At 74.3% G+C, this 56,302-nt stretch carries 53 protein-coding genes and 2 pseudogenes (2 of these 55 only partly in view); 25 read left to right on the top strand and 30 right to left on the bottom strand.

Annotated features, from left to right (window positions below; translation table 11 throughout):
- The 13 genes from ATL31_RS10860 to ATL31_RS10800 all read right to left on the bottom strand — a co-directional run.
- Positions 1–1,113, bottom strand: the 5' portion of a protein-coding gene (locus ATL31_RS10860; protein WP_245862284.1) for a CaiB/BaiF CoA transferase family protein. Its footprint begins 60 nt before the window's first position; the window shows 1,113 of its 1,173 coding nt (coding positions 1–1,113); it begins with the start codon at positions 1,111–1,113; its stop codon lies off the left edge, out of view.
- Positions 1,114–1,264: 151 nt separating this feature from the next.
- Entirely contained in the window at positions 1,265–2,152 is an 888-nt protein-coding gene (locus ATL31_RS10855; RefSeq protein ID WP_245862281.1) for an NmrA family NAD(P)-binding protein, read from the bottom strand.
- Positions 2,149–4,158: a hydantoinase B/oxoprolinase family protein gene (locus tag ATL31_RS10850; RefSeq protein ID WP_101395785.1), complete on the bottom strand. Its 2,010-nt coding sequence runs from the start codon at positions 4,156–4,158 to the stop codon at positions 2,149–2,151. Before ATL31_RS10850 ends, ATL31_RS10855 begins: the two co-directional genes overlap by 4 nt.
- Positions 4,155–6,281, bottom strand: a complete 2,127-nt coding sequence (locus tag ATL31_RS10845; RefSeq protein ID WP_101395784.1) for a hydantoinase/oxoprolinase family protein — start codon at positions 6,279–6,281, stop codon at positions 4,155–4,157. The genes ATL31_RS10850 and ATL31_RS10845 overlap by 4 nt, the downstream gene beginning before the upstream one ends.
- Positions 6,282–6,404: 123 nt before the next feature.
- On the bottom strand, positions 6,405–7,952 hold the full coding sequence (locus ATL31_RS10840; protein ID WP_101395783.1) for a flotillin family protein: 1,548 nt from the start codon (positions 7,950–7,952) through the stop codon (positions 6,405–6,407).
- Positions 7,953–8,047: 95 nt separating this feature from the next.
- A complete protein-coding gene (locus ATL31_RS10835) occupies positions 8,048–8,545 on the bottom strand; it encodes a hypothetical protein (protein WP_211284016.1) in 498 nt (165 codons plus the stop codon).
- Positions 8,546–8,711: 166 nt separating this feature from the next.
- A complete protein-coding gene (locus ATL31_RS10830; RefSeq protein ID WP_101395781.1) occupies positions 8,712–9,092 on the bottom strand; it encodes a RidA family protein in 381 nt (126 codons plus the stop codon).
- Positions 9,093–9,180: 88 nt separating this feature from the next.
- A complete protein-coding gene (locus ATL31_RS10825) occupies positions 9,181–10,080 on the bottom strand; it encodes a carbon-nitrogen hydrolase family protein (RefSeq protein ID WP_101395780.1) in 900 nt (299 codons plus the stop codon).
- Positions 10,080–10,742, bottom strand: coding sequence for an SRPBCC family protein (locus tag ATL31_RS10820; RefSeq protein ID WP_101395779.1), 663 nt, complete (start codon positions 10,740–10,742; stop codon positions 10,080–10,082). Before ATL31_RS10820 ends, ATL31_RS10825 begins: the two co-directional genes overlap by 1 nt.
- The gene (cutA, locus tag ATL31_RS10815) at positions 10,739–13,153 is read right to left on the bottom strand and encodes an aerobic carbon-monoxide dehydrogenase large subunit (protein ID WP_101395778.1); all 2,415 of its coding nucleotides are present in this window, start codon (positions 13,151–13,153) and stop codon (positions 10,739–10,741) included. Before cutA ends, ATL31_RS10820 begins: the two co-directional genes overlap by 4 nt.
- Positions 13,150–13,659 carry a (2Fe-2S)-binding protein gene (locus ATL31_RS10810; protein ID WP_101395777.1) on the bottom strand — a complete coding sequence of 170 codons (510 nt, stop codon included), beginning with the start codon at positions 13,657–13,659 and terminating at the stop codon, positions 13,150–13,152. The genes cutA and ATL31_RS10810 overlap by 4 nt, the downstream gene beginning before the upstream one ends.
- Entirely contained in the window at positions 13,656–14,528 is an 873-nt protein-coding gene (locus tag ATL31_RS10805) for an FAD binding domain-containing protein (RefSeq protein WP_101395776.1), read from the bottom strand. The genes ATL31_RS10810 and ATL31_RS10805 overlap by 4 nt, the downstream gene beginning before the upstream one ends.
- 103 nt (positions 14,529–14,631) lie before the next feature.
- Entirely contained in the window at positions 14,632–16,131 is a 1,500-nt protein-coding gene (locus ATL31_RS10800) for a uracil-xanthine permease family protein (protein ID WP_101395775.1), read from the bottom strand.
- A 257-nt stretch (positions 16,132–16,388) separates the two neighbouring features.
- Here ATL31_RS10800 and ATL31_RS10795 point away from each other — a divergent pair, with 257 nt between their 5' ends.
- From ATL31_RS10795 to ATL31_RS16330, 3 genes are all read left to right on the top strand, one after another.
- Complete coding sequence (locus tag ATL31_RS10795; RefSeq protein WP_101395774.1) at positions 16,389–16,940, top strand: 2'-5' RNA ligase family protein; 552 nt, start codon at positions 16,389–16,391, stop codon at positions 16,938–16,940.
- 40 nt (positions 16,941–16,980) lie between these two features.
- Positions 16,981–17,370, top strand: coding sequence for a hypothetical protein (locus tag ATL31_RS10790; protein WP_101395773.1), 390 nt, complete (start codon positions 16,981–16,983; stop codon positions 17,368–17,370).
- A 74-nt stretch (positions 17,371–17,444) separates the two neighbouring features.
- Positions 17,445–18,209 (top strand): hypothetical protein, encoded by a 765-nt coding sequence (locus ATL31_RS16330; protein ID WP_143598379.1) that lies wholly within the window; start codon positions 17,445–17,447, stop codon positions 18,207–18,209.
- A gap of 49 nt (positions 18,210–18,258) precedes the next feature.
- Here the strand turns inward: ATL31_RS16330 and ATL31_RS10785 are convergent, their stop codons facing one another.
- Positions 18,259–19,566: a PucR family transcriptional regulator gene (locus ATL31_RS10785; RefSeq protein WP_245862278.1), complete on the bottom strand. Its 1,308-nt coding sequence runs from the start codon at positions 19,564–19,566 to the stop codon at positions 18,259–18,261.
- A 76-nt stretch (positions 19,567–19,642) separates the two neighbouring features.
- Between ATL31_RS10785 and ATL31_RS10780 the strand changes: the two genes are divergently transcribed.
- The 3 genes from ATL31_RS10780 to ATL31_RS16910 are packed head-to-tail and all read left to right on the top strand — an operon-like array spanning position 19,643 to position 23,393.
- Positions 19,643–20,482 carry an oxamate carbamoyltransferase subunit AllH family protein gene (locus ATL31_RS10780; RefSeq protein WP_101395771.1) on the top strand — a complete coding sequence of 280 codons (840 nt, stop codon included), beginning with the start codon at positions 19,643–19,645 and terminating at the stop codon, positions 20,480–20,482.
- Positions 20,479–21,990 carry an AllF/FdrA family protein gene (locus tag ATL31_RS16915; protein ID WP_101395770.1) on the top strand — a complete coding sequence of 504 codons (1,512 nt, stop codon included), beginning with the start codon at positions 20,479–20,481 and terminating at the stop codon, positions 21,988–21,990. Before ATL31_RS10780 ends, ATL31_RS16915 begins: the two co-directional genes overlap by 4 nt.
- Entirely contained in the window at positions 21,987–23,393 is a 1,407-nt protein-coding gene (locus ATL31_RS16910) for a YlbE family protein (RefSeq protein WP_101395769.1), read from the top strand. Before ATL31_RS16915 ends, ATL31_RS16910 begins: the two co-directional genes overlap by 4 nt.
- Here the strand turns inward: ATL31_RS16910 and ATL31_RS10765 are convergent.
- Complete coding sequence (locus ATL31_RS10765) at positions 23,362–24,495, bottom strand: acyltransferase family protein (protein ID WP_101395768.1); 1,134 nt, start codon at positions 24,493–24,495, stop codon at positions 23,362–23,364. The two genes, ATL31_RS16910 and ATL31_RS10765, sit on opposite strands and share 32 nt — an antisense overlap.
- Positions 24,496–24,506: 11 nt before the next feature.
- A complete protein-coding gene (locus ATL31_RS10760) occupies positions 24,507–24,857 on the bottom strand; it encodes a hypothetical protein (RefSeq protein ID WP_101395767.1) in 351 nt (116 codons plus the stop codon).
- 292 nt (positions 24,858–25,149) lie between these two features.
- Between ATL31_RS10760 and ATL31_RS10755 the strand changes: the two genes are divergently transcribed.
- The 3 genes and pseudogenes from ATL31_RS10755 to ATL31_RS10745 all read left to right on the top strand — a co-directional run bounded on the left by ATL31_RS10755 (position 25,150) and on the right by ATL31_RS10745 (position 27,494).
- A complete protein-coding gene (locus ATL31_RS10755) occupies positions 25,150–26,010 on the top strand; it encodes a bifunctional methylenetetrahydrofolate dehydrogenase/methenyltetrahydrofolate cyclohydrolase (protein WP_101395766.1) in 861 nt (286 codons plus the stop codon).
- Between the two features lie 32 nt (positions 26,011–26,042).
- Positions 26,043–26,303: pseudogene (locus tag ATL31_RS10750) on the top strand (ionic transporter y4hA); the annotation flags it as partial.
- Positions 26,304–26,561: 258 nt separating this feature from the next.
- Positions 26,562–27,494 (top strand): type IV toxin-antitoxin system AbiEi family antitoxin domain-containing protein, encoded by a 933-nt coding sequence (locus ATL31_RS10745; protein ID WP_101395765.1) that lies wholly within the window; start codon positions 26,562–26,564, stop codon positions 27,492–27,494.
- A gap of 125 nt (positions 27,495–27,619) precedes the next feature.
- Here the strand turns inward: ATL31_RS10745 and ATL31_RS10740 are convergent, their stop codons facing one another.
- The 6 genes from ATL31_RS10740 to cysC all read right to left on the bottom strand — a co-directional run bounded on the left by ATL31_RS10740 (position 27,620) and on the right by cysC (position 35,020).
- On the bottom strand, positions 27,620–28,609 hold the full coding sequence (locus ATL31_RS10740; protein WP_101395764.1) for a malate dehydrogenase: 990 nt from the start codon (positions 28,607–28,609) through the stop codon (positions 27,620–27,622).
- Between the two features lie 163 nt (positions 28,610–28,772).
- Positions 28,773–29,594: an aquaporin Z gene (gene aqpZ / locus ATL31_RS10735; RefSeq protein WP_101395763.1), complete on the bottom strand. Its 822-nt coding sequence runs from the start codon at positions 29,592–29,594 to the stop codon at positions 28,773–28,775.
- A gap of 168 nt (positions 29,595–29,762) precedes the next feature.
- Positions 29,763–31,976, bottom strand: a complete 2,214-nt coding sequence (locus ATL31_RS10730; protein WP_101395762.1) for an NADP-dependent isocitrate dehydrogenase — start codon at positions 31,974–31,976, stop codon at positions 29,763–29,765.
- 104 nt (positions 31,977–32,080) lie between these two features.
- On the bottom strand, positions 32,081–32,854 hold the full coding sequence (locus tag ATL31_RS10725) for a 3'(2'),5'-bisphosphate nucleotidase CysQ (RefSeq protein WP_101395761.1): 774 nt from the start codon (positions 32,852–32,854) through the stop codon (positions 32,081–32,083).
- A complete protein-coding gene (locus ATL31_RS10720; RefSeq protein ID WP_101395760.1) occupies positions 32,851–33,807 on the bottom strand; it encodes a sulfite exporter TauE/SafE family protein in 957 nt (318 codons plus the stop codon). The genes ATL31_RS10725 and ATL31_RS10720 overlap by 4 nt, the downstream gene beginning before the upstream one ends.
- A complete protein-coding gene (cysC, locus tag ATL31_RS10715) occupies positions 33,800–35,020 on the bottom strand; it encodes an adenylyl-sulfate kinase (protein WP_101395759.1) in 1,221 nt (406 codons plus the stop codon). Before cysC ends, ATL31_RS10720 begins: the two co-directional genes overlap by 8 nt.
- A gap of 98 nt (positions 35,021–35,118) precedes the next feature.
- Here cysC and cysD point away from each other — a divergent pair, with 98 nt between their 5' ends.
- The 7 genes from cysD (at position 35,119) to ATL31_RS10685 (ending at position 39,636) form a co-directional block, all read left to right on the top strand.
- Positions 35,119–36,039: a sulfate adenylyltransferase subunit CysD gene (gene cysD / locus ATL31_RS10710; protein ID WP_425440328.1), complete on the top strand. Its 921-nt coding sequence runs from the start codon at positions 35,119–35,121 to the stop codon at positions 36,037–36,039.
- Positions 36,039–37,280, top strand: a complete 1,242-nt coding sequence (locus ATL31_RS10705) for a sulfate adenylyltransferase subunit 1 (protein ID WP_101395758.1) — start codon at positions 36,039–36,041, stop codon at positions 37,278–37,280. The genes cysD and ATL31_RS10705 overlap by 1 nt, the downstream gene beginning before the upstream one ends.
- A 4-nt stretch (positions 37,281–37,284) precedes the next feature.
- Entirely contained in the window at positions 37,285–38,094 is an 810-nt protein-coding gene (locus ATL31_RS10700; protein WP_101395757.1) for an exodeoxyribonuclease III, read from the top strand.
- Positions 38,095–38,171: 77 nt separating this feature from the next.
- On the top strand, positions 38,172–38,738 hold the full coding sequence (locus ATL31_RS10695; RefSeq protein ID WP_101395756.1) for an excalibur calcium-binding domain-containing protein: 567 nt from the start codon (positions 38,172–38,174) through the stop codon (positions 38,736–38,738).
- A 190-nt stretch (positions 38,739–38,928) separates the two neighbouring features.
- Entirely contained in the window at positions 38,929–39,105 is a 177-nt protein-coding gene (locus ATL31_RS16905) for a hypothetical protein (protein ID WP_245862275.1), read from the top strand.
- Positions 39,102–39,260 (top strand): hypothetical protein, encoded by a 159-nt coding sequence (locus ATL31_RS16900; RefSeq protein WP_245862273.1) that lies wholly within the window; start codon positions 39,102–39,104, stop codon positions 39,258–39,260. Before ATL31_RS16905 ends, ATL31_RS16900 begins: the two co-directional genes overlap by 4 nt.
- A gap of 43 nt (positions 39,261–39,303) precedes the next feature.
- Entirely contained in the window at positions 39,304–39,636 is a 333-nt protein-coding gene (locus ATL31_RS10685; RefSeq protein WP_101395755.1) for a hypothetical protein, read from the top strand.
- Positions 39,637–39,660: 24 nt separating this feature from the next.
- Here the strand turns inward: ATL31_RS10685 and ATL31_RS17105 are convergent, their stop codons facing one another.
- On the bottom strand, positions 39,661–41,148 hold the full coding sequence (locus ATL31_RS17105; RefSeq protein ID WP_158239838.1) for an HNH endonuclease signature motif containing protein: 1,488 nt from the start codon (positions 41,146–41,148) through the stop codon (positions 39,661–39,663).
- Positions 41,149–41,409: 261 nt separating this feature from the next.
- On the opposite strand from ATL31_RS17105, the pseudogene ATL31_RS17185 reads away from it, so the two are divergent.
- Positions 41,410–41,778 (top strand): annotated as a pseudogene (locus tag ATL31_RS17185) (DUF6924 domain-containing protein).
- 144 nt (positions 41,779–41,922) lie between these two features.
- Here ATL31_RS17185 and galK read toward each other — a convergent pair.
- Positions 41,923–43,089 carry a galactokinase gene (gene galK, locus ATL31_RS10670; RefSeq protein ID WP_101395753.1) on the bottom strand — a complete coding sequence of 389 codons (1,167 nt, stop codon included), beginning with the start codon at positions 43,087–43,089 and terminating at the stop codon, positions 41,923–41,925.
- 42 nt (positions 43,090–43,131) lie between these two features.
- On the opposite strand from galK, the gene trpS reads away from it, so the two are divergent.
- Positions 43,132–44,157: a tryptophan--tRNA ligase gene (gene trpS / locus ATL31_RS10665; RefSeq protein ID WP_211284013.1), complete on the top strand. Its 1,026-nt coding sequence runs from the start codon at positions 43,132–43,134 to the stop codon at positions 44,155–44,157.
- Positions 44,158–44,166: 9 nt separating this feature from the next.
- Complete coding sequence (locus tag ATL31_RS10660; RefSeq protein ID WP_101395751.1) at positions 44,167–44,691, top strand: 2'-5' RNA ligase family protein; 525 nt, start codon at positions 44,167–44,169, stop codon at positions 44,689–44,691.
- 17 nt (positions 44,692–44,708) lie between these two features.
- Here ATL31_RS10660 and ATL31_RS10655 read toward each other — a convergent pair whose 3' ends face one another.
- Positions 44,709–45,878 carry a glycosyltransferase family 4 protein gene (locus tag ATL31_RS10655; protein WP_211284012.1) on the bottom strand — a complete coding sequence of 390 codons (1,170 nt, stop codon included), beginning with the start codon at positions 45,876–45,878 and terminating at the stop codon, positions 44,709–44,711.
- 88 nt (positions 45,879–45,966) lie between these two features.
- Between ATL31_RS10655 and ATL31_RS10650 the strand changes: the two genes are divergently transcribed.
- Entirely contained in the window at positions 45,967–47,046 is a 1,080-nt protein-coding gene (locus tag ATL31_RS10650; RefSeq protein ID WP_101395749.1) for a mannose-1-phosphate guanylyltransferase, read from the top strand.
- A 149-nt stretch (positions 47,047–47,195) separates the two neighbouring features.
- Here ATL31_RS10650 and ATL31_RS17100 read toward each other — a convergent pair whose 3' ends face one another.
- Both ATL31_RS17100 and ATL31_RS10640 read right to left on the bottom strand, forming a co-directional pair.
- Positions 47,196–48,845, bottom strand: coding sequence for an ABC transporter permease (locus tag ATL31_RS17100; RefSeq protein ID WP_101395748.1), 1,650 nt, complete (start codon positions 48,843–48,845; stop codon positions 47,196–47,198).
- On the bottom strand, positions 48,842–49,834 hold the full coding sequence (locus ATL31_RS10640; protein WP_170062501.1) for an ABC transporter ATP-binding protein: 993 nt from the start codon (positions 49,832–49,834) through the stop codon (positions 48,842–48,844). The genes ATL31_RS17100 and ATL31_RS10640 overlap by 4 nt, the downstream gene beginning before the upstream one ends.
- Before the next feature lie 48 nt (positions 49,835–49,882).
- Here ATL31_RS10640 and ATL31_RS10635 point away from each other — a divergent pair, with 48 nt between their 5' ends.
- From ATL31_RS10635 to ATL31_RS10625, 3 genes are all read left to right on the top strand, one after another.
- Positions 49,883–50,383, top strand: a complete 501-nt coding sequence (locus ATL31_RS10635) for a GbsR/MarR family transcriptional regulator (RefSeq protein ID WP_101395747.1) — start codon at positions 49,883–49,885, stop codon at positions 50,381–50,383.
- Positions 50,384–50,469: 86 nt separating this feature from the next.
- A complete protein-coding gene (locus ATL31_RS10630) occupies positions 50,470–51,690 on the top strand; it encodes an amidohydrolase (RefSeq protein ID WP_101395746.1) in 1,221 nt (406 codons plus the stop codon).
- Positions 51,687–52,121: a cytidine deaminase gene (locus ATL31_RS10625; protein WP_101395745.1), complete on the top strand. Its 435-nt coding sequence runs from the start codon at positions 51,687–51,689 to the stop codon at positions 52,119–52,121. The genes ATL31_RS10630 and ATL31_RS10625 overlap by 4 nt, the downstream gene beginning before the upstream one ends.
- Positions 52,122–52,136: 15 nt before the next feature.
- On the opposite strand, the gene ATL31_RS10620 is transcribed toward ATL31_RS10625, so the two are convergent.
- Positions 52,137–52,820 carry a hypothetical protein gene (locus ATL31_RS10620; RefSeq protein WP_101395744.1) on the bottom strand — a complete coding sequence of 228 codons (684 nt, stop codon included), beginning with the start codon at positions 52,818–52,820 and terminating at the stop codon, positions 52,137–52,139.
- Positions 52,821–52,902: 82 nt separating this feature from the next.
- Here ATL31_RS10620 and ATL31_RS10615 point away from each other — a divergent pair, with 82 nt between their 5' ends.
- The gene (locus tag ATL31_RS10615) at positions 52,903–54,192 is read left to right on the top strand and encodes a thymidine phosphorylase (protein ID WP_101395743.1); all 1,290 of its coding nucleotides are present in this window, start codon (positions 52,903–52,905) and stop codon (positions 54,190–54,192) included.
- 62 nt (positions 54,193–54,254) lie between these two features.
- Here the strand turns inward: ATL31_RS10615 and ATL31_RS16540 are convergent, their stop codons facing one another.
- Positions 54,255–54,410, bottom strand: a complete 156-nt coding sequence (locus tag ATL31_RS16540) for a DUF6131 family protein (protein WP_170062500.1) — start codon at positions 54,408–54,410, stop codon at positions 54,255–54,257.
- Positions 54,411–54,633: 223 nt separating this feature from the next.
- Between ATL31_RS16540 and ATL31_RS10610 the strand changes: the two genes are divergently transcribed.
- Positions 54,634–55,734, top strand: coding sequence for an adenosine deaminase (locus tag ATL31_RS10610; protein ID WP_101395742.1), 1,101 nt, complete (start codon positions 54,634–54,636; stop codon positions 55,732–55,734).
- Between the two features lie 102 nt (positions 55,735–55,836).
- Here the strand turns inward: ATL31_RS10610 and ATL31_RS10605 are convergent, their stop codons facing one another.
- Positions 55,837–56,302, bottom strand: the 3' portion of a protein-coding gene (locus tag ATL31_RS10605; protein WP_245862270.1) for an RDD family protein. Its footprint extends 368 nt past the window's final position; 466 of the gene's 834 nt are visible here — the last part of the coding sequence; its start codon lies off the right edge, out of view; its stop codon occupies positions 55,837–55,839.

Here is a 56,302-nt window from a genome sequence, read left to right as displayed (position 1 = left end):
CGGGGGCGGCAGGTGGGTCTCGCGGCCGCCGCCGTGCGCGTTGTCGTCGAACCGGATGGCCGGCCCGGGCAGCTCGATGGTGCCGAGCACCGGGTGGTCGACCGGGATGACGAGCCCCTGCGAGCGGGTCTGCTCCCAGTCGTAGACCTGCTCCAGGGTGCGCACCTGCCCGGCCGGGATACCGACCTCGGCCAGCCGTGCCAGCAGCGCCTCGGCCTCCCAGCTCGCGAACACCCCGTCGATGGCCTCGATGAGGTGCTCGCGGTGGGCGACGCGGGAAGCGTTGGTGGCCAGCAGGGGGTCCTCGGGGTCGATGCCGAAGGCCTGCGCGAACCGCACCCAGAGGCCCTGCGACCCGACCGCCACCTGCACCGGGCCGTCGGCGGCGTGGAAGAGCCCGTACGGCGCGAGCGAGGGGTGGTGGTTGCCCTGGGCCTGGCCCACCTGCCCGGCCACGGTGTACGCGGTCCCCTGGAAGGCGTGCACCCCCACGACCGAGGCCAGCAGCGAGGTGCGCACGACCCGGCCGCGGCCGGTGACCTCGCGCTCGCGCAGGGCGGCTGCGACCCCGAACGCGCCGTGCAGGCCGGCCAGCAGGTCGCCGATGGGGACCCCGACGCGCTGCGGGGTGTCGGCGTCCGGGCCGGTGACCGACATCAGGCCGGCCTCGCCCTGGGCGATCTGGTCGTACCCGGCGCGCCCGCCCTCGGGGCCGTCGTGCCCGAAGCCGCTGATCGACAGCACCACCAGCCCGGGGTTGAGGTCGTGCAGGTGGTCGACGTCGAAGCCGAGCCGGTCGAGCACGCCGGGGCGGAAGTTCTCGACCAGCACGTCGGCGCGGCGCACCAGGCGGGTGAGGACGTCCCGGCCGTCGTCGGACTTCAGGTCGAGGACGATCGACTCCTTGTTCCGGTTGCACGACAGGTAGTACGTCGAGACGGGGTCGTCGTCCGGCCCCACGAACGGCGGGCCCCAGCCGCGGGTGTCGTCGCCGCTCGGGGACTCGACCTTGACCACGCGCGCGCCCAGGTCGCCCAGCAGCATCGCGGCGTGCGGGCCGGCCAGGGCGCGCGAGAGGTCGACGACGGTGATGCCGTCCAGGGGGCCGCGCACGCTCGCTCCTCGGGTCGCCGGTGGGGTGCTCGCCAACCTAGCCCTCGGGGGAGCAGCGCCCATCGGCGCGGCGGGCCGGGGCGGAGCGCCACGTCCTGTCAGGTTCTGCCAGGGACCGCGGACGCGCCCGGGGAGGGCTGGGGGCATCGGCTCACGACGTGTCTCCCACCGGCTCAGCCCGCGATGCCGCGCTCGCGCGGGTGACGGTGTCGCGCCAGGATGTCGGCGGCCGGCCCAGCAGCCGGGTGAGGTCCGCCGGGTCGCCGACCAGCCCGTCCTCGTCGTAGGCCGCGAACATCGCCAGCAGCAGGGCGCGGGCGTCCTCGGGCAGCGCCGCCCCGGGGCCGGCCGCCCACGCGTCGGCCCGCACCCGGCGCACCCGCACGGGCCGGCCCAGCACGCGCGCCGCCTGCGCGGCCATGGCGTGGGTGCTCAGGGCCTCCGGCCCCGTGAGGTCGTGCTCACCCGCGGCGCGCTCGGGTTCGAGCAGCGCCGTGGCCGCCGCCTCGGCGACGTCGGCCAGCGCCACCGCGCTGAACGGCTGCTCGGGCGCGTAGGGCACCACCACCTCGCCGGCCACCACCTGGGGCAGGAGGTTCTCCTGGTACGACGCGGGCCGCAGCACCACGAGCGACCCGGGGATGCCGGCGCGCAGCACCGCCTCGGCCTCGCCCTTGCGCAGGTGGTGCGGCATCCGGGCGTCGTGCGGGCGCAGGACGGAGTGGAAGACCAGGTGGGGGAGGCCGACGGCGGCGGCGGCCCGGGCGGCCCGGCGCGCCATCCCCACCTCGTCCGGATGCACGTTCGGGGCCAGGTGGTACGCGGCCCGGGCGCCGTCGAGAGCGGCTGCGAGGCCGGCGCCGGTCGCGAGGTCGACGGCGACCGCCTCGGTCCCGGCCGCTGCCGCGGCCTCCCGCCCGGGCCGCACGACGCCTCGGACAGCCACGCCGCGGGCCAGCAACCCTGAGCACACCGCGCGCCCGGTCTTGCCCGCTGCCCCGCCCACCACCACGGGGCGGTCGTCGGCCGGGGAGGTCACCGCCAGTCGACGTCGGCCGAGGTCGCGCCGCCGCTCAGCCGGGCGTACCCGGGGCCCCGGTCGAAGAACGGCTCCTCGCCCCGCGCCGCGCGGCGTTCGGCGCGCAGCGCGTCCGAGGCGGCGGCGTCGACCAGCGGCTCGTCGCGGGTGCCCGAGGCCACCACGCCGTAGTCACGCCGGGCGCCCTCGAACGAGACCTTGCCCCAGCGCAGGTCGCGCTCGACCTCGTCGTAGGGGCGCTCGAGCGGGTCGCCCCAGCCGCCGCCGCCGGTGGTGCGGATGCGGATGACCTGCCCGGCGCGCACCGGCTCGGCGTCGGCCAGGGCGTCGACCACGCGCTCGTCGGGGCCGCCGAGGTCGACGGTGACCTCGAAGGGGCGCCCGGCCTTGCCGCCCTTGACGCCCCAGCACGCGAGGATCGAGCGGTCGGCGATGGACATGAAGTGCGCGTCGGCCAGCATCCGGAGGTGTTTCTCGTACCCCAGGCCACCGCGGTGGCGCCCGGCGCCGCCGGAGTCGACGGCCAGCCCGAGCCGCTCGACCCGGAACGGGAACCGGCTCTCGGTGAACTCGGTCGGCAGGTTGCGGCTGTCGGGCACGACGTGGATGGTGTCCTCGCCGTCGGCGTAGTACCGCCCGCCCGAGCCGCCGCCGAGCACCTCGCGCATCAGGTAGTCGTTGCCGTCGCGGTCCTTGCCGTAGACGCCGGTGTAGCGGATGGTCTCCTGGTCGGCGGGCATCCGGCCGTCGACGGCCTTGGCCACCACGCCGGCGAGCACGCCGAGCAGCCGCAGGATGACGAAGGTCCGGGCGTTGGTGGGGGCGGGGTAGACCGGCGTGAGCAGGGTGCCCTTCTCGGGGAAGCGCATCTCGATGAGCGGCACCACGCCCTCGTTGACGTCGAGCTCGGCCATCCGCTCCGGGGTGTCGGCCAGGTTGCGCAGCACCGGCGCGAGCCACTTCTTCAGGAAGTTGCCCCCCACGTAGTCGCCGCAGTGGTTGATCGGGCCCTTGGCCTGGGCGCCGGTGCCGGTGAAGTCGATGATCAGGCGCGGGCCGCCGTCGCCGGGCCCCGGGCCGCCGGTGCTGGTCTTGGTCAGCGTGATCCGCTGGGCGTGCAGCATCGGCTCGTCGACCCCGTCGTGCTCCGCGTAGTCCTCCCACACGTAGCTGCCGTCGGGGATGCGGTCGAGGATCTCGCGCCGGTAGGTCTCCGTGGTGGCGTCGAGGATGGCGTCGAAGGCGGTCTCGACGCTCTCGCGGCCGTAGCGCGCGAACAGCTCGCCGAGCCGGCGCGCGCCCATGAGGCAGGCCGAGCACTCGGCGTCGAGGTCGGCGGCCAGGCTGTCGGGCATCCGGCTGTTGCGGGTCATGATGCGCAGGGCCGCGCGGTTGGGGGTCCCGGCGTCCCACAGCCGGATCGGTGGCACCGATAGCCCTTCCTCGAACACGGTGCGCGCGTTGCTGGGCATCGAGCCGGGCACGGCGCCGCCGATGTCGTCGTGGTGCCCGAAGGCCTGCACGAACGCGACGACCTCGCCGTCGTGGAAGACCGGCACCGTGACGCACAGGTCGGGCAGGTGGCCGATGCCGCCCTCGGACTCGTAGACGTCGTTGTGGAAGAACACGTCCCCCTCGCGCATGGTCGCGATGGGGAAGTCGCGCACGACCGGGTGCACCAGGGCCGAGTACGACCGGCCGGTGAGCTTGCGCAGCTGCCGGTCGTGGATGCCGGCGCGGAAGTCGTGGGCGTCGCGGATCATCGGGCTGCGGCTGGTGCGTGCGATGGCGGTCTCGACCTCCATCTCGACGCTGGCCAGCGTGCCCTGGACGATCTCGACCAGGATCGGGTCGACGGTGCTGCCCTCGGCGGTGAGGCGCCCGCCGTGCTCGTAGGCGGTGGGGAGGCCGGCGGGGTTGGCCGGCGCCGCCGCGAGGTAGGCCTCGAGGTCGATGGCCGGGTCGGGTCGGGATGCCGGGGAGCCGGTGGCGGCCTGCGTGCTCATCGGGTGCCCTCCTTCGTGATGACGAGGTTGCCCCAGGTGTCGACGCGTACCGCGAAGCCGGGGTGGACCGGGACGGTCGAGCCGAACTCCTCGACGACCGCGGGGCCGGTGAAGGTGTCGCCCGCCCGCAGGTCGGGACGCCAGAGGATCGGGGTCTCGACGTACCCGTCGTCGGGGTCGAAGCAGACCGGCCGGGTCGAGCGCTGCCCCGGGTGTCCCTGCCGTGGCCGGTCGGACGGTTCGGGTCCGTCGGCGTCGACGCGCGCGGCCAGCGGCTGCAGCTCGGGGCGGGTGATGGGCCCGACGCCGGTGACCCGCAGGTTGACCCACTCGACCTGCTGGCTCGGCTCGTCGCGGAAGTCGTAGCCGTAGAGGCCGCGGTGCTCGTCGTGGAAGCGCGTGACGACCGCGTCGGCCCAGGCGTCGTCGATGACCCCGGCCCCGGCCGGCACCCGCACCTCGTACGCCTGCCCGAAGTAGCGCAGGTCGGCGGTGCGTACGAACTGGTGCGCGTCGGCCCCGAACCCCTCGGCCGTCAGCGCCGCGGCCCCCCGCGCCGTGAGCGCGTCGACCACCCCGGCGACCGCCCCGAGGTCGAGCCCCTCGTGGCGCGCCACGTGCGTCTGCACGTAGTCGTTGCGCACGTCGACGGTGAGCAGCCCGAAGGCGCTGAGGTTGCCGGGGTTCTGCGGCACGACCGCGCCGGCCAGGTCGAGCACGTCGACCAGCCGGCACGCCAGCAGCGAGCCCGAGCCGCCGAAGGTGGTCAACATGAAGTCGCGCACGTCCAGCCCGCGCTTGACCGACACCTGGCGCAGCGCGTTGGCCTGGTTCCAGGCCGAGATCTCCAGGATGCCGGCCGCACAGCGCTCCAGGTCGAGGCCGAGCCGCTCGGCCAGCGCCGCCACCCCGGCCCGGGCGGCCTCGGCGTCGAGCGGGATCTCGCCGCCCAGCAGGTGCGGGGGGATGCGGCCGAGGACCAGGTGCGCGTCGGTGATGGTCGGCTCGGTGCCGCCGCGGCCGTAGCAGAGCGGCCCGGGGTCGGCGCCGGCCGAGTGGGGCCCGACCTTGAGCGTGCCCTCGGGCGAGACCCACGCGACCGACCCGCCGCCGGCCCCCACGGTGACGACGTCGATCATCGGGATCTTGCTGGGGTAGGCGCCCACCGAGCCCTCGGTGGTCAGCGTCGGCTCGCCGTCGAGCACCACCGAGACGTCGGTGGAGGTGCCGCCACCGTCGCAGGTGAGCACCCGGGGGAAGCCCGCCCGCTCGGCGATGAGCGCGGCCCCGAGGGCCCCGGCCGCGGGCCCCGACAGCACGGTCGTGATCGGCTGGTGCACGACCTCGTCGGCCGAGAGCACCCCGCCGTTGGACTTCATCACGTAGAACGGCACCGGCCGACCGCCGGTGAAGCCGTCCAGCCGCTCGTGGATGTTCGTGACGTACCGGCTGACGTTGGGCTTGACCGCGGCATCCACCAGGGTGGTCATCGCCCGCTCGTACTCGCGGTACTCGCGCAGCACCTCGCTGCTGATCGAGACCACCGCCTCGGGGTGCTCGCGCCGCAGCACCTCGCGCATCGCGAGCTCGTGCTCGTCGTTCGCGTAGGAGTGCAGGAAGCACACCCCGATGGTCGTGATGCCGCGCTCACGGAAGAACCGAGCGGCGGCCACGGCGTCCTCCTCCGAGAACGGGCGCACCTCCCCACCCGAGACGTCGAGCCGGCCCCGCACGGTGCGCACGGCGTCGGCCGGGACGATGCGCGGCGGCTTGACCCAGAAGTAGCTGTTGCCGTAGCCGTCGGGCACGGCCTGGCGGGCGATCTCGAGCATGAACTCGTAGCCCTCGGTCGTCACGAAGCCCAGCCGCTCGACCTTGCCCTCGAGCAGCTTGTTGGTGGCCACCGTGGTGCCGTGGCTGACGGCGGTGAGGTCGGTGCCGTCGGCCCCCATCAGGCCCAGGATCTTCTCGATGCCGGCGATGAAGCCGTCGGCGGGGTTGGCCGGCGTGCTGGGCGTCTTCGTGGTGACGACCTCGCCCGAGACCTCGTCGACGGCGACCACGTCGGTGAACGTCCCACCGGTGTCGATGCCGACCCGGATACGCCGCTGATCTGCCGTCATGCCCTCGATCCAACCGGCATCCGGCGCGGGTCGCGTTGGCAGATCATGCCGACGGATGCCGCGAGGGCCCCCCATCCTCGCCAACGGCGACGGGGGGCCCTCGTTGGCTCGTGCGCTGGACCGTCAGGCGCCGGCGTCGCCCCGCGGGGCCGCGACCGCCGGCGCAGCGGCCGCGGCCGACCCGCCGGTGGCGTTCGCGGTGTACCGCTGGAGGATCTCCTGCATGTCGACGCCGGTGGTGTTCTTGAGCATGGCCAGGGTCTGGGTGAGGTTGTCGGTCACCTGCCTGGGCAGGGCCCCGGCGCCGTCGGTGGAGACGACGGTGAGGTGGTCGATGGCGGCCATCGGCGCCGCGACCTCGCGGGCCACCTTGGGCAGCACCTCGACCAGCATCTGCAGCACCGCGGCCTCGTTGTAGCGGGCGAAGGCGTCGGCGCGCTTGTTCATCGCCTCGGCCTCGGCCTGCCCGGTGGCGAGGATCGCGCTGGCCTGGGCCTCGCCCTCGGCGCGGGTCGCGTCGGCCTGGGCCACGCGCAGGGCCTTGTCGGCCTCACCGCGCCGGGTGCCCTCGATGGCCTCGGCGTCGGCCAGGGCCGAGCGGCGCGCCTTCTCGGCCTCACCGGTGAGGCGGGCCTTCTCGGCGTCGGCCTGGGCGGCGGCGATGCTGGCGGCCTTGCGGGCCTCGGCCTCGGCGATGGCGGCGTTGCGCGCGGCCTCGGCCTCCTGCTCCACGCGATAGCGGGCGGCGTCCGCGGGCTTGCGCACCTCGGTGTCGAGCTGGCGCTCCTTGAGGGCGGCCTGGCGCACGGCGACCTTCTCCTGCTCGGTGAGGATCGCCTGGTCGCGGTCGGCCTGGGCGAGCGGACCGGCCGCGGCGGCCTGGGCCTGCGCGGCGTCGGTCTCGGCCTTGATCTCGGCGGTCTTCAGCGCGAGCTGGCGCTGGCTGACCGCGATCTCCTGCTCGGCGACGATGCGGGCCTGCTCGGCGGCCTGGCGGGCGTTGGCCTCGGCGATGGCGGCCAGCTGGCCGACCTTGGCCGACTCGGGGCGCCCGAGGTCGGAGAGGTAGGTGCCGTCGTCGGTGATGTCCTGGATCTGGAAGGTGTCGAGGACCAGGCCCTGGCCGGTGAGCGAGGACTCGGCCTCGTCGGCGACCCGCTGGGCGAACGCGGCCCGGTCGCGGATGATCTGCTCGACCGTGAGTGAGCCGACGATCGAGCGCAGCGACCCGGCGAGGGTCTCCTGGGTGAAGGTCTCGATCTCGCCCTGCTGGGTCAGGAAGCGCTGGGCCGCGGCCCGGATGGAGTCCTCGTTGCCGCCGACCTTGACGATGGCGACGCCGTCGAGGTTGAGCTTGACGCCCTGCCCCGAGACCGCCCCCCGGATCTGCACCATGATGCGGCGGCTCGACAGGTCGAGGATGTGCAGGCGCTGCACGAACGGCACCACGAAGATGCCGCCGCCCATGACGACCTTCTGGCCGGAGAGGTCGGTGGACATCTCGCCCGTCTCGGGGTTCTTGACCTCCTTGCCCTTGCGGCCGGTGACGATGAACGCCTCGTTGGGGCCGGCCACGCGGTAGCGCGAGGCGATGACGAGCCCGCTGAGGACGACGAGGAGGACGAGCCCTAGGACGGCGACGAGACCGACGGAGACATCGAACCCGAACATGGGTGCCTGACCTTTCCGGGTGCGCGGCACCCGAGCTGAGTTGGTGAACGATGGACGTGGGCGGCGGACCCCCGGTTCCGCCGCCCGGCTGCGGGTCAGGCGCCCTGGCGGGCGACCGTGACCGAGGTGGGGCTGAGGACGGCCGTGACGACCACGGCGGTGCCGCTGCCGAGGGGCTCGGCCGCGCGCGCGTTGAGCCGGGTGATGTGTCCCGCGGCGACCACGCTGACCATCCCGTAGCCGTCGACCGGGACCGGCTCGACCACGGTGCCGGTGAGCCCGACCAGGCGCGAGGAGCGCACCGTCGACTCGTCGCCGCCACGCATCAGGCGCCGGGTGGCGAGGCCGGCCACCGCGGCCGCGGCCACCCCCGCGACCAGGCCGACCAGGATCGCGACCGGCCCCGAGGCGCCGGCCTCCAGCGTCAGGGCCCCCACGAAGCCGAACGCCGCGAGGAAGCCCGCGATGGCCAGGCCGGACAGCGCGTCCGGGCCGATGCCGTCGAGGACGCCGTCGAGCAGGTCGCCGAGGAGCAGCGAGACGAGCAGCAGCGCGATCCCGACCCCCCCGATGACGAGCATCGTGACCTGCATGGCGCATCCCTCCCCGCCCACCCCGGGCGTGCGTCGCGACGCCCCGTACCGGAGCGCCTAGTCGGCGAGGGTAGCGGGTCGCGCCCCGTGCCGTCGGCGGTCCGCCGACAGCGGCGGTCGGCGAGTGGCAACGGGGGACTGCCCGGCCGCAGACGGTCGCGCGGGCTCAGGCGGTGACGGCGGTCATCCGGATCGAGACGAGGACCCCGGGCAGGTCCACGCCGAGCCGCGCCACGTACCGCGCCGGGCCCGGAGGGGGGAACCAGCGGGCGTACTCCTCGTTGAGGCCGGCGAAGTCCTCGGACCGGGTCAGCAGGACACCCACCTCGACCACGTCGTCCAGCGTGGCCCCGCCGGCGCCCAGGACCGCCCGGCAGTTGCGCAGCGCCTGGCGGGTCTGGTCCTGGATGCCCGCTCCGGCCAGCTCGCCGGTGCTCGGGTCGATGCCCACGAGCCCCGAGACGTGGAGGTGTCCCCCGGCCCGCACGCCCTGGCTGTAGAGCGGCGAGCTCGGGGCGTCGGGGGTGCAGAGGACCTCTCGAGGCACGACGCGCCTCCTGGTGTGTGGGTGGGACCGGGTTCTCCCACTGTCCCAGATCCGTCCGCTCGCGCGCCAGGGTCGGTGGCGGCCGGGCTCAGGCGTGCGGGAACGAGGACTTTGCGGGGGCCTCGAGGTCCTCGCGGTGGCTCCGGATGAGGTCGAGGTTGCGGTCGCGCAGGTGGTCGAAGCCCTGGCCGACGTTGGAGCCGGGGGTCAGCGACGCCAGCGCCTCGGCCGGGTCGAGGCGGGCGCTGACCCATCCCTCGTGGGAGGCGGCCTTGGCGACGATGTGGCCGATGGGAGTCACCACGTGCGAGTTGCCGAAGTAGTGCACGCCGGCGGCGTCGGTGCCGGTGGCGTTGGCGCCGACGACGTAGACGTGGTTGTCGTAGGCCCGGGCCCGCGAGGTGAGCTCCCAGACGTCGGCCGAGCGCAGCAGCGCCGAGGGACGGCAGATGACCTCGGCCCCGCGCACCGCCTGGATGCGCGACAGCTCGGGGTAGTCGCCGTCGAAGCAGATGATCATGCCGATCCGCCCCAGCTCGGTGTCGACCACGGTGACGGTGTCGCCCGAGGTGACCCAGCCGCCGCCGGAGACCGCCTCGGTGCAGAACGGGTGGGTCTTGCGGTAGACCCCCCGGACGACGCCGCGCGGGTCGATCAGCACCGAGCAGTTGTAGACCGTCTCGGGGCTGGGGCCCCGCTCGTAGGTGCCGGCGACGAGGTGGATGCCGAGCTCGGCGGCGACGTCGCAGAGCCGCTGCGTGATGGGCCCGGGGACCTCCGAGACGAGCTCCCAGAGCTCCTCGGTGGGGATGCCGGGGGTGAAGCCGGTGGTGCACGACTCGGGCAGCACCACGAGCTCGGCGCCGGTGGCCTCGACGCAGCGGCGCACGTACTCGACGCAGCGGTCGATGTTGTGGGTGACGGACTCGGCCGTGAGGGCCCCCGGGTGCGGGGCGACCTGCACGGCGGCGACGGTGAACGGGCGCATCAGCGGTTCCTTCCGATCCGGGCGCCGAGCGCGACGCCGGCCAGGGCCAGGAGACCGCCCGCGACGGCGGCCAGGACCAGGTCGCGGGACGAGCGGGCCGTCGGGGCCGCGGCCGCCCTCCCGCTGAACGTCTGGCCGACCGCCGGGGTGCCCGCGGGGGCCGGGACGGCCGGGACGCCGGAACCGGCTGGGGGGCCGCCGGGGACGACGGTGACCGCCCCGGGCGCCGCGATGTCGGCGTCGAGGGCGCTGAAGAACTGGCCCGCCATCTTGCGGGTGACGCCGGCGAGCATCCGCTGGCCCACCCCGCCGATGGTGCCGCCGACGGTGGCGTCGGCCTCGTAGCTGAGGTCGGTGCCGCCGCCGGCCGAGGGGGCCAGGCGCACCCGCACGTCGGCGTCGATGGTGCCGGGGGCGCCGGAGCCGTTGGCGCGCAGGCGCAGGACCGAGGGCTTCTCCATGTCGGTGAGCGCCACCTCGCCGGTGTACGTGCCCTTGATGGCGGCCACCCCGGCGGTGACGGTCATGGCGTAACGGTCCTCGCCGACGGTGGTCAGCGCCTCGCAGCCCGGGATGCAGCGGGCCAGCACGGCGGGGTCGAGGATGGCGCGCCACACCACGGAGGGTGGGGCGTCGAGCGTCGAGGTGCCGGTGATCTTCATCGCGGGCCTTCCTGCGCGGGAACGGGATCGGGGTCGGAGGCGGCGTGCCGGCGGCGGAGCTCCCAGAGGTCGGCCGGGCTGATCGGCATCGAGCGGATGGGGAAGCCCTCGGCGTCCTCGATGGCCGAGGCGATGACGGCCGAGACGGGGATGGTGCCCGCCTCGCCCGCGCCCTTGATGCCGAGGGGGTTCAGCGGTGAGGGGGTCTCGAGGTGGTCGGTCTCGATGTGCGGGACCTCGGAGGCGTACGGCATCAGGAAGTCCATGAACGAGGCGTTGAGCAGCTGCCCGCCCTCGTCGTAGAGCATCCGCTCGTAGAGGGCGCCGCCGACGCCCTGCGCGACGCCGCCGTGCACCTGGCCCTCGACGATCATCGGGTTGACCATCACCCCGCAGTCGTGGACCACGCAGTAGCGCAGGATGCGGATCTCGGCCGTGACGGGGTCGGTCTCGACGACCGCCGCGTGCATCCCGTTGGCGAAGGTCGCCTGGGTGGGCGAGTAGAAGTCCTGGCCCTCGAGGCCGGGCTCGTCGTCGTCGCCGACCGGCGGCGTGTCGGGGTCGAAGGTGCCGGCGAACTGGGTGGCCGCGGCGGCCGACTCGTCGAAGGCGTAGCGCAGCGGGTTCGACATCACCGCAACGGTCTTCAGGGCGATGGACGTGCCGGGCGCGCCCTTGACCGAGACCACGCCGTCGGCGATCTCGAGGTCGTCGGGCGAGACCTCGAGGGCCTCGGCGGCGATGCGCAGCGCCTTGGCGCGCACCACCCGGGCGGCCAGCGCCACCGCGTTGCCCGACATCACGGCGCCGCGGGAGGCGAAGGTGCCCACGGCGTACGCCATCCGCCGGGTGTCACCGGTGGTGACGTGCACGTCGTCGAACGGCACCCCGAGCTCGTCGGCCACGATCTGGGCCAGGATCGTCTGGTGCCCCTGGCCCTGGGTGGTGAGCCCGGTGGCGACGTTGACGCGGCCGCTGGTCTCGACCTGCACGTGCCCGCCCTCGTAGGGCCCGACCCCGGTGCCCTCCACGTAGCAGCCGATGCCGAGGCCGACCCGGCGCCCCTCGCGCTCGGCCTGCTCGCGGTACGCGGCGAAGTCGTCCCAGCCGACGAGGGCCTTGAGCTTGGCGAGGGAGGCCGGGAAGTCGCCCGAGTCGTACTTCAGCGGGCGGCCGTCCTGGAACATCAGGCCGTGGTCCCAGGGCATCTCGTCGGGCTGGATGAAGTTGCGGCTGCGGACCTCGGCCCGGTCGAGCCCGCGGTGCTCGGCGATGGCGTCCATGGTGCGCTCCATGGCGTAGCAGCCCTGGGGGCGGCCGGCGCCCCGGTACGGCGTCACGAGAACGGTGTTGGTGTAGAGGCTCCAGAACTCGACCCGGTAGGCGCCGGGCTTGTAGGGGCCGAGCAGCTGGGTGGCGGTGATGATCGGGACGATGATCCCGTAGGGGGTGTAGGCGCCGTTGTCGTGCCAGAAGCGGACGTCGAGGGCCAGGAGCCGGCCGTCGTCGTCGAACCCGACGGTGACCTCCTGGAGCTGGCCGCGCTCGTGGGCGCTCGAGACGAAGTGCTCGCGCCGGTCCTCGGTCCACTTCACGTCGCGCCCGAGGTTGCGGGCCGCCCAGGGGACCAGCACCTCCTCGGGCCAGGGGTGCACGATCTTGACGCCGAAGCCGCCGCCGACGTCGGGGGTGACGACCTCGACCTTGGCCAGCGGCAGGTCGAGCTTGGCGGCCACCGCCGCCCGCACCCCGGTGCTGGTCTGGGTCGAGGAGTACAGGCGCAGCGAGCCGTCGTCGGCGTCCCAGCGGCCGAAGACGCCCTTGCCCTCCATCGGCATGCAGGCGCTGCGCTCGATCGCGAGCTCGAGGGTCAGGGTGTGCGGCGCACCGGCCATGGCGCTGTCCACGTCGCCCACCTCCTGGCGCAGGTTCGCGGCCACGTTGCCCGGGACGTCGTCGTGCACGAGCCGGTCGCCGTCGCGGGCCCCGGCCACACCGACCACCGCGGGAAGGGTGTCGTACTGCACGGTGATGCGGGCGCAGGCGTCCTCGGCGACGTAGCGGTCGCGGGCCACGACCATCACCACGGCCTCGCCCACGTGGTTCACCTCGTCGCGCGCCAGGCAGTAACCGGTGCGCGCATGGGTCATGGCCGGGTGGGGGATGAGGACCGGGAGCGGCTCGGCGACCCGGCCGGGCAGGTCCTCCCACGTGTAGATCGCCTCGACGCCGTCGAGCTCCCAGGCGTCGGCGATGTCGATGTCGACGATGCGGGCGTGGGCGTGCGGGCTGCGCACGAACGCGGCCTGGAGGGCGCCCCGGCCGAGGTCGTCGAGGTAGCGGCCGTTGCCGGTGAGCAGGCGCGGGTCCTCGCGGCGCTGGACCTTCTCGCCCATCTGCCGGGTGCTCACGCGGTGCCCTCGCGCTCGCGGCGCAGCTCGGCGGCCCGCAGGACGGCCGCGACGATGTTCTGGTAGCCGGTGCAGCGGCACAGGTTGCCCGAGATGGCCTCGCGGGCCTCGTCGGCCGAGGGGTCGGGGTGCTCGTCGAGGTAGGCGCTGATGGTGGTGACGAACCCCGGTGTGCAGAAGCCGCACTGGAGCGCGTGACACTCGACGAAGGCCTGCTGCACGGGGTCGAGGTCGGCGGGGTCGTGGCCGATGCCCTCGACGGTGGTGACGTCGTGGGCCTGGGCGGTGACGGCGAACATCAGGCAGGCGCGGGCCGGCTCCCCGTCGACGAGCACCGTGCACGCCCCGCAGACGCCGTGCTCGCAGCCGACGTGGGTGCCCGTGAGGCCGAGGTCGTGGCGCAGGAAGTCCGAGAGTAGCCGGCGGGCCGGGGCCGCGGCGGTGCGCCGGATCCCGTTGACCCGCACCGTGATGTCGAGCAGCGGCTCGGCCGCGAACTGGCTCATGCCGCTCCCTCCTGGGCGCCGGCCGCGGTCGAGACCAGCGTGCGGACGGTGAGCTCGGCGGCCAGCATCCGGCGGTAGTCGGCGCCGGCGTGGATGTCGGACTCGGGGTCGACGTGGGCGCGCACGGCCTCGGTGACGGCGTCGAGCGGGAGGGTGCCGAGCCGGGCGCCCGCGAGCACGGAGGTGAGGTCGAGGACGTCGGGGACGGGCGTCACGGAGACGAAGGCGGCCCGGGCGCCGGTGACGGTGTCGCCGTCGGTGCTGACCGCGATCGCGACGCCGGCCAGCGCGTAGTCGCCCGAGCGCCGCGCCGACTCGGCGAAGCCGGTGCGGGTGCCGGCCGGGAGTCGCCCGAAGCGCACGGCCACGACCAGCTCGTCGGCCTCGAGGACGGTCTCGAGCGGCCCGAGGAAGAAGCCGTCGGCGGCCACCTCGCGGGTCCCGCGGGGGCCGGCGACCTCGAGGACGGCACCGGTGAGCACCGCGACCGCCGGCATCTCGCCCGCGGGGTCGGCGTGGGCCAGCGAGCCGACGGTGGTCCCGCGGGTGCGGATGGCGGGGTGGGCCACGTGGCGCACGGCCTGGCGCAGCAGGGGGAGGGCCGCGGCGGCACCGTCGTGGCGCTCGAGGCCCGCGTGGCGGACCAGCGCGCCGACCCGCACGTGCTCGGGCGTGACCTCGACGGTGTCGAGCCCGGCGACGCCGTTGATGTCGACCAGGTGCCCGGGGGAGGCCAGGCGCATGTTCAGCACCGGGACCAGGCTCTGCCCGCCGGCCAGGACCTTGCCGTCGTGCCCGACCTGCGTGAGCACCGCGACCGCCTCCTCGACGGTGCGGGGTGCGTGGTGGACGAACGGGGCGGCCTTCACCTGGTCGATCCTGCCTCTCGGGGGTCCGTCGTGGTGGGAAGGGAGGGGTGGAACAGGCGTGCCCCGCCCGGTGCCGGCACCGGGCGGGGCACGCCTCTCGGGGTCAGGGGCGCCGGTCGGGGCCCGGGTCGCGCTCGCCGGAGGGGGCCCGGTCGCTGCCCTGGCGCAGGTCGTCGACCCCGTCGGCGTCGCCGTAGACGTGGTCGCCGACCGCGATCGCCGTTCCCTCGGCCTGGTCGCGCAGCTCGCGCGGGGCGATGACGCGGGCCAGGTGCCAGCCGGCCACCGTGACGATGGTGCCGAGGGCGATGCCACCGAGCGAGAAGGTGTCGGTGACCTTCAGCTGGACGTTGCCGATGCCGATGATGATGCCTGCGGCGACCGGGACCAGGTTGATCGGGTTCGCGAAGTCGACCCCGTTCTCCTTCCAGATCTTGGCGCCGAGGAGGCCGATCATCCCGTAGAGGACGACGGTGATGCCGCCCAGGACGCCGCCGGGCACCGACGCCACCAGGGCGCCGAACTTGGGCGAGAGGCCGAAGAGGAGCGCGACCACGGCCGCCACGTAGTACGCGGCCGTCGAGTAGACCCGGGTGGCCGCCATCACCCCGATGTTCTCGGCGTACGTGGTGGTGGGCGAGCCGCCGACCGAGGTGGCGAGGACGGTGCCGATGCCGTCGGCCGCGATGGCCCGGCCCATGACCGGGTTCAGGTCGTGGCCGGTCATCTCGGCCACGGCCTTGACGTGGCCGGTGTTCTCGGCGATCAGGGCGATGACGGCCGGGAGCACCAGCAGGATCGCGGCGGCCGAGAAGCTGGGCAGGTGCCAGCCCACGACCTCCTTGCCGTCGGCGGCGATCATCGTCTGGCTCGGGAAGCCGAACCACGGGGCCGTCCCGACGCCCGAGGTGTCCCAGCGGAAGTGGTCGGTGGCCTCGGTGGCGCCGCCCAGCACGGAGTTGATCTGCCCCACGGTGTGGTCGAGCACCCACGAGAGCAGGGTGCCGAAGATCAGCGCCAGGAAGATCGCGATGCGGCTCACGAAGCCCTTGAACGCGACCGCCACGACGATGGTGAAGAGCATCGTGAGCACGGCCACCCACTGGTCCTGCGGCCAGTAGATGCCGGCCACCACCGGCGCGAGGTTGAAGCCGATGAGCATCACGACGGCGCCGGTGACGACCGGCGGGAGCACCGCGTGCACCACGTGCGACCCGAGGACGTGGATGAGCACGCCGACGGCCACCAGCACCAGGCCGGCCACCAGGATGGCACCGGTGACGGTGGGGGAGTCGCCGCCCTGGGCGCGGATGGCCGCGACCCCGCCGACGAAGGACGCCGAGGTGCCGAGGTAGCTGGGGACCCGGCCCGACACGATGAGCAGGAACGCGATGGTCGCGACGCCGCTCATCATGATCGCCAGCTGGGGGTTCAGGCCCATGACCAGCGGGAAGACGAAGGTGGCGCCGAACATCGCGACGACGTGCTGGGCGCCGAGGCCCACGGTGCGACCCCACGAGAGGCGTTCGTCGGGGGCGACGACCTCACCGGGCGCGAGCGACCGGCCGTCGCCCTTGAGCTTCCAACCGAGACCGAGGGACATCCACTGACCTCATTCCGAGAGGGTCCACGCCGACGGTGACGCGGCTCACAGGACCGTGATACCGGGAACCTAGTGACGGCGTCCCGCGACACCCTCAGCAATGGTTGACAGCCGGATGCCGGTTCCGTTGGCAACGCTGCGGGCGACCCCACGTTCTCGCCCGATGCCGGAACCTTCACCTGGTGGCGGCAACGGTTCGGGTGCCGAGCCGAAGGTCCCGGTGCCGAGCGCGGCCTGGGGTGGTGGACGATGGCCGGATGCACCACGTGGAGCTGCTCCTCGACGAGCGGGGGGACGCCGCGGTGCGCGACGCCTGGCGCCGGCTCGACGACGCCGGGCTGCCCAGCCAGGCGAGGCACCGCAGCGCGTCGAACCGCCCGCACGTGACCCTGACGATGTCGCCGGGGTGGCCCGGCGCCGAGGGGCTGGCGGCGCTGGCCGCGGCGCTGCGTACCCTGCCGCTGCCGGTGCTGCTCGGGCCGCCGCTGGTGTTCGGCCGGCGCCGGTTCGTGCTCGCGCGTTCGGTCGTCGTGACCGACGAGCTGCTGGCGCTGCACCGCGCCGTCACCGCGCTCGTCCGCCCGCCCGCCGCCGACCACCTCGAGCCGGGTCGGTGGACCCCCCACGTGACGCTGGGGCGCCGGCTCGACGCCGCCCAGGTGGGGGCGGCGCTGGCGGTGCTGGCCGGCGACGACGAGGGCGAGCCGGCCCGCACGGCCGGCACGACGGACCCGGCGGAGGTCGCGCTCGTCGCGGCCCGGCACTGGGACTCGGAGGCGAGGCTCGACGAGCCCCTGACGCCGCGGTGACCCCGCCCCACCGGCGCCCGGCACCCCGTAGCGTCGAGGGATGACGACCCGCCGCTTCGACTTCGCGTTCACGACGCCGTACCGCATCGCCGGCCTGCCCTTCGGGGTGCTGCCCGCGACCACCTGGGTCGAGGTGGGGGACGGTCGGCTGCGCGCGCGGTTCGGCTGGTGGACCCTCGACACCCGGCTCGACAACGTCACCGACGTCTCGACCTCGGGCGACTACGCGTTCGTCAAGACCGCCGGGCCGCCGCACCTCTCGCTGACCGACCGCGGCGTCACCTTCGCCACCAACGGCGACCGCGGGGTGTGCGCATCCTTCGCCACCCCGGTGCGCGCCATCGACCCCACCGGGCGCATCACCCATCCCGGCGCCACCTTCACTGTCGCCGACGTCGACGGCTTCGCCACGGCCCTGCGCGAGGGCTGAGCTCGCGGCGTCCGCGGTTCTCGAGGTGCCGTTATCAACCGTTCGCCTCGGTCCCAACGCCCTAGCATGAGCGCGTGAACGCTGACTACTGTGCGTGCGGACGACGGTCGGAGGCGCGATGCACGGCATGCGGGGCGATCGTCTGTGCGGCGCATGGCGCAAGCGCCCCCCTCGATCCGAAGGTCGGGTGGACAGTCGGCGGGCCGGTGGTGTGTCTCGACTGCGAGCGGAAGCTCCTCCACGCCAGACGGTCTGCCGAGGAGGAGAGCATAGCGTCAGATCCTGATCCGTGGCGCAGGCGCGCGCGTGCGCTGGCGGACTCGCGGTGGGAGCAAGCTCCGTTCGATGGGTGGAAGGCCAGAGGAGTTCCCTTCGCAAGTACTACCCCGGAGGGCGAACTCCTCGCGCTCTTCCACGCGCGTCCGCTCGACATCCGAACGGAGTCGACGACGACGGTGATCGTCCGTGTAAGCGGTCTCTTCGGCGCGAGGAATGTCGTCAAGCACTTCAGGAACGACCTCAGCATCCCGTTGTCTGTCACGACCGGCGACGGGTACGCCGGCCCCAGCGCACGCCTTCGTCCGCGCGGGGAGCTGGTAGCACCCCTTCCGAGAACAAATTTCATTGACGCATGGGTGGCCATGGGGCCTGGAGAGCGACCGGACACCGAGATCGAACGGTCTCTGAAAGGCGTCGGCATGTCGCGATCACGCGCACGCACGACGTTTCAGCGCTTCGAAGCGGATATCGAACGGCCGAAACCTCTACCCGACAGTGCCTACCCGGCTTTCGCGGGCGTGATGCTTTCCGCATGGCGTCACCACCACCAGATCGGATGACGGACCGGACGCATGCCGCCAGGGCCATGCTCGCGCGCAGGAAGAGGAATCAGATGCCCTTCATGCGGTGCACCCGCAGGGCCAGCGCTAGGGTGAGGCGCAGCTGGGGGTCGGTGGTGAACGGCCCGAGCATCCGCTCCAGCTTCGCGATGCGGTAGCGCAGCGTGTTGTAGTGGAAGAACAGCCGGCGCGCGGTCTCGGCGACGTTGAGGTTGGTGTCGAGGAGGACCGAGAGGGTGTTGCGCAGGTCGGCGTTCTCGGGGACGTCGTCGGTGGCGAGCTCGCCGAGGCTCTCGGTGACGAACCGCCGCAGGTCGGCGGAGTCGGGCACCAGGGCCAGCAGCCGGTAGATGCCCAGCCGGTCGAAGTGCGACAGCCCCGAGCCGCCGTCGACCTGGCGTCCCACCTGCACGGCGGTGAGCGCCTCGTCGTAGGCGCGGGGGAGGTCGGCGACCGAGGTGACCAGCCGCGACACCCCGGCGGTGAAGGTGCGCCGGCCCCCGCCGCCGTCACCGCGCACCACCCGCGCCAGGTCGCCGACGGGCCGCAGGACGGCGTCGGTGTCGGCGTCCTCGGGAACGGGGAGCAGGACGACGACCTCCTGGCTGAAGCCGGCGACGGCCACCGAGGTGTCGCGCGAGCGCACCGCCTGGGTCCAGGCGCGCACGAACCGGTCCTGAAGGCTGTGCACCTCGTCCGCGGCCCGGGTGGTCTCGGCGTCGTTCTCGTCGGTCTCGGCCACCACGACCACCAGCGGGCGGTCGATGTCCCAGCCCAGCGAGGCGGCGTGCGCGGCGGCGTCAGCCGGGTCGCCGGCCCGGCCCGCGAGCACGTCGCGCAGGAACTCGGCGCGGTACTTGCCCTCGACGGCCGCGACCGCCTGCTGCTTGGTGACGGCGAGCGCCGCGACGGTGGCGGCCCGCTCGAGCATGTGCACGTCGGTGGCGGTCAGGGCCGGCCCCGGCGAGAACGCTCCGAGGACGCCCAGCTCGGAGGCCCCTGCGACGATGCGCACGAACGCGCGTGCCGGGTCGGCCGGTCCCTCGGGCGCCCGCAGGCCCACGGGCTCGTCCTCGACCAGGAGCCGCCCGGTGCGGTCGAAGCAGGCCAGGGCGACCGGCGGCCCGACCTCCGGCAGGGTGCCGGCACTGGCGAGCACCCGGCCGTCGGTGGTCGTGACGACCGCCGCGCCGCCGAAGAAGCCCGCCACCGCGTGGGCGATCTCGCCGAGGCCGCCGCCGTCGAGGACCACGCGCACGAGGACGCGGTGCACCTCGTCCTCGCGCTCGAGGAGGGCACGCTGGTGTTCGACCAGGGCGGTGAGCGCGCGCAGGTCGGTGTCGGCGGGGGCTGGCAAGGTCTGTGCGTCGCCCCGCCCATCGTTGGCAACTCTGACCATCCGCCCACTGTATCGGCGTCACTACCGTCGCCGTATGCGCACGCCCGCCGCGGTCCCGGCACCCGGGCCCCGGGTGCTCCCCGGCGCCCTGTCGCCGCTGACCGCCGACCTGGTCCGCGGCGCGCGCCGGCCCGCCGTCGTGCTGGCCGTGGGTCGCTTCGGCGCGTACCTCGGAGCACACGGACGGGTGCTCCCGGTGCTGAGCCAGGATGCCGTCGCGCTGCCGGGGGCCCTGCGCCTCACCGAACCCTCCGCCACGCTCGACCTCGGGCTCGCCGTGGGGGACGTCGTGGTCGTCGGGGGTGGCTGCGTGCGCACGCCCGGCGCCACCGTCCGCGGCGTGCGCACCTGGCGACCGGCGCGGGTCCGCGCCGGGTCGGCCTGCAGCACCTCGCTCCCGGGGGCCCGCCCGCTGCTGGCCGCCGCCGTGGGTGACCTCGACCCGTGGCTGGCCGCGGGCGTCGACGGCTGCCTGCGCGCCGTCGACCCGTACGCCGCGGTCGCGGGCCTCGTCGGTCGCGGGGAGGGGCTCACGCCCGCGGGTGACGACGCCCTGGCCGGCGCGCTCCTGCTGCGCCGGGCCCTCGACCTCGCGCCCCCCGCTCGCGCCGATGACGCCCTCGTGGCCGCGGTGCGGGCCCGGCTGCACGCCACCACCGCGGTGTCGGCCTCCCTGCTCGACGCCGCGGCCGGCGGCTGGGCCGCTCGCGAGGTGGTCGCGCTGCTCGACGCGGTGGTGCACGGGGGTGCGAGCGCGGTGCGCGCCGCGCTGCCGGCCGTGCTGGCCATCGGCCACACCTCGGGCCGCGACCTCGTCACCGGCCTGCTGGCCGCCCTCGACGCCCTCGTCCCCTCCGGAAGGATCGCCGCATGAGCGTCCACGTCGAGCTCCGCCGGGGCGCCTACCACGACTCGGTGAGCCTCCTCCAGGTCTCGCGCGCCGTCGCCGGGGCCCCCGGCGTGGAGGCGGCGCAGGTCGCGATGGCCACCGAGCTCAACGTCGACGTGCTGCGGGGGATGGGCTTCACGGTGCCCGAGGAGGCCGGCCCCAACGACCTCGTCGTCGCGCTGCGGGCCACCGACGACGACGGCCTCGCCACCGGGCTGGCCGCGGTCGAGGATGCCCTGGCCGCGCTGAGCGCCACTGCGGGCTCCACCGGCGCCGACGACGAGGTCCCGCCCGGGACCCTCGGCTCGGCCGTCCGGCGCTCCGGCGCCAGGCTGGCCCTGGTCTCCGTCCCGGGGGCCCACGCCGTCACCGAGACCTATGACGCCATCGCGGCCGGTGCCTCGGTGATGCTGTTCTCCGACAACGTGTCCGTCGCCGACGAGGTGGCGCTCAAGGACGCCGCGGCCGCCGCCGACGTCCTGGTCATGGGTCCCGACTGCGGGACCGCCCTGGTGGGCGGGGTGGCCCTGGGCTTCGCCGACGTCGTGCGGGCCGGGCCGGTCGGCATCGTCGCCGCCTCCGGCACCGGTGCGCAACAGGCGATGTGCCTGCTGGACGCGGCCGGTGTCGGCCTCAGCCACTGCCTCGGCGTCGGGGGGCGCGACCTCTCCGCCGCGGTGGGGGGCCGCTCGACCCGCCAGGCGCTGCGGGCGCTGGCCGCCGACGCCGCGACCGACTGGGTGCTGGTGGTGTCGAAACCGCCGGACCCGGAGGTGCTCGCCGCCATGGAGCGCGAGGTCGAGACCCTCGGCCTCCGGGCGCACTGGGCCATCCTCGGGCCCGGGCGCCCCGACCTGACGGCCGCCGTCGAGCAGGCCCTGACCGCCGAGGGGGTCACCGTCCCCGACTGGCCGGCCGTGATCGCCGCGACCGACGCGCCGGGGCGGCCCGCCGACGCCCCCGTCACGCCGGGCTCGCTGCGGGGGCTCTTCTGCGGCGGCACCCTCGCCGAGGAGGCCGCCCTCGTCGCGGGCGCCGTCCTCGGCCCGGTCAGCAGCAACCTCGGCCATGACCCCGAGCACGCCCTCGGCCGTGACCTGCGCGCCCCGGGTCACGTCGTCGTCGACTTCGGTGCCGACGAGCTCACCCGCGGCCGCGCGCACCCGATGATCGACCCCACGCTGCGGATGGAGCGGATCGCGGCCGAGGCCGCCGACCCCACCTGCGGGGTCCTGCTCCTGGACCTCGTCCTGGGCCACGGTGCCCACCCCGACCCCGGCCCCGAGCTGGCCGAGGCCGTCCGGGCGGCCCGCGACACCGCTCGCGGTGCCGGGCGGGAGCTCCCCGTCGTCGTCTCGCTCTGCGGCACCGACGCCGACCCGCAGGACCGCCGGCGCACCGAGGCGGCCCTGGCCGCGGCCGGAGCCTCGGTGTTCCTGTCCAACGCGGCCGCCGCCCGGCATGCGGCCGGCATTCTCGGAGGCGCCCGATGACCACCCCGCTGCGCGGCCTGCTCACCGCCGACCCGGTCGTCGCCACCTCGGGGGTGGCCCTCTTCGCCGACGCCCTGCGCGACCAGGCCGTCCCCGTGCTGGATGCCGGCTGGCACCCGCCGCCGCCCGGCACCGAGGGCGACCTCGCCACGGTGATGGCCGACCCGCGCCGGGTCGCCGCCAACGCCGAGGCCCTGGCCCGGATGACCGCGGCGGAGGCCCACCTGGTCGACGTCCTGCCCGCGTCCGAGGCGCTCGGCCTCGAGCGCGGCACCTTCCTGCACGCCGGCCCGCCCATCGAGTGGGAACGCGCGTCGGGGCCGCTGCGCGGCGCCCTCGTCGGGGCCGTGCTCCTCGAGGGCCTGGCCGACACCCCCGACGAGGCCGAGCACCGGCTGGCGGCCGGTGAGTTCGACCTCGAGCCGTGCCATCACCGCGGCGCCGTGGGCCCGATGGCGGGCGTCGTCAGCCCGTCGATGTGGGTCTACGCCGTGCGCGACGACGCCCACGGCAACACCTCGTGGTGTTCCCTCAACGAGGGCCTGGGCAAGGTGCTGCGCTACGGCGCGTACGGCCCGGAGGTGCTCGACCGGCTGCGCTGGATGGGTGCGGTCCTGGGCCCGATCCTGCGGCAGGCCGTCCGCAGCACGGGGCCGGTCGACATCCGCGCGATCATCGCCCAGATGCTCCAGATGGGTGACGAGGGGCACAACCGCAACCGGGCCGGCTCGCTGATGCTGCTGCGCGAGCTGCTCCCGGGGATGATCACGGCCGACGCGCCCTCCGCCGACGTGGCCGAGGCGGTGCGCTTCTCGGGCGCCAACGAGCACTTCTTCCTCAACCTGGGGATGCCCGCCTGCAAGCTGGCCACCCGTGCCGCCGAGGGCATCCCCGGCTCGACCGTCGTCACGACCATGGCGCGCAACGGCACCGACTTCGGCATCCGCGTCTCCGGCACCGGCGACCAGTGGTTCACCGGGCCGGCCAACACGCCGCAGGGCCTCTTCCTCGGTGACTACGGCCCGGCCGACGCCAACCCCGACATCGGCGACTCGGCCATCACCGAGACCGCCGGCATCGGCGGTTTCGCGATGGCCGCCGCCCCCGCCATCGTGCGGTTCGTCGGCGGCGACGTGCCCTTCGCGCTCGCCGCGACCCGCCGGATGTACGAGGTCACGGTGGGCGAGCACCCCGTCTACCAGGTGCCGATCCTCGGCTTCCGCGGGACGCCGGTGGGCATCGACGTGGCGCTGGTCGTGCGCACCGGCGACCTGCCGCAGATCAACACCGGGATGGCCGGCCGGGTCGCGGGGACGGGGCAGGTGGGCGCCGGCCTCGTCACGCCTCCGGCCGAGTGCTTCACCGCCGCCCTCAGCGCTCTGGCGCGGGCCGCGGGCTCCTGACGGGGGCGCCGTGCCGGCTGCGTGAGGGCAGTCGGGCCGCCCGCACCAGCAGCTCGAGCGGGCCGGTGCCGAAGCGGCGGTCGAGGGCCCAGCAGGCGGCCACCACGACCGCGGTGGTCCCCAGCAGGATCGGCCAGGTGTCGTCGCGCGCGCCGTCACGCGCCAGCGACACCAGCGCGAGCACCACGATCTGGAGGGCGTAGGCGGTCAGGGCCAGCCGGCCGACGGCCAGGAGGACACGCAGGGCGGGCTCGAGCACCATGGCCCGGCCCCGCACCAGCAGCACCAGCGCGAAGGACGCCACGACCGCGGCCGCCGCGAGGAAGGTGACGGCCACGACCTCGGCCGTCGTCCCGGAGTAGGGGGCCGCACCGTCGGCGGTGCCGTCGCCGATGACCTTCACGACGCCGCTGGCACCGAGCAGGACCGCGGCGACGCCCGCGGTGGGGACGAGCCGGGTGAGGTGGGGCAGGAGCAGGGCGAGGACGAGCCCCGTCAGGGCCATCGGGAGGAAGGACACCAGCCGGTAGTCGGGCCCGGTGGCGAGCCAGCGGAGCAGGTCGGCGGTGACCGCCCCGGTCGCGGACCGGTCGGCGAGTGCGTGGTCGCGCACCCGTTCGGTGACGAGCGGGCCGAGCACCGCGCCGCCCACCACCAGTCCCAGGGTGAGCACGGGCAGAGGACGCAGCAGCAGGGCCAGCGGGGCCAGCACGACGACCAGGACACCGAGGTAGGGCAGCACGACGTCGATCTGGCCGTAGGTCGCCTGCAGCACGATGCCGAGGAGCACCAGCAGGACCCCGCGGAGCACGTCGTCGGCCACGAAACGGGCGCGGTCGACCCGCTCACGGGTCAGCCGGAGGGCGGTGGCGACCCCGATGACGACGACGAAGAGCGGGGCGGTGAGGTACTCCGAGACGTCGAGCGGCCCGCCGACGGGGCTGAGGTGCGCCACGAGCATCGAGAGCACGGCCAGGCCGCGGGCGGCGTCGAGGCCGTCGAGCCGGTGCCCGGTGGCCCCCGGGCGGGTCGTCACGGGAGCGCGCCCGGGGGTGGCGGCGGCGCGGTGCCGCCCGCCGGCGGGGGTGAGGTCGGTCGCCATCGGGCCGCGGGTCAGGAGCTGGTCGCGTCGAGGTGCTGGAGGAGCTCGTGGGCCGCGAGCTCGACGACCTTGTGGCGCCACTCCGAGGCCCGGTACACGCAGGCGATCAGCGCGCTGCGGTGCACGCGGCGCAGGTCGCCGGCCGCGAAGGCGTAGCGGGCCTTGGTGCCCTCGGTCGCGCCCTCGGTGAGCCCCAGGTGCCAGGCGGCGTACTCGTCCCAGGAGTGCCGCTCGAGGTAGGCGTTCTGGGCCTCGGCGTCGGGCTGGACCTGACCCCAGTCGCTGTCGAGGACGTACTGGTGGGCGTCGATGAGGGCCCGGACGTGCTCGACCGCTGCCTGGTTCACCGCGTACTTCGCCACAGGGGTCACGCTAGTCACTCCAGCGTCGAGCGGGGGGTGAACGGGGGTCACGATCCGGTGACCCCCACGCGGGGCCGGCGTTCCCATCCGGCCGGGGGGTCGGCGACGAACCAGCAGACGGTCGCCGGTGCGTCCGTCGGGTCGGACACCCCGACGGCATCGGTTCGAGGCCGGGGGCGCGGTGTTTTCAGAGGGCACCGCGCCCCCGGCCGGGGGCCCCCGGCCCCGCGTTCTTCCCCGTGCGGCCGCGGACTGGTCGATGCTCCCCGCGGGCCGATGGAAGAATGGCGGGGTGACGGCGACCAGACTCGACGGCCAGGCCATCCTCAAGGCGATCAAGGACGAGCTGCGCGTCCGCGTGGCCGCTCTCGCCGAACGGGGCGTCGTCCCGGGACTCGGCACGGTGCTCGTCGGCGACGACCCGGGCAGCCGCTGGTACGTCGGCGCCAAGCACAAGGACTGCGCCGAGATCGGCATCACGAGCATCCGCCGCGACCTGCCCGCAGGGACCGGCCTCGCCGAGGTGCTCTCCGTCGTGCGCGAGCTCAACGACGACCCCGCCTGCACCGGCTTCATCGTCCAGCAGCCGACCGGCCTCGACGAGTTCGCCATCCTCTCGGCCGTCGACCCCGCCAAGGACGTCGACGGCCTGCACCCCACCAACCTCGGCTGGCTGGTCCTCGGCCGCCCGGCCCCGTTGCCGTGCACCCCGGTCGGCTGTGTCGAGCTGCTGCGGCGCTACGACGTGCCGGTCGCCGGCGCGAAGGTCGTGGTCGTGGGGCGCGGCATCACGGTGGGGCGGCCGCTGGGGCTCATCCTCACCCGCCGCGCCGAGAACGCCACCGTCACCCTCTGCCACACCGGCACCCGCGACCTCGCCAGCGAGGTGCGTCAGGCCGACATCGTGGTCGCCGCGGCCGGGGTCCCCGGCATCATCACCGGCGACATGGTCAAGCCCGGGGCGGCCGTCCTCGACGTCGGCGTCTCGCGGGTCGACGACGGCTCGGGCAAGGGCCGCGTCGCGGGCGACGTGGCCGACGACGTCTGGGACGTCGCGGGGTACGTGTCGCCCAACCCGGGGGGCGTGGGCCCGATGACCCGGGCCCTCCTGCTCAGCAACGTCGTCGAGGCCGCCGAGCGCGGAGCGCCCTGATGGCCGGCGCCGCCGGCCCGCGCACCACGCTGATGTGGCGGGCCGTGCCCGTCGTCGCCCTCGTGGCCCTGGCTGCCACCTGGGGACGCGACATCGGCCTCGTCGTCGTCGTCGTGGTGGCGGTCCTGCTTGCCGGGGCGGTCCTGGCGGCGGTGCACCACGCCGAGGTCGTCGCCCACCGCGTCGGGGAGCCGTTCGGCTCGCTGGTGCTCGCGGTGGCCGTCACCGTCATCGAGGTCTCGCTGATCGTCACCCTGATGCTCTCCGGGGGCGCCGAGGCCGCCACGCTCGCGCCACGCGGTTGCAGGCGAGCGTGCACCTGACGCTCTTCGCGGCGTTCCTCTTCCTCGCGATGTCCCCCTGACCCGAGGTTTTTCGCCCGGTGCCGCAAGCCCCGGGGTCGCACGGGAAACCTTCCCGCACGACCCCGGGGTTTCTCGGATGAGGCCAGGCCGCGGGGCGTCGTCCACAGCGCCGATCACGCCGCGTGGCCGTCCACAGCCGGGCTGGTCCCCCTGGCGGTCGCCCTCCACGGTGTGGTCCCTGAACCCATGACGACCACCACGACGGCGCGACCGTCCCTCGACCCCACCACTCTCGACCTCGCGCGGGGCCAAGCAGGAGCCCTGACGACCCGCCAGCTGCTCGAGGCCGGGCACAGCGAGGGCGCGCTGCTCGAGCTCGTGGCCGGCGGTGCCCTCGCCCACCCCGGGCGTGGCCTGTACCTCGTCCCGTCGCTCGTCGGCTCCCAGCCGCTCGACCGGCTCCGGGCGCTCGCCGTGGGATCGTTCCTTCTGTATCCGGATGCCGTGCTCGGCGGTGAGACCGCGCTCGCCGCCCACGGCGTCACCGTCTGGGGTTCGCCGATGACGCGGCCGACGCTCTTCCGGCCGGTGCGACGAGCCGGTGGGATGGCCGCCGTCTGGGTGCGACCGGCGCGCGGGACCGCGGTGGACACGCCCTGGGGCCCGGCGACCCCCGTAGCCGATGCCCTGGCCCAGCACGCGGTCGACCACGGGCTCACCCCGGGGGTGGTCAGCGCCGACATGGCGCTGCACACCTCCGCGGTCACGACGGCGGAGGTCCGGGCAGCGGTGGGGGTCGTGTCCGGTCACCGGCACGGGTCTCGCGCCGTCGCGATGCTGCAGCACCTCGACGGGGCACGCGAGTCGGTGGGGGAGTCGCGCACGGCCCTCGCGATGGCGCTCGGCGGGCTCGACGCCGAGGCCCAGGTGGTCATCCACGACACCGCCGGTCGGTTCGTGGCCCGGGCGGACTTCCGGGTCCGGGGCACGAAGGTCCTGGTCGAGTTCGACGGGCGGGTGAAGTACGCCAGCGGTGACCCGGCCGTGCTCTGGGAGGAGAAGAAGCGCGAGGACCGTCTGCGGCGACTGGGGTACGTCGTCGTCCGCGTCACCTGGGCCGACCTCGAGCGGCCCGGCGCCGTCGCCGCCGCCGTGTGGCGGGCCGTGCGCGGTCGCTGAGGTTGGGCCGTGCGCGGTCGCTGAGGGCGGGCCGGCGGCATCCTGCAACAAACCCCGGGGTCGCACCGAAAACCTTGTGGTGCGACCCCGGGGTTTGCGGGATCAGGCGAGAAACCTGGGGTGGGTCAGATGAGGCCGAGGCCCTTGACGGCCTCGCGCTCCTCGGCGAGCTCGGCCACCGACGCGTCGATCTTCCCGCGCGAGAACTCGTCGATCTCGAGGCCCTGGACGATCTCCCAGCGGCCGTCCTTGACAGTGACCGGGAAGGAGGAGATCAGGCCCTCCTGCACGCCGTACGAGCCGTCGGAGCGCACCGACATCGAGACCCAGTCGCCCTCGGGCGTGCCCTCGACCCAGGTGCGGGCGTGGTCGATGGTGGCCGACGCGGCCGAGGCCGCCGACGACGCGCCGCGGGCCTCGATGATGGCGGCGCCGCGCTTGGCGACGGTGGGGATGAAGGTGTTCGCGAGCCACTCCTGGTCACCCACGGCCTCGGCGGCGTTGCGGCCACCGACCACGGCGTGGAACAGGTCGGGGTACTGGGTCGCCGAGTGGTTGCCCCAGATCGTCATCCGCTTCACCTCGGTGACCGGCACGCCGAGCTTGGCCGCGAGCTGGCTGATGGCGCGGTTGTGGTCGAGGCGGGTCAGCGCCGAGAAGCGCTCGGTGGGGATGTCGGGGGCGTTGCTCATCGCGATGAGCGCGTTGGTGTTGGCCGGGTTGCCCGTGACGGTGACGCGGATGTCGTTGGCCGCGACCTCGTTGAGGGCCTTGCCCTGGGGCGCGAAGATGCCGCCGTTGGCCTCGAGCAGGTCGCCGCGCTCCATCCCCGGGCCGCGGGGGCGGGCGCCCACGAGGAGGGCGTGGTTGACGCCGTCGAAGACCTTCGTCGCGTCGTCCCCGATCTCGACGCCCGCGAGCGTCGGGAAGGCACAGTCGTCGAGCTCCATGACGACGCCCTCGAGCGCCTTCAGGGCCGGGGTGATCTCGAGCAGGCGCAGCTCGACGGGGGTGTCGGGCCCGAGCAGCGCACCGCTCGCGATACGGAACAGGAGGCTGTAGCCGATCTGGCCGGCGGCGCCGGTGACGGCGACCTTGACGGGCGTGCTGCTCACGGGAGTACCCCTTCGGACGTGCGGGTCGGTTGTCGTCTCGACGCTATCAGCGCCACCGCCCGGCGCCCGCCTCGGAGCCGGCCGGCCTCGCCCACGGGCCCCGTGGGCGACCGCCGGGAGGACCGGCTCCGGTCGCCGACCCGGACGACCGGGCCGCTCGGCCCTACGGCCGGCGCGGGGCGTCGGGGTCGACGCCCTCGGCGACGGCGACGTCCTCCGGGGCGATCGCACCGGTGATGTCGCGGTCGCGCCGGTCGACGCCGGTGATGAGGTGGAAGGTCGCCCCGGCGATGGCGGCCCCGGCGATGGGGGCCAGCCAGAAGAGCCACAGCTGCCCCGGGGCGCCGTCGCCGTTGAAGAACGCCACCCCGGTGGAGCGGGCGGGGTTGACCGAGGTGTTCGAGATCGGGATGGAGACCAGGTGGATGAGCGTCAGCGTCAGGCCGATGGCCAGCGGCGCGAAGCCCTCGGGCGCGCGCGAGTCGGTGACCCCGAGGATGACGTACACGAACATCGCGGTCAGGAGGATCTCGGTGCAGAGGACGGCGACCAGCGAGTAGCCGCCGGGGGAGTGCTCGCCGAACCCGTTGGCCGCGAGGTGGCCGGTGGCGTCGAAGCCGGGCCTGCCGCGGGCGATGGCCCACAGGGCGAAGCCGGCGAACAGGCCGCCGGCCACCTGCGAGACCACGTAGCCCGGCACGTCGCGCCACTCGAAGCGCCGCGCCACGGCCACGCCGATGGTGACGGCCGGGTTGAAGTGGGCCCCCGACACGTGCCCCACGGCGTAGGCCATCGTCACGACCGACAGGCCGAAGGCGAGCGCCACCCCGAGGAATCCGATGCCGAGGTGCAGGCTGCCGCCCGAGAGCACGTTGGGCGCGAGGAAGCCGGCGGCGAGGACCGCCGACCCGCAGCCCGCGAAGACGAGCCAGAAGGTGCCGAGGAACTCGGCCGCGAGCCGCTGGGGCATCGAAGGGGTTCTCATGGGCGGTCAGTCTGGTGCTCCGGAGCCCCCGAGGTACAGCGGCCACGCGGGACCGGGGACGGCGAACGCGTCATGCCTCCGCCACGACGCGGCGGAGCCGTGGATGCGGACGGGGCCACGGCGCACCTCGTCGGTGCGTCCGTGGCCCCGTCGGGCAGCGGCGGATGCTCAGCGGGTGAGGTCCTCGAGCACCGCGTTGAAGGTGGCCGACGGGCGCATCACCGCGGCGGCCTTGGTGCCGTCGGGCCGGAAGTAGCCGCCGATGTCGGCCGGCTTCCCCTGCACGGCCAGCAGCTCGGCCTCGATGGTGTCGGTGTCGGCGACCAGCCGCTCGGCGACCGGCGCGAAGATCGCGGCCAGCGCCTCGTCCTCGGTCTGCGCGGCGAGCTCCTGGGCCCAGAAGCGCGCGAGCCAGAAGTGGCTGCCGCGGTTGTCGATCTGGCCGACCTTGCGCGCGGGCGACTTGTTCTCGTTGAGCAGGGTCTCGGTGGCGCGGTCGAGCGCGTTGCCGAGCAGCTCGGCCCGCTTGTTGCCGCCGACGGCCTCGTGCCGGAACGACTCCGCCAGCGCGAGGAACTCGCCGAGGCTGTCCCAGCGCAGGTAGTCCTCGCGGACCAGCTGCTGCACGTGCTTGGGCGCCGACCCGCCGGCCCCGGTCTCGAACAGCCCGCCGCCGTTCATCAGCGGCACGACCGAGAGCATCTTGGCCGAGGTGCCGAGCTCGAGGATCGGGAAGAGGTCGGTGTTGTAGTCGCGCAGCACGTTGCCGGTGACCGAGATGGTGTCCTCGCCGCGGCGGATGCGCTCGACGGACAGCTGGGCCGCCTCGACCGGCGACAGGATGCGGATGTCGAGCCCCTCGGTGTCGTGCTCGGCCAGGTAGGCCTGCACCTTGGCGACGAGGTTGCGGTCGTGCGCGCGGGACTCGTCGAGCCAGAACACGGCCGGGGTCTGCGAGGCGCGGGCGCGCGTGACGGCCAGCTTGACCCAGTCGCGGACGGCGGCGTCCTTGGTCTGGCAGGCGCGCCAGATGTCGCCGGCCTCGACGTCGTGGCTCATCAGCACGGCACCCGAGGAGTCGACGACCTCGACCCGGCCGGCGGCGGCCATCTCGAAGGTCTTGTCGTGGCTGCCGTACTCCTCGGCCTTCTGGGCCATCAGGCCGACGTTGGGCACCGAGCCCATCGTGGTCGGGTCGTAGGCGCCGTGCGCGCGGCAGTCGTCGATGACGGCCTGGTAGACCCCGGCGTAGGAGCTGTCGGGGATGACGGCCAGGGTGTCGTGCTCCTGCCCGTCGGGGCCCCACATGTGCCCCGAGGTGCGGATCATCGCCGGCATCGAGGCGTCGACGATGACGTCGCTCGGCACGTGCAGGTTGGTGATGCCCTTGTCGGAGTCGACCATCGCGAGCTTCGGCCCGTCCGCGATGCCCTGCTCGATCGCGGCCCGGATCTCGTCGCCGTTCGGCAGCGCCGCCAGCCCGTCGAGGATGCCGCCCAGGCCGTTGTTGGCCGAGAGGCCCGCCGCCGCGAGGTCGTCGCCGTAGCGCTCGAACACCTCGGGCAGGAACGCGCGCACCACGTGGCCGAAGATGATCGGGTCGCTGACCTTCATCATCGTGGCCTTGAGGTGCACCGAGAAGAGGACGTCGTCGGCCTTGGCGCGGGCGATCTGGTCGCGCAGGAACGACTGCAGCGCCGCGACGCGCAGCACGGTGGCGTCGACGACCTCGCCGTCGAGCACGGCCAGCCCGTCCTTGAGCACCGTCTCGGTGCCGTCGGCGGCGACGTGCCGGATGGCGAGGGTGTCGGCGCCGTCGATGACGACCGACTGCTCGTTGCTGCGGAAGTCGTCGCGGCCCATCGTGGCGACCGAGGTGCGGCTGTCGGGGGACCAGGCGCCCATCGAGTGGGGGTGGCGGCGGGCGTAGTTCTTCACGGCGGCGGGGGCGCGGCGGTCGGAGTTGCCCTCGCGCAGCACGGGGTTGACGGCGCTGCCCTTGACCTTGTCGTAGCGGGCGCGGATGTCGCGCTCCTCGTCGGTCTGCGGGTCGTCGGGGTAGTCGGGGAGCGCGTAGCCCTGGCCCTGGAGCTCCTTGACCGCGGCCTTCAGCTGCGGCATCGAGGCCGAGATGTTTGGCAGCTTGATGATGTTGGCCTCGGGTGTGGTGGCGAGCTGGCCGAGCTCGGCCAGGTCGTCGCTGACCCGCTGCTCCTCGGTGAGGTGCTCGGGGAACAGGGCCAGGATGCGCCCACCGAGCGAGATGTCACGGGTCTCGACGTCGACCCCGGCGGAGGAGGCGAAGGCCTGCACGACCGGGAGGAAGGAGTACGTGGCCAGCATCGGGGCCTCGTCGGTGAGGGTGTAGATGATCGTTGCCATGGGGTGCGCGGCGCTCCTCGGTCGGTTCGCGGATATCTTGACGTCAAGACAAATCCTACCGGAGACGGGCCCCCCGGCGACAGCCCAGCGGCCGTCGGATGGGCTCAGAGCAGGCGGTCGAGGGCCTCGCGGACGACGCCGAGCACCTCGGGCCGGGCCACCACGAGGTCGGGCAGCCAGGGGTCGTCGCGGTTGTACTCCAGCGGCGACCCGTCGACACGGGTTGGGGCCAGCCCGTGGCCGGTCGCGACCGCCACCGGGGCGGCCGAGTCCCACTCGTACTGGCCGCCGGCGTGCACGTAGGCGTCGACGGTGCCGTCGAGCACGGCCATCGCCTTCACCCCGGCCGAGCCCATCGGTACCGTGACCGCCCCGAGGCGCCGGGCGATCTCGACGACGAAGGAGGGCGGGCGGCTGCGGCTCACGGCCAGGCGCACCGGGCCGTCGGGGCGCGCGGGCAGGGCGGCCGGGCGGTCCATCCGGTACGTCAGGTCGCGCGCCGGTAGCGCCACGGCGCCGGCGACGAGCCGGCCGGACTCCCAGAGCGCCACGTGCACGGCCCAGTCGTCGCGCGGGCGCTCCGAGAACTCGCGGGTGCCGTCGAGGGGGTCGACGATCCAGACGCGCGCGGCCGAGCGCCGACGCGGGTCCTCGGCGCCCTCCTCGCTGAGCACCGCGTCGTGCGGGCGCCGGCGGGCCAGCATCCGGGCGATGTGGTCCTGGGCGGCGCGGTCGCCGGCGTCCTTGAGGGCGCTGCCGTCGAGGTCACTGCGGTCGGCGCGCAGCCCGAGCAGCACGAGGCCGGCGCCGGTCGCGACCTCCGCGGCGACGTCGTGGTCGGTCGGGACGTGCTGCTGGTCGAGGGGCGAGTCGGTCATCGGTCCTCCGCCGCGGCCGCGGCCACGGGCACGTCGGGGTCGTCGTGCGGGCCGGAGCCGCCCGAGAAGGCCGGCATCCCGTGCATCCGACGCAGCAGCGCCCAGCCGAGCGGGCCCAGGACCAGCAGCGCGGCGCCCGTGGCCCCCACGGCCGTGGGGGGAAGGCGCAGGAGGCTGAGCCCGGTGAGGGTCAGGACGATGACGATGCCGCGGCGCACGGCCTGCGACGGCACCCACGCCGAGATCCGGGCGCCGACGAAGGTCCCGGGGGCCCCGCCGACCACTAGGGGGATGAGGACCGCCCAGTCGACCCCGCTGACGACGACGTGCCCGATGGCGGCGGCGACGACCAGCGGCACGGCCTGCACCAGATCGGTGCCGACGAGGCGCTTGGCCGACATCCCCGGGTGCAGGAGCAGCAGCGTGACCATGATGATCGAGCCCGAACCCACGCTGGTGACGCCCACCAGGAGACCGCCGACCGCACCGACCAGCACGGTGGGGACGACGCGGACCGGGCGCTGGGGGCCGTCGCCGGTGCCCCACCGGTGGAACACGGAGCCGTACACCCGCAGCGTGTAGGTGGCGGCCGTCAGCAGCAGGGTCGCGCCGATCAGCAGGCGCAGGAGGCTCTGGGCCTCCTCGCCGCTGCCCAGCCGGCCGACCAGGAACGCCCCGGCGAGTGCGAACGGCACCGACCCGGCGATGAGGAGCCCCGCGAGGCGCAGGTCCGGTGAGCCGCGGCGGGCGTGCACGGCGGCACCGACCGACTTGTTGAACGCGGCCGCGACGAGGTCGTTCGCCACCGCTGCCGTCGGGGGGACGCCGAGGAAGATCAGCGCCGGGGTCATCAGGGCGCCGCCGCCCATGCCGGTGAGACCGACGACCACCCCCACCGCGAGGCTGACCAGCAGGACGGAGAGCGCGTCGCCGGTGAGCAGACCGTCAAGCACGGTCGCCCTCCCCCGAGCGCGCCGCGACGAGGGCGGCCAGCACCTGGTCGGCACACTCGTCGAGGTCGCGGCCGGTGGTGTCGAGACGCAGGTCGGGGTGGTCGGGGACGTCGTAGGGCGCCGAGACGCCGGTGAAGTCGGGGATGTCTCCGCGCCGGGCCGCTGCGTAGAGGCCCTTGCGGTCACGGCGCTCGCACTCCTCCAGCGGGGTGGCGACGTGGACCAGGACGAACCGGGCGCCGCGCCCGTCGGCCAGCGCCCGCACCTGCTCACGGGTGGCGTCCTCGGGGGCGATGGGGCTGCAGATCGCGATGCCTCCGTGGTGCGCGACCTCGGCGGCGACCCAGCCGAGGCGCAGGACGTTGGTGCGCCGGTCGGCGGCCGAGAAGCCCAGCCCTGCCGTGAGGTGGCGTCGCACGAGGTCGCCGTCGAGCAGCGTGACCGGGGTGCCCTCCTCGACCAGGCGGGTGGCCACGGCCCGGGCCACGGTCGACTTCCCCGAGCCCGACAGGCCGGTGAGCAGCACCACGACCCCGCGGGGACGGTGCCCCTCGACGATGGCGAGGGTCTGCTCGGCGGCGCGTCGGTCGGGCCGGGGCTGCCGGGCCGGGTCGACGCCGAGGGTCGTGAGCAGGGCGGCCCGGCGGTCGGGGGCGTCGGGCGGCAACGGGACCACGACCACCCGAGCCCCCGGGGCGGCCAGCGCGCCGGCGCTCGCGGCCCGGACGACGTCGTTGCCGGCGGTCGGGCCGTCCAGCGCGGTCGAGGCCAGGACGAGCAGGCGCGCGCCGTCGGGCACGGGGGAGGGGATGTCGGCGAGGCCCTCGACCAGGACGACCCGGTCCGCCGCCAGTGGCTCGGGGGCCCGCAGGTGCAGGTGCTGGAAGGGACGCGACGACGGCTCGGACAGCCAGACCGGGCGTCCCGTGACCAGGACGGGCGCGGGGTGGGCATCCTCCGGGGCGGCTCCCGCGCCGGCGAGCCCGTCGGTGCCGTCCCGCTCGACCGCCCGCAGGTCCTCGACCCGCGCGACCGGCACCCCCTCGGCGTCCTCGACGACCAGAGCGCCCGCCTCGAGCGCCGCCGCGGCCATAGGGGCCGGCACGGCGAGCGGGCGCATCCCGGCATCCGGCCCGTAGAGCCCGCGCCGCAGCACCTCGAGGTCGTCGAGGGCCTCCCGGGAGGGATGGAGGGCCGGTGTCGCGGGGCTCATCCGGCCAGTGTGCCAACGCCGGAGGTCCTGTGTTCCGGACGCGGCAGAACTGGACGACGAGCCGCCGGTAGGGTCGAGCCCGTTGTCAGGGACGAGAGGTGACCCCCGTGCAGAGCCCCGCCGACTACCGGCTCTCCCAGCTCGACGAGCTGGAGTCCGAGTCGATCCACATCTTCCGCGAGGTCGTGGCCGAGCTGGAGAGGCCCGTCCTGATGTTCTCGGGCGGCAAGGACTCCATCGTGATGCTCCGGCTGGCCGAGAAGGCATTCCACCCGGCGCGGCTGCCGTTCCCGCTGCTCCAGGTCGACACCGGTCTCGACTTCCCCGAGGTCCTCGCGACCCGTGACGCGTGGGTCGAGCGGCTCGGCGCCAACCTGGTCGTGGCCTCGGTCGACCAGGCGATCGCCGACGGCATCGTGGTCGACGACGGCCGGACCAGCCGCAACCGGATGCAAATCGCGACCCTGCTCGAGGCGCTCGAGTCCGGTGGCTTCACGGCCGCGTTCGGCGGGGGCCGGCGCGACGAGGAGAAGGCGCGCGCCAAGGAGCGCGTCTACTCCCACCGCGACGACTTCGGCCAGTGGGACCCCAAGAACCAGCGCCCGGAGCTGTGGTCGCTCTACAACGGGCGGCTGCACGAGGGCGAGCACATGCGGATCTTCCCGCTGTCGAACTGGACCGAGCTCGACATCTGGCACTACATCGCCCGCGAGGAGGTCGAGATCCCCTCGATCTACTTCTCGCATCGTCGGCGGGTGTTCGAGCGCGACGGGATGCTGCTCAGCGAGCACCCCGCCAACCCGTGCCGCGACGGCGAGGTCGTCACCGAGCGCACCGTGCGCTTCCGCACCGTCGGCGACCTGTCGCTCACCGGCTGCGTCGAGAGCACGGCCGCGACGCTCGACGAGATCGTCGAGGAGGTCGCGGTCGCCCGGGTCACCGAGCGCGGCGCGACCCGCGGCGACGACCGGTTCTCCGAGGCCGCCATGGAGGACCGCAAGAAGGAGGGCTACTTCTGATGGACCTGCTGCGCTTCGCCACGGCCGGCTCGGTCGACGACGGGAAGTCCACCCTCATCGGGCGGCTGCTCCTGGACTCCAAGGCGATCTTCGAGGACCAGCTCGAGGCCGTCGAGGCGACCTCAAAGACCAAGGGCTACGACTACACCGACCTCGCTCTGCTCACCGACGGCCTGCGCTCCGAGCGCGAGCAGGGCATCACGATCGACGTCGCGTACCGCTACTTCGCCACTCCGCGAAGGAAGTTCATCATCGCCGACACCCCGGGGCACGTGCAGTACACGCGCAACATGGTGACCGGCGCCTCGACGGCCGACCTCGGGCTGGTGCTGGTCGACGCCCGGCAGGGCCTCACCGAGCAGTCGCGTCGGCATGCGGTCATCCTGTCGCTGCTGCGGGTGCCGCACCTGGTGCTGGCTGTGAACAAGATGGACCTCGTCGGCTACGACCAGGAGGTGTTCGAGCGCATCCGCGCCGAGTTCGTCACCTTCACCCAGCGGCTCAACGTGCCCGACCTCGCCGTCATCCCGATCTCGGCGCTCCAGGGCGACAACGTCGTGACGCGCAGCGAGAACATGCCCTGGTACGACGGCTCCTCGCTGATGCACCACCTCGAGAACGTGCACATCGCGTCCGACCGCGACCTGCGTGACGTGCGCTTCCCGGTGCAGTACGTGGTGCGGCCGAAGTCCGACGAGTACCACGACTACCGGGGCTACGCCGGGCGCGTGGCGAGCGGGGTCATGAAGCCGGGCGACGAGGTGATGGTGCTGCCGAGCGGGCTCACCAGCCGCATCGCCGGGATCGACCTGTTCGACCGGGAGGTCACCGAGGCGTTCCCGCCGATGTCGGTCGTAGTGCGGCTCGAGGACGACCTCGACGTCTCGCGCGGCGACATGATCTGCCGGGTCAAGAACGCGCCCGAGCCCACCCAGGACATCGACGCGATGATCTGCTGGATGACGCGCGAGCCGCTGCGGCCGCGCCAGAAGCTGGCCATCAAGCACACCACGCGCTCGGCCCGGGCGGTCGTGAAGGACATCCAGTACCGGCTCGACATCAACTCGCTGCACCGCGACACCGAGACCCGCGAGCTGGGGCTCAACGAGATCGGGCGCGTGACGCTGCGGACCACCCAGCAGCTGCTGGTCGACCCCTACGAGCAGAACCGCACCACCGGCTCGTTCATCCTCATCGACGAGGCCAGCGGCAACACCGTCGGCGCCGGGATGATCAACTAGGGGCGTGCTGCTCGTCTCCGCCAACGTCAACGGGGTCCGGGCCGCCGAGCGGCGAGGCGGCATCTCGTGGCTGGCGGCGTCCGGTGCCGACGTCGTGGCCCTGCAGGAGGTGCGAGCGTCCGATGACCAGCTGCGGGCTGCCCTGTCGGGCACCGTGTTCGAGTCGTGGGAGGTCGTGCACGCGCCGAGCGACGCCAAGGGGCGCGCCGGCGTGGCGGTGCTGTCGCGGCGTCCGGTGAAGGAGGTCCGCACCGAGCTGGGCGGGCCGGCCGGGGCGGAGTTCGCCGGTCAGGGCCGCTGGGTGGAGGCCGACGTCCTGGTGGGCGGTGCGGTGGTGACGGTGGCCTCGGCGTACGTGCACACGGGGGAGGCCGGGACGCCGCGCCAGGAGGAGAAGCAGCGGTTCCTGGCGGCGCTCGGGGCGCGGGTCGAGGCGTGGTCGGCCGAGGGGCGGCTGGCGGTGCTGACGGGAGACCTGAACATCGCGCACACCCAGGACGACCTGAAGAACTGGAAGGGCAACCGGGGCAAGTCCGGGTTCCTGCCGGCCGAGCAGGAGCACCTCGACCGGTGGGGCGCCGAGCACGGGCTGGTCGACGTGCACCGCCGGCTGCACGGGCCGGGGCCGGGGCCGTACACGTGGTGGTCGTGGCGGGGGCAGGCATTCGACAACGACGCGGGCTGGCGGATCGACTACCAGCTGGCGACCGCGCCGCTGGCCGCGGCGGCGACGTCGGCCACGGTGGGGCGGGCGCTGACCTACGCCGAGCGGTGGAGCGACCACGCGCCGGTGCTGGTCGAGTACGCGGTCTGACGCCGTCCCCGTCCGGTCGGCCCGTTGTTTCCCGGAACGCCGGTGGCGCGGGCCGCCGGCGTCGTAGCCTCCGCCGCATGACACCTGGGGGAAGCATGCGCACGAAGACCATCTCCGCGTTCGGGACGGCCGTCCTGGTCGCCACGCTCCTGTCGGGCTGTGGCGGGAGCGACGAGGTCGAGCTGGCGTCGGGTGCGGCCCGCCCGCTGGTCGCGGCGGCGAGCACCCCCGACGCCGCGGCCGCCGCGAAGGCGGAGGCTACGGCCAAGGCCCAGGCCGCTGCTGCGGCTGCCGCGGCGAAGGCCCAGGCCGACGCGGCCGCGAAGGCCAAGGCGGAGGCAGCGGCGAAGGCGAAGGCCGCTGCTGCGGCGAAGGCCAAGGCGGTCGCCGCCGCCACGGCGAAGGCCGCCGCGGCGGCCAAGGCCAAGGCAGTCGCTGCTGCCAAGGCCAGGGCCAAGGCCGCTGCTCAGGCGAGAGCCCTCGCTGCAGCTGCGGCTGCTGCCCAGGAGGCTGAGGCTGCCGACGTGTACTACGCGAACTGCTCCGAGGCCCGTGCGGCGGGTGCCGCCCCGGTCCTGCGCGGGGACCCCGGCTACTCGTCCAAGCTCGACCGCGACGGCGACGGGGTCGGCTGCGAGAGCTGACCGCTACGAGCCCGCGCTGGCCCTGGCCGGTGCCGAGGATGGCAGGCGCTCGCGAGACGAGTCACCGTGCCATGAGCGGTCCGCGGGGCGCCCACCGCCCTCCCCGCCAGGCTGGGCCGATGGCTCGGACCTCTGCGAAACCCGCCTGCGAACGCAGTCGAGTCAGTGCCACAATCGTCGAGTGCAGACCGTGACACTCTGGCGTTCGACGGGGCCTCACGAGCTGGCCCTCGTCGAGGCATCAGGGTGGTCCTCGTGGCCGCCGCGGCTCCCCGGCCAGCCGATCTTCTACCCCGTGCTGAACGAGGACTACGCCGTGAAGATCGCTCGCGATTGGAACGTGAAGGCCATGGAGTCGGTTACGTGACCAGGTTCGAGGTAGCGAAGACGTTCCTCGACCGCTTCGAGGTCCACCAGGCCGGCGGGCGGACGATCCTCGAGTACTGGATCCCGGCCGAGGACCTGGGCGAGCTCAACCAGAACATCGTGGGGCGCATCGAGGTCGTTGCCGAGTACCACTGACGCCCAGCGGCATGAGCGTGCGCTGCTATGCCATCCTCTGGGCGTGAATGACGACGCACTTCGGCGGGAGATCCTCGAACTCGGCCTGGAGGATGACATCCCCCTGTGGGAGATCGCAGACGCATGCCGGACTGATGGCTTGATCGCCGCCGGGAGCCCCGGCGTAGACGTCCTCGCAGCATCGCTTGTCGCACTGGCGCGGACGGGCGAGATCAGAATCCGGGTCGGTCGTTGGGACGACCCAGACACGAGAGACGCCGACATCGAAGAGGCCGAGCCACTCCTCAACGACCCGCGGCGGTACTCCTCCGCGGAGGAGATCGCCAACGGGCTGGAGCGGGTCTACTACGTCAATGTGGACAACATCGTCGAGTGACCGCACATCGGCATGAGCGGGGGGTCAGGCGGCCGGCTTTGCGTCGTCGTGGCAGGTTCGCTCGGGCATCGGGTCGTCCCACCAGGGATCGTCGTGGGTGGACCACTCCGGGGTGTCGGGTTCGGGTGCGAGGGGGCCGATGAGGGCATGCAGGAGCTGGGTGGCGGGGCGGGTGGGTGGTTGCGCCGCGCGGAGGAGGGCGAGGTGGTGGTCGTAGGAGCCGGGGGTGAGGTCCCAGGTGACGTAGCGGCCGTGGTGGTCGGGGGTGTCTCGGACGTGGGCCCAGAAGCGCTTGTGGTGGACGTGGGTGTGGTGGCGTGGGCAGAGGAGGGCGGCGTTGGTCGTGTCGGTGGGGCCGTCGTCGGCCCAGTGGCGGATGTGGTGGGCGCGGGCCCAGTCCGGGGGTGTGGTGCAGCCGGGGTAGGTGCAGCCGCGGTCGCGGCGGCGCAGGAGGCGGCGTTGGGGGCGGGTGAAGAGGCGGGCGACCCGGCCGACGTCGAGGGTCTCGCCGTGGGTGCCGAGGACGTAGGGGACCAGGGCGGCGTCGCAGGCGAGGCGGCGCAGGGTCTCGGGTGGGAGCAGGGTGCCGTCGGCGGTCGAGCCGAGGACCTCGGCGGCGCCGGTGCGGTGCTCGAGGTCGGTGAGGTCGATGCTGACGTGCAGGACTGCCCCGTGGGTGGAGGGGTCCCCGGCCTGGTCGGCGGCCTGGGCGCTGGCATCGCTACAGATAGTGGTGAGGGCTTCGACGCGGCGTTGCCCGGCGGGGCGCAGGTCCCGTTCCCCGGTCTCGTCGTTCGGTTGGGGTGCGGAGAGGGGGCCGATGGCGGCTTCGAGGGTGGCGGCCTGTGCGGGGGTCATCCACAGCTGGTACTCGGTCAGGTCCCCGGACTCGATGCGCGGCGAGGACAGCCTCGCAGCCGCGGCCAGCGTGTCGTGGAGCTGGTCGAACGCGCCGTGGTGGCCGTGCTCGGCGACCAGCCGCGGCCGCAGGCGGCGCATCATCGCCGGGCCCCACGCGGCGGCCAGGTCGACCAAGCCCTCGACCACGGTCGACACCGCGTCGGGCCGCAGCAGGGGTTCGAGGCGGGCGGCCTCGCGGAGGACCGCGCACCCCGTGCCGGCCTCGAGGGTGCCCGCACGCACCGCGGACCAGACGATGCCGACCGGGGAGGCCGCGTCGGGGTCACGGCGTTCGAGGCCGGTGTCGCGCGCGGTGACCTCCTGCGCGACCCGGGCGACCGCGGCGGCCCCGCCCTGACGCAGCGACGGCGCGTGCTCGCGCACCCACGCGTGCACTCCCGAGCCGGTGCACTCACCCCGTCGGGTCGCCTCCACGACCACCTCGACCCGTGCGGCCGACGCGGACGCCACGACGGCGTCGAGCTCACCCATCAGGGCCGCGAGGTCCTCCGCGGACGCGGTCGCCAGCACCTCACCCAGACTGCCGATCGCGGCGCGGGCAGCGGCGATCGCGGAGCGTCGCTCCGCGATCCCCACCGTCCCCCTGGTCATGCTCCATAGTATCGAACAGACGTCCGACAGTCCAGGACATCCACCGGTTGGCTGAGACGAGTTCCGCATCACCAGAGGCGCATTCGCCACAGAGGGCCCGCACGTCCCATCCCGGGTCGACGGCGTCGGCACCGCCATGGCGGAGCTCGCCGGACGCTGCCGGCCACCCGCGTCGAGGGCCCCCAGGACGCATCACGGCCGAGGGCGGACGCCGAACCAGGACCGCATCGGACCCCCGGAGGGCAAGCCCCGCGTGGTGGGATGACGCGCATGGCGACGCTCCCGACCACCGACGACTCGCTCCTCGTGCGGACCGCGTTCCGCGACGACGACGGATGGGCCGCCCTCCGCGACGCCGTGGCCGAGGAGAACGCCGACGGGTTCCGCGCCTACGTCACGGTGGTCGACGACCCCGACCAGGCCGACGCCTCCTGACAGGACCTGCGCGAGGCCGTGCGCGACGGCGGCTCCGACGCGGCGGTGCTCTTCGTCGCGGACGAGCAGGCCGTCGGCCCGGACCACCCGGTCCTCGTCGTCGACCTCGGTGACGACGCCCGTCCGCCGTTCCGCTGCGTGGCGGCGGAGCTGTGGTCGGTCGACAACAACCTCAACCTGGCCAACATGGGCTAGGAGGAGTTCGCGGACGCCACCGGCGGCGACGGCGTCTTCCGCGGGATCCCGACCGCCTGACCCACCGTGCCGAGCCGAGCGCCTGACCCGCCGCCGGCCGGGAGACCGGTCGGCCACCTGCGCGCCGGCCCGGCCGCCCCGACCTCAGGCGTCGCGCGCGGCGGGCGGCCCGGCCGTGACCGCGAACGACCGCGGCTCGCGCCACCCCCGCGCGGCGAAGGCCGCCGCGATGGCGTCGCGCGCCACCTCCACCGAGCCCGCCGGCAGCAGGGCGATGGACGACCCGCCGAACCCGCCGCCGGTCATCCGCGCGCCCAGGGCGCCCGCCCCCACCGCCGCATCCACCGACACGTCGAGCTCGGCGCAGCTGACCTCGTAGTCGTCGCGCAGCGAGGCGTGCGAGGCGAGGAAGAGCCGCCCCACCTCGCCGAGGTCGCCGGCCCGCAGCGCCGCCACCGTCTCGCGCACCCGGGCGATCTCGGTGACCACGTGACGGGTCCGCCGGCGCTGCTCGTCGTCGCCCAGCCGGGCCAGCGCGGCATCCAGCCCCTCGACCGGCACCTCGCGCAGCGACGCGACGCCCAGCGCCGCCGCCGCCGCCTCGCACGCCCGCCGCCGGCTCTCGTACTGGCCGTCGTTGAGGGCGTGCGTGGCACGGGTGTCGGTGACCAGCAGGACGTGGTCGACCGCCGCGAGGTCGAAGGGCACCTGCTCGGTCGCGCCGTCGCGGCAGTCGAGCAGCAGGGCCGCGCCCTCCCCGCACAACAGCGCGGCCGACTGGTCCATCCCGCCCGTCGCCGCCCCGGCCACCTCGTTCTCGGCCCGCACGCACGCGGCCGCCAGCCGAGCCCGCCCCTCGGCGTCCGCCAGCAGACCGAGCCCGAACAGGTCGCTGGCCGCGGCCCCGACCGCGCACTCCAGCGCCGCCGAGCTCGACAGGCCCGCGCCCACCGGCACCTCGCTGTCGACGCTGACGTCCATCCCGCGCACCGCGAACCCGTCCTCGCGCAGGGCCCAGAGGACGCCCGCCACGTACGCCGTCCAGCCCTTGGGGGACCCCGCCACCACGTCCCCGATGCGCACCTCGACCACCTCGGGACCCCCGTCGCCCTGGGCCGAGTGCATCCGCAGCAGGTCGTCGTCGCGGGCCGTGCAGGCGGCGGTCGTGCGCTGCCGCAGGGCGATCGGCAGGACCAGCCCCGCGTTGTAGTCGGTGTGCTCGCCGATGAGGTTGACCCGCCCGGGCGCCGACCAGACGCCGTCCGGGGGCCCGCCGAAGACGTCGCGGTGGGTCTGCTCGGGGCTCGTCATGCCGGTGAGTCTAGGGACGTCGGGCAGGGCACAATGGAGGCCATGCCCGCTCACCCCACCCCCGATGGCGTACGCCCTCGCATCCTGTCCGGGATGCAGCCGACGAGCGACTCGCTCCACCTCGGCAACTACCTCGGGGCGCTGGTCAACTGGGTGGGCCTCCAGGCCGAGTTCGACGCCTACTACTTCGTGGCCGATCTGCACGCGCTGACCGTGCCCACCGACCCCGAGGTCCTGCGCCGCCGCACCCGCGTCACCGCGGCCCAGTTCATCGCCGGCGGGGTCGACCCCGAGGTCTCGGCCGTCTTCTGCCAGAGCCACGTGCAGGAGCACGCCGAGCTCGCCTGGGTCCTGGCGTGCCAGACGGCCATGGGCGAGATGAACCGGATGACGCAGTACAAGGACAAGACCAGCAAGGGTCACAACGCCAACGTCGGCCTCTTCACCTACCCGGTGCTCATGGCCGCCGACATCCTCCTCTACGACGCCGCCTTCGTGCCGGTGGGCGAGGACCAGCGCCAGCACCTCGAGATCACCCGCGACCTGGCGGAGCGGATGAACGCCCGCTTCGGCGAGGTGCTGACCGTGCCCGAGCCGTACATCCTCAAGGAGTCGGCCAGGATCATGGACCTGCAGGACCCCACGTCGAAGATGAGCGGGTCCATCTCGTCCGACAAGGGCCTGGTCCTGCTGAGCGACGAGCCGGGCCGCATCGCCAAGAAGATCCGCTCGGCCGTCACCGACACTGACGCCGAGGTCCGCTACGACCCCGAGGCCAAGGCCGGCGTCTCGAACCTGCTGGTCATCCACTCCGTCCTGTCCGGCACCCCGATCGCCCAGGTCGAGGCCGAGTTCGCGGGTCGCGGCTACGGCGACCTCAAGAAGGCGGTCGCCGAGGTCGTCGTCGACGCCGTCACGCCGTTCCGGACCCGGATGGCCGAGCTGCTCGACGACCCCGCCGAGCTCGACCGCATCCTCGCCCGGGGCGCCGAGCGGGCCGCCGAGGTCGCGGCGGCGACGATGTCCCGGGTCCGCGACGCCGTCGGCCTGCTGCCGGCCGCCCGCTGAGGGGGACCCATGCCGCTCCACGGAGTCGCCGTCACCGTCCCTCAGCCCTGGGGGGAGCAGCTGCAGTCGGCCCGTGAGGAGTTCGGCGACCCGATGGCCTCGGCGATCCCGCCGCACGTCACGCTGCTGCCGCCCACGCCGGTGGACCCCGACGACCTCGAGCCGTTCGCGGCCCACCTGCAGCGGGTGTGCGCCGAGGTCGCGCCCTTCGAGATGGTGCTCGCCGGCACCGGCACCTTCCGGCCGGTGTCGCCGGTGGTCTTCGTGCAGGTCTCGAGCGGCATCGCCCCCTGCGAGCAGCTCGAGCAGGCCGTGCGGTCGGGGCCGGTCGAGCGGGTGCTCGAGTTCCCGTACCACCCCCATGTGACGATCGCGCACCACCTCGGAGAGCCCGAGCTCGACCGCGCCTTCGAGGGGATGGCCGACTTCCGCTGCGAGTTCCCGGTCACCAGCGTCGAGCTCTACCAGCACGACCCCGACGGGGTCTGGCGCGTCCTGCGCTCGTTCGACCTCGAGGGGACGCCCGCGGGCTGAGGGCCGCCGCGGGGGCGTCAGGCCGCCCGCACCGGCCGCTCGGCGTGCATCGCCATCGCCGCCCGGTAGTGGTCGACCAGCTCGTCGACCACCCCCGGCCAGGTGCGCCCCTCGACCGCGACGCGCCCCGCCATCCCCAGCAGCGCCCGCCGCTCGGGGTCGGCGACCAGGGCGCGTACCCGGTCGGCGAGGTCGCCCGGGACGTCGGGGTCGAAGAGCAGCCCGGTCCGGTCGTGCTGCACGAGGTCGAGCGGCCCGCCGCGAGCCGGTGCGACCACCGGCAGCCCGCCGGCCGCGGCCTCCTGGAGGGTCTGCCCGAAGGTCTCGCGGGTCCCGGGGTGGACGAACACGTCGAGCGCGGCGTAGGCGTCGGCCAGCGCCTCGCCGCTGCGCTGCCCCAGCAGTACCGGGGGCCGGTTGGGCCGGCCCGGCATCGAGGCCACCGCCTCGGCCAGCCGCATGCCCGTGCGCACCCGGGCGGGTCCGTCGCCCACGACGACCAGGCGCGTCCGCGGGATGCGGGCCACGTCCTCGAGGCGCCACAGCTCCTTCTCGGGGGCGAGCCGGCCGACGTACCCCACCAGGACCTCGCCGTCGGGGGCCAGGCCGGCCCGCAGCGCACCCACCCCGAGCCGCCGGGACGGGTGGTAGAGCGTGGTGTCGACGCCCCGGCCCCACCGTGCCGTGTCGCGCACCCCGTGGGCGGCCAGCTCGGCCAGGGTCGGGGTCGACGGCGCCAGGGTCAGCGTGGCGAGCCCGTGCACGCGGCGGATCCAGCGCCAGGCCGCGCCCGCTGCTCCGGCCCCGACGGCGCCGGGGCCGTGCTGCGCGAGGTAGCTCGGCATGTCGGTCTGGTACACCGCGACCGCCGGGATGCCGAGCTGGTCGGCCAGCGACAGCGCCCGGGCCCCCAGCACGAAGGGGGAGGCGACGTGCACCACATCGGGGGCGAAGTCGGTGAGGACGTCGCGCACCGCCCGGGTCGGGACGCCGAGCGGGAAGGCCCGCACCGACACCGAGGGGACGGCGACCACCGGCACGCCGGCGTGCTCGGCGGGCGCCGGCCCCGGGCAGACCACGACGACGTCGTGACCGTCGGCGGCCAGGCACTCGACCACCCGGCAGGCGCTGGTGGTGACGCCGTTGAGCGTCGGCAGGAAGGACTCGGTGACGACGGCGATGCGCACGCTCCGAGGCTGGCCGGGCCGGGCGACCGGAGCACGACGGGCGGATGGGTGTCGGATGAAGCCCGGGTGACCGGCTACCCTCGCAGCCATGCCGGAGGTCGACGGGTTCTGGGGGGTCGTGCCGGCCGGGGGAGCGGGTACCCGGCTGTGGCCGCTGAGCCGCGCCGCCCGGCCCAAGTTCCTCCTCGACCTCACCGGCAGCGGGCGCACCCTGCTGCAGGGCACCGTCGACCGCCTGACGCCGCTCACCGGCGACCGGGTCGTCGTCGTCACGGGCGCCTCCCACGCCGAGGCCGTGGCGGAGCAGCTGCCGCAGCTCGGCGCCGACCGCGTCCTGGCCGAGCCCGCCCCCCGCGACTCGATGGCCGCCATCGGGCTGGCCGCCGCGGTCGTCGAGCGCGCCGACCCCGGCGCCGTCATCGGGTCCTTCGCCGCCGACCACGTCATCCCGGACGCCGAGACCTTCCGCACCGCCGTGCGCGAGGCCGTCGAGGTCGCGCGCGACGGCCACCTCGTCACCCTCGGCGTCGAGCCCACGCATCCGGCGACCGGCTTCGGCTACATCCGCGCCGGTGACGCGCTGACCGGCTTCCCCACCGCGCGGCGCGCCCGCGAGTTCGTCGAGAAGCCGGACGTCGAGCGCGCCACCGCCTACCTCGCGTCCCGCGAGTACCTCTGGAACGCCGGGATGTTCGTGGTCCGCGCCGGGGCCCTGCTCGACCTCCTGGCGCAGTGGCATCCCGAGCTGGCGGCCGGCGTGCGCGCCATCGCCGCCGACCCCGAGCGCTTGGACGACATCTGGCCCGGGCTCGAGAAGATCGCCATCGACCACGCCGTCGCCGAGCCCGCTGCGGCGGCGGGGCGCGTGGTGGTGGTGCCGGCGCCCTTCGGCTGGGACGACGTGGGCGACTTCGCCAGCCTCTCGACGCTGCTGCCGGCGGCCGAGGGGCCGATGACCGTGGTCGGCGACCCCGCCGACGTGACCGCCGTGGATGCCGAGGGCCTCGTCGTCGCGGCCGGGGGTCGCCGGGTGGCGGTCGTGGGGCTCGACGACGTGGTGGTCGTCGACACCCCGGATGCCGTGCTGGTCACCACGCGGGCGCGGGCGCAGGACGTCAAGCAGGTCGTCGACGCCCTCAAGGCCTCCGGCCGCTCCGACCTCACCTGAGGGGCCCGGGGCCTTCCCGGGGGCTCCGCCCTCCGGGCCGCGTCGAGTGGGGGTGACACGCCGACGTCACGCCCCGGACACCTGCGTGTCGCCTCCACTCGACGGGGTGCGGGGGCGCGCGGGCGCGCGGGCGCCCCGGGCCGGGACGGTCAGGCCGCGTCACGCCGCCGGTACGCCCGCGCGCCCACGCCCGCCAGCCCGGCCGCCACGGCGGTGAGCACCACGGCCGGCAGCACCGCGAACGACCCCGCCGGCAGCGACGACAGGTGGGTGAACGGCGACAGGTCGAGCACCCACGGCGGCAGGTCGGTGAGCGGCCCGACCTCGCTCACCAGGAAGGCGGCCAGCAGCACGCCCCACGCGAAGGGCGCGAGCCGCGGGCGGGCCCCCACCAGCAGGGCCGCGACGCCCATCATCACCCAGACCACGGGCAGCGCCGCGAGGCAGGCTCCGACCGACGCCGCCACCCCTGGGGCGCCCGGCGCGACCGTCGGACCCACGAGGCCGACGACCAGCCCCAGCAGCGCCATGAGCGCCGTCGACAGCACGACCGGGAGGGCGAGATGCGCCCCGAACCAGCGGAGGCGCGTCGTCGGGGCGGCCAGGACGACCTCGCCGAGGCCGGTGCGCTCGGCGGCGACCAGCCGGAGCACCAGCGCCACCCCCATCGCCGCCACGGCCGCGGCGACGACGTGGATCTCGGCCGCCACGTACACGTCCTCGAACGCCCCGGTCGCGCCGCCGAGCTTCTCGAGCAGGTCGCGCACGGCCGGGTCGCTCCCCATGTCGGCCACCGCGCCCAGGAGCGAGCCCACCAGCGCCCCGCCCAGCACCATCCCCACGCCCCACCCGACGACGGTGCCGCGGGCCAGCCGCACGACGAGCGACAGCGGGCCCCGCAGCCGGCGCCCCGCCCGGCGCGGGCCGACGCGGGTGGGTAGCAGCCCGGCCCCGAGGTCGCGGCGGTCGAGGACGGCCACTCCCGCGGCCACGCCGCCCACCAGGGCAGCGAGGCCCAGCCCCAGCACCCACAGCCGGTCGGCGCCGTAGGGCTCGACCCGCCCGGCCCACCCCAGCGGCGAGACCCAGCCCAGGGCGTGGACCCACGTGCCGGACGCCGCGGAGTCGGCGATCGCCCGGAGCGCGAACGCCACCCCCAGGAAGCCGAACCCGAGCCCCGCCGCTCCCCGCGAGGTGGCCGCCAGCTGCACGACGACCGCGGACACCCCGACCGTCGCGAGCCCGGTGGTGAGCCACGCGGCAGCGAACGCGGCACTGCCGGCGGGGTCCATCCCGAGGGCGGCCAGACCGACGCCCGACAGCACCCCCGCCATCACCACCGCCGCGGTGGCCAGCGCCACCGCGGCGGCGAGCGGCGCCGAGCGCCCCACCACGCCCGACCCCAGGAGCTCGAGGCGGCCCTCGTCCTCCTCGGTGCGGGTGTGCCGGCGCACCACCACGAACCCCAGCACCGCGGTGAGGAAGGCGCCCATCATCACGGTCTTGACGACGGCCAGCGCGTCGGCGGTGGGGGAAGGGAGGGGCCCGTACAGCGCGACCACCGACGGGTTGCCGAGCACGGCAGCCAGGCCCCCGGCCGCCGCGGCGTCGGTGGGGTAGAGCGCCAGGGTCGCCCGGGCGGAGCCCACGGCCAGGACCACCAGGCCGGCGACGCTGCTCGGGACGAGGATGCGGTCGCGCCGCCACGCCAGCCGCAGCAGCGACACCGTGCCCGCGAGCCGGGTCGCCCAGGGCGCCGGGCGCGACGCCTCTGCGACGGGAGCGACGGTGGTCGTCATGCCGGCTGCCCCGCCTGCGTCTGCGGTGCCGCCTGCGGCGTCTCCGCCTGTGGCGTCTCCGCCTGCGGCGTGTGCGCCTGCGGCGTCTGCGGTGCCGCCGACCGGTAGCGGGCCAGGAACAGCTCCTCCAGCGTCGGCGGCCGGCACGTCAGGCCGGTGACCCCTCGACGGCCGAGAGCCGCGACGAGGTCCCCGAGGTGCTCGGCGTCGACCGTGCAGGAGAGCGCGTCGCCGTCGACCACGACCTCGTGGACACCGGGCCACGAGGACGCCTCGGCGGCGGTCGGTGGCTGCCGGAGCACCGCGTGCACCCGCGTGCGGGTGAGGTGGCGCAGCTCGTCGAGGCTGCCGGTCTCGACGACCCGGCCGGAGCGCACGATGCTCACCCGGTCACAGGCCCGCTCGACCTCGCTGAGGATGTGGCTCGAGAGCAGCGTGGTGCGCCCCGCCGCTCGCAGTGCCGCCAGCTCGCGCTGGAACACCTCCTCCATCAGCGGGTCCAGGCCCGCGGTCGGCTCGTCGAGCACCAGCAGCGGGGCGCCGCTGGCGAGCGCGGCCACCAGCGCCACCTTCTGCCGGTTCCCCTTGCTGTAGGCCTTGCCCTTCTTGGTCTCGTCGAGCTCGAAACGCTCGACGAGGTCGCGGCGGCGGTCCTCGTCGATGCCGCCGCGCAGCCGGCCCAGCAGGTCGATGGTCTCGCCGCCGGACAGGGTGGGCCACAGCACGACGTCCCCCGGCACGTAGGCGAGGTACCGGTGCAGCTCCGTGGCGTCCCTCCACGGGTCGCGCCCCAGCACGGTCACCTGGCCCGCGTCGGCCCGCAGCAGCCCGAGGAGGATGCGCAGGGTCGTCGACTTGCCGGCCCCGTTGGGCCCGAGGAACCCGTGGACCTCGCCCTCCCGGACGGTGAGGTCGAGCCCGTCGAGGGCGGTGGTGCGGCCGAAGGTCTTGCGGAGGCCGGTGACGGTGATGGCGTCGTTCACGGTCATCACGCTACGCGTGTTTCAGAACTTTGTGAATGTTGTAATGTTCCGCGCATGGCCCGACCCGCACCCGCCCCGTCCGCCGCCCCCGAGGACCCACACGTCGAGGCCGTCGAGTCGCTCGGCGCCGGGCTGGCCGCCGCCGGCTTCCCGCACCTGCCGGCCCGCGTCTTCGCCGCCCTCCTCACCACCGAGGAGGGCCGGCTGACCTCGGCCGAGCTCGTGGCCCTGCTGCACGTCAGCCCGGCCGCGGTGTCGGGGGCGGTGCGCTACCTCGGACAGGTCCGGATGATCCGCCGCGAGCGTGAGCGGGGATCGCGCCGCGACGTCTACGTGGTGATGGACGACGCGTGGCACGACGTGCTGATGCAGCGTGACCAGCTGTACGCGCCCATCCTCACGGCGCTGGTCGAGGCCCTCGAGGTCGTCGGCGCGTCCTCGCGCGCGGGGCAGCGGGTGCAGCTGTCCGTCGAGTTCCTCGAGTTCGTCCAGCGCGAGATGGGCCAGCTGGCGCAGCGGTGGGAGCAGTACAAGGCCGACCGCCGCCTCGGATGACGCGACGCTCCCCGCCGGCCGGGGCGCGCCACGCCGCCCGGGCTGCCCGGGGCCGATGGGGGACCCCGGCGTAGACTCGCCCCCTCATGAACGACGACGCCCTCCTCGCTGCCCTCGGCGAGCGCATCGCGTCGCTGGCGCCCGAGCTCGTCGAGCTCCGGAGGGACCTGCACGCCCATCCCGAGCTGTCCCGCGACGAGACGCGCACGACCGCGGAGGTCGCGCGTACCCTCCAGGCCGCCGGCGTCGCCGTCCGCCGGCTGCCCGGTACCGGGCTCGTCGCCGACGTCGGCTCCCCCGAGCCCGCCTACCGCGTGGCGCTGCGTGCCGACATGGACGCCCTGCCGGTGCGCGAGCGCTCAGGGCTGGAGTTCGCGTCCACCCACCAGGGCGTCTGCCACGCCTGCGGCCACGACGTGCACACCACCGCCCTGGTCGGGGCCGTCGTCGCGTTGCAGGGGGTCCAGCACGCCCTCGTCGAGCGCGGCATCGCCGTGCGCGCGGTCTTCCAGGCCGCCGAGGAGGTCATGCCGGGCGGGGCCGTCGACGCCATCGCGGCCGGGGTCCTCGAGGGGGTCGACAGCATCTTCGCGGTGCACTGCGACCCCAGCATCGACGTCGGCCAGGTCGGGCTGCGCGAGGGCGCGCTCACCGCGGCCTGCGACCAGATCGCCGTCGCGCTGCACGGCCGCGGTGGGCACACCTCCCGCCCGCAGCTCACCGAGGACCTGGTCTTCGCCCTCGCCAAGGTCGTCACCGACGTCCCGGCCGCGCTCGGCCGCCGCCTCGACCCGCGCACCGGGGCCGCGCTGGTCTGGGGCCAGATCAACGCCGGCCGGGTGGCCAACGTCATCCCCTCGACCGGCGAGTGCCGCGGCACCCTGCGGATGCTCGACGCCGAGTCCTGGCTCACCGTGGGGCCGCTGCTCGACGAGATCGTCCACGGTGTCGTCTCGCCGTACGGCGCGCAGGCCAAGATCGAGCGCCTCAAGGGCGTGCCCCCGGTGGTCAACACCGGCGACGGCATCTCGGCCTTCCGCCGGGCCGCGCTCGCGAGCGCCCTCACCCCCGTGCCCACCAGCCAGTCCCTCGGCGGCGAGGACTTCTCGTGGTACCTCGCCCAGTGCACCGGGGCCATGGCGCGCCTCGGGACCCGCACGCCGGGCGGGCCCACCTACGACCTGCACCAGGGCGACCTCGTCGTCGACGAGCGCGCGGTCGCCCTCGGCGCCCGCCTCATGGCGACCGTGGCCGTCGTCCGCGGGCTCGACGCCCGGCGGGCCGAGATCCCGGAGGGACACCGATGACCGACCCTGCCAACACCGACGCCCACACCACGAGCGACATCGACTGGGAGGCCCTGCGCGCCGAGGCCGTCCGGATGACCGGGCTGGCGTACTGCCCCTACAGCGGTTTCCCGGTGGGGGTCGCCGGCCTGGTCGACGACGGCCGGATGGTCTCGGGCTGCAACGTCGAGAACGCGGGCTACGGGGTCACGCTCTGCGCCGAGTGCGGGATGGTGTCGACCCTGCACGCCACCGGCGGAGGCAAGCTCGTCGCCGTCTGGTGCGTCGACGGGCGCGGCGACACCCTGATGCCCTGCGGCCGCTGCCGGCAGCTGTTGTGGGAGAACGGGACTCCAGGCACCCTGCTCCAGACGCCCGAGGGCGTGCTGACCATGCGCGAGGTCCTGCCGCAGGCGTTCGGCCCCGACGACCTCGAGTCCCGCCGCCCCTAGGACGAGCGTCTCAGGTCAGCGCTTCTCGACGAACAGGCTGACGAGCCAGTCGCGGAACAGGGTCCGGCCCTGGTGATCGACGACCTCCAGCCGGCCCGGCTCGGGCTTCGTCGGTGGTGCCCACACCCACCACTGCTTCGGGTCGTTAACGGGTGTGGCGGCGGCCTTCGGTGGGGTGTACTCGAACTCCCTGCACGTCCACACCCCGTCGTGGTGGTGGACATGACCGCTGATGCCCGTGGCCAGGACGGGTCGCCCGAATCTCTCGGGCCCGAAGTGGTCCGCCGAGAAGCCGCCGATGCTGTCCCACACGTAAGTGTTGTCGCCGAGCCGCCGGTCCTTGAAGTTGACGGTCTGCCTGGCCCAGTAGGACATCGACTGCCCGGGGCTCACCGTCCACAGCGACCGGAGCTCGCCCAGCCGCCACGCCCCGTCCTCGTCGAGGAAGAGGCCGCCCTGACTGTCGACGAGCCACGAGTGACCGACCACGTCATGCCGTTGTGCCATGACGGCCTTCTTCACCGGTCCGTACGGGGTGCGGCGGAGGTTCCCGGCCTGTGCGTAGGGCAGCAGCTCGGCGGCCGCGGCGTCGAGCTCGCCCTGCAGCGCTGTGCGGGCGGGCTCGACCCATGCCGTGGCGTCCGCGAGGGCACGATCTCGTGCTGCCTCGGCCTGCTCGATCCGCTCCTCGAAACTCACGTGCCGACGGTACCGGCAAGAGGCCGTGTCGACCCGGATCGGGCGTTGAGGAGCACCTCCTGGTGCCTGCCATGATGATCCCATGAGCGAGTCCTTCGACGCCGTCGACGTCATCTGCCACAAGCGCGACCACCACGAGCTGTCCGACGACGAGATCCGCTGGGTCGTCGACGCCTACACCCGCGGCGCCGTCGCCGAGGAGCAGATGAGCGCGCTCGCCATGGCCGTCCTGCTCAACGGGATGACCCGCCGCGAGATCTCGACCTGGACCGCGGCCATGATCGCCAGCGGCGAGCGGATGGACTTCTCGGGGCTGTCGCGCCCCACCGCCGACAAGCACTCCACCGGGGGCGTCGGCGACAAGATCACCCTCCCGCTGGCGCCGCTCGTGGCCGTCTTCGGCGTGGCCGTGCCGCAGCTGAGCGGGCGCGGGCTCGGCCACACGGGAGGCACGCTCGACAAGCTCGAGTCGGTCGCCGGCTGGCAGGCGACGCTGAGCAACGAGGCGATGATGCGCCAGCTCGAGGACGTGGGCGCCGTCATCTGCGCGGCGGGCTCGGGTCTGGCGCCGGCCGACAAGAAGCTCTACGCACTGCGTGACGTCACCGGGACCGTCGAGTCGATCCCGCTCATCGCGAGCTCGATCATGAGCAAGAAGATCGCCGAGGGCACCGGCGCGCTCGTGCTCGACGTCAAGGTCGGCAGCGGCGCCTTCATGAAGAGCCGCGAGGACGCGACCGAGCTGGCGCGCACCATGGTCGACCTCGGCACCGACGCCGGGGTCACGACCGTGGCGCTCCTGACCGACATGTCGACCCCGCTCGGGCTGACCGCCGGCAACGCCCTCGAGGTGCGCGAGTCGCTCGAGGTGCTGGCGGGCGGGGGGCCCCAGGATGTCGTCGAGCTCACCGTGCGCCTGGCCGAGGAGATGCTCGAGGCCGCCGGCCGCGGGGGCCAGGACGTGCGCGCCGCATTGACCGACGGCCGGGCCATGGACGTCTGGCGCGCGATGATCTCGGCCCAGGGCGGTGACCCCGACGCCCCGCTGCCCGTGGCCCGGCACACCCAGGACGTGCTCGCCCCGACCGACGGTGTCGTGACGCGGCTCGACGCTTACGGCGTGGGCGTCGTCGCGTGGCGGCTCGGTGCGGGTCGGGCCCGTAAGGAGGACCCGGTGCAGGCGGGCGCCGGGGTCGAGCTGCACGTCAAGCCCGGCGCCACGGTGCGCGCCGGCGAGCGGCTGATGACCCTGCACACCGACACCCCCGACCGCTTCGCGCGGGCCGAGGAGGCGCTCGAGGGTGCGGTGGTCGTCGCTCCCGAGGGCTCGCGCCCCGACGCCGGCCCGGTCGTCATCGACCGCATCGCCTGACCCCTGACGACGAAGGCCGCACCCGGGATGTCCCGGGTGCGGCCTTCGAGCGCCGGACGGGCTCAGTACCAGTGGTTCCGGCCGCCGATGGCGCGGCCACTGCGGCCGAGGACCAGCAGCACCACGCCGACGATGGCGAGGATGATGCCGATGGTCGTCAGGATCGAGATCTTGGCGATGAGGCCGATGATGAGAAGGATGACACCGAGGATGATCACGGCTTGGGCTCCTTTCGTGGGTCCGTCGCAACCGTAGCGGTGCTGAGGCCGTCAGGAGCCTCTCTCGGTGCACGAATCTGCGGGTCGTCCCGGCGGGAGGGACCCGGCCCCGGCCGCCCCCTCGGGCCGCGCCCGGAAGCGGCTCGCGCATCGCTACGCTGGGCGGCGTGGTGGACCTGCGCAGGACGATGACCGGCACGACTGTCGAGGGGCGGGTGCGGCCGTGAGCGAGCCCTCCACGCCGACCTCCCAGGTGGTGCGCCGCGCCCCCAAGGCCCTCCTGCACGACCACCTCGACGGCGGCCTGCGGCCGGCCACGATGGTCGAGCTCGCCGACGCGTCCGGCTACGACGGTCTCCCGACCACGGACCCCGAGGCCCTCGGCGAGTGGTTCCGCGACGCCGCCGACTCGGGGTCGCTGGTGCGCTACCTCGAGACGTTCTCGCACACGGTCGCCGTGATGCAGACCGAGGAGCAGCTCCGCCGGGTGGCCCGCGAGTGCGCGCTCGACCTCGCCGCCGACGGTGTGGTCTACGCCGAGTCGCGGTTCGCGCCCGAGCAGCACCTCGAGGGCGGCCTCGAGCTCGAGGCCGTCGTCGAGGCGGTGCTGGCCGGCTTCCGCGAGGGCGAGGACGAGGCGGCCGCGGCCGGCACGCCCATCCGGATGCGCGGGCTGCTCATCGCGATGCGGCACGCAGCGCGCTCGCGCGAGATCGCCGAGCTGGCCGTGGCCTACCGTGACCGCGGGGTCGGCGGCTTCGACATCGCGGGGGCCGAGGCCGGCTTCCCGCCCACCCGGCACCTCGACGCCTTCGAGTACCTGCGCCGCGAGAACGCGCACTTCACCATCCACGCCGGCGAGGCCTTCGGGCTGCCGAGCATCTGGGAGGCCATCCAGTGGTGCGGCGCGGCGCGCCTGGGCCACGGCGTGCGGATCGTCGACGACATCGAGGTCGGCGCGCGCGGTGGTGCGGTCCTCGGCCGGCTCGCGGCCTTCGTCCGCGACCGGCGCATCCCGCTCGAGATGTGCCCGAGCTCGAACGTCCAGACCGGGGCGGCCGACTCGGTAGCCACGCACCCCATCACGCTGCTCAAGGACCTGCGCTTCCGGGTGACGGTGAACACCGACAACCGGCTGATGAGCGGGACCTCGATGTCGCGCGAGATGGGTCTGCTGGTCGACGAGGCCGGCTGGGGCCTCGAGGACCTGCGCTGGGTCACCATCAACGCGATGAAGTCGGCGTTCCTGCCCTTCGACGAGCGGCTCGAGCTGATCGAGCACGTCGTCAAGCCCGGCTACGCCGCCCTGGGCTCGGTGCGCTGATACCCTCCCCCTGACCCCACTTCGTGCGACATGCACACGGTTCTCACCGCTCCGAGCCCATGAGAACCGTGTGTAACTCGCACGAGGTCGGGATGAGGGGGGTCAGCGCAGGGGGTCGGCGCCGACCACGCGGTCGCGCAGCGACTGCTCGCGGGCCAGCCGGTCGGTGTCGCGGCGGCGGCGCTCGGCGATGACGGCCGCCAGCACGTACTCGCCGTGGTACCCCGGCGGGGGCGCCGGCGCGACGTACCGCAGGACCTCCGCGAGGAGCTGGGCCCCGAGGGGCTCGCGGGACCCCGGGCTGAGGGCGCCGGCGCGGGAGAGGAACTGGCGCACCGCCACCGTGAGGCCCGAGGGCAGGGCGGCCACGTCGGCGGTGTGCGCCCAGGTGGCCAGCGGCGCGGGCATCTGCGGCGGGACGGTGAGCCGCATCCGCGAGCGCTGGGTGACGACGTAGGTGCCGGCCGCGAGGTCGCCGAGCCGCTTGCAGCGCGGGCTCACGACCGACGCGACGAGCGAGGGGATGCCCGACAGCAGGTAGATCTCGACGAAGCCGACCAGCGCCCGG

Source organism: Phycicoccus duodecadis (assembly GCF_002846495.1).
Taxonomy (GTDB): Bacteria; Actinomycetota; Actinomycetes; order Actinomycetales; family Dermatophilaceae; genus Phycicoccus; species Phycicoccus duodecadis.
Note: the sequence above shows the minus strand (reverse complement) of the source record. Positions and strands in the feature narration are given on the sequence as shown.

Bases quoted from the DNA above. Each gene is read 5' to 3' on its own strand.
- ATL31_RS17100 (WP_101395748.1), bottom strand. From the start codon at position 48,845: ATGACGACCACCGTCGCTCCCGTCGCAGAGGCGTCGCGCCCGGCGCCC.
- ATL31_RS10725 (WP_101395761.1), bottom strand. From the start codon at position 32,854: ATGACCGACTCGCCCCTCGACCAGCAGCACGTCCCGACCGACCACGAC.
- ATL31_RS10695 (WP_101395756.1), top strand. From the start codon at position 38,172: ATGACACCTGGGGGAAGCATGCGCACGAAGACCATCTCCGCGTTCGGG.
- ATL31_RS10615 (WP_101395743.1), top strand. From the start codon at position 52,903: ATGAGCGAGTCCTTCGACGCCGTCGACGTCATCTGCCACAAGCGCGAC.
- ATL31_RS10630 (WP_101395746.1), top strand. From the start codon at position 50,470: ATGAACGACGACGCCCTCCTCGCTGCCCTCGGCGAGCGCATCGCGTCG.
- ATL31_RS16915 (WP_101395770.1), top strand. From the start codon at position 20,479: ATGAGCGTCCACGTCGAGCTCCGCCGGGGCGCCTACCACGACTCGGTG.
- ATL31_RS10705 (WP_101395758.1), top strand. From the start codon at position 36,039: ATGGACCTGCTGCGCTTCGCCACGGCCGGCTCGGTCGACGACGGGAAG.
- ATL31_RS10850 (WP_101395785.1), bottom strand. From the start codon at position 4,158: ATGAGCACGCAGGCCGCCACCGGCTCCCCGGCATCCCGACCCGACCCG.
- ATL31_RS10730 (WP_101395762.1), bottom strand. From the start codon at position 31,976: ATGGCAACGATCATCTACACCCTCACCGACGAGGCCCCGATGCTGGCC.
- ATL31_RS10810 (WP_101395777.1), bottom strand. From the start codon at position 13,659: ATGAGCCAGTTCGCGGCCGAGCCGCTGCTCGACATCACGGTGCGGGTC.
- ATL31_RS10795 (WP_101395774.1), top strand. From the start codon at position 16,389: ATGCACCACGTGGAGCTGCTCCTCGACGAGCGGGGGGACGCCGCGGTG.
- ATL31_RS10790 (WP_101395773.1), top strand. From the start codon at position 16,981: ATGACGACCCGCCGCTTCGACTTCGCGTTCACGACGCCGTACCGCATC.
- ATL31_RS10745 (WP_101395765.1), top strand. From the start codon at position 26,562: ATGACGACCACCACGACGGCGCGACCGTCCCTCGACCCCACCACTCTC.
- ATL31_RS16910 (WP_101395769.1), top strand. From the start codon at position 21,987: ATGACCACCCCGCTGCGCGGCCTGCTCACCGCCGACCCGGTCGTCGCC.
- ATL31_RS10825 (WP_101395780.1), bottom strand. From the start codon at position 10,080: ATGCGCCCGTTCACCGTCGCCGCCGTGCAGGTCGCCCCGCACCCGGGG.
- ATL31_RS10840 (WP_101395783.1), bottom strand. From the start codon at position 7,952: ATGTTCGGGTTCGATGTCTCCGTCGGTCTCGTCGCCGTCCTAGGGCTC.
- ATL31_RS10640 (WP_170062501.1), bottom strand. From the start codon at position 49,834: ATGACCGTGAACGACGCCATCACCGTCACCGGCCTCCGCAAGACCTTC.
- ATL31_RS10765 (WP_101395768.1), bottom strand. From the start codon at position 24,495: ATGGCGACCGACCTCACCCCCGCCGGCGGGCGGCACCGCGCCGCCGCC.
- ATL31_RS10660 (WP_101395751.1), top strand. From the start codon at position 44,167: ATGCCGCTCCACGGAGTCGCCGTCACCGTCCCTCAGCCCTGGGGGGAG.
- ATL31_RS10835 (WP_211284016.1), bottom strand. From the start codon at position 8,545: ATGCAGGTCACGATGCTCGTCATCGGGGGGGTCGGGATCGCGCTGCTG.
- ATL31_RS10780 (WP_101395771.1), top strand. From the start codon at position 19,643: ATGCGCACGCCCGCCGCGGTCCCGGCACCCGGGCCCCGGGTGCTCCCC.
- cysC (WP_101395759.1), bottom strand. From the start codon at position 35,020: ATGAGCCCCGCGACACCGGCCCTCCATCCCTCCCGGGAGGCCCTCGAC.
- ATL31_RS10625 (WP_101395745.1), top strand. From the start codon at position 51,687: ATGACCGACCCTGCCAACACCGACGCCCACACCACGAGCGACATCGAC.
- ATL31_RS10800 (WP_101395775.1), bottom strand. From the start codon at position 16,131: ATGTCCCTCGGTCTCGGTTGGAAGCTCAAGGGCGACGGCCGGTCGCTC.
- ATL31_RS10650 (WP_101395749.1), top strand. From the start codon at position 45,967: ATGCCGGAGGTCGACGGGTTCTGGGGGGTCGTGCCGGCCGGGGGAGCG.
- ATL31_RS10635 (WP_101395747.1), top strand. From the start codon at position 49,883: ATGGCCCGACCCGCACCCGCCCCGTCCGCCGCCCCCGAGGACCCACAC.
- aqpZ (WP_101395763.1), bottom strand. From the start codon at position 29,594: ATGAGAACCCCTTCGATGCCCCAGCGGCTCGCGGCCGAGTTCCTCGGC.
- ATL31_RS10845 (WP_101395784.1), bottom strand. From the start codon at position 6,281: ATGACGGCAGATCAGCGGCGTATCCGGGTCGGCATCGACACCGGTGGG.
- trpS (WP_211284013.1), top strand. From the start codon at position 43,132: ATGCCCGCTCACCCCACCCCCGATGGCGTACGCCCTCGCATCCTGTCC.
- ATL31_RS17105 (WP_158239838.1), bottom strand. From the start codon at position 41,148: ATGACCAGGGGGACGGTGGGGATCGCGGAGCGACGCTCCGCGATCGCC.
- galK (WP_101395753.1), bottom strand. From the start codon at position 43,089: ATGACGAGCCCCGAGCAGACCCACCGCGACGTCTTCGGCGGGCCCCCG.
- ATL31_RS10820 (WP_101395779.1), bottom strand. From the start codon at position 10,742: ATGAAGATCACCGGCACCTCGACGCTCGACGCCCCACCCTCCGTGGTG.